Origin of the sequence: Bradyrhizobium sp. HKCCYLS20291, from assembly GCF_051167715.1 — a bacterium.
In the GTDB taxonomy this organism is placed as follows: Bacteria; Pseudomonadota; Alphaproteobacteria; order Rhizobiales; family Xanthobacteraceae; genus Bradyrhizobium.
The window spans coordinates 617,640-675,016 of the sequence record NZ_JBNPTO010000001.1; the positions used below are offsets into that span (position 1 = coordinate 617,640).

The 57,377-nt window shown below is 64.9% G+C and carries 49 protein-coding genes and 1 tRNA gene (1 of these 50 only partly in view); 25 read left to right on the top strand and 25 right to left on the bottom strand.

Annotation, left to right across the window (positions count from 1 at the left end; translation table 11 throughout):
• Positions 1 to 346: 346 nt before the first annotated feature.
• From ACQR07_RS02955 to ACQR07_RS02965, 3 genes are all read right to left on the bottom strand, one after another.
• On the bottom strand, positions 347 to 1,579 hold the full coding sequence (locus ACQR07_RS02955; protein WP_434900849.1) for a GGDEF domain-containing protein: 1,233 nt from the start codon (positions 1,577 to 1,579) through the stop codon (positions 347 to 349).
• Between the two features lie 143 nt (positions 1,580 to 1,722).
• Complete coding sequence (locus tag ACQR07_RS02960) at positions 1,723 to 3,231, bottom strand: AMP-binding protein (protein WP_434900850.1); 1,509 nt, start codon at positions 3,229 to 3,231, stop codon at positions 1,723 to 1,725.
• 66 nt (positions 3,232 to 3,297) lie between these two features.
• Positions 3,298 to 5,112, bottom strand: a complete 1,815-nt coding sequence (locus ACQR07_RS02965) for an extracellular solute-binding protein (protein WP_434901054.1) — start codon at positions 5,110 to 5,112, stop codon at positions 3,298 to 3,300.
• A gap of 272 nt (positions 5,113 to 5,384) precedes the next feature.
• Here ACQR07_RS02965 and ACQR07_RS02970 point away from each other — a divergent pair, with 272 nt between their 5' ends.
• Entirely contained in the window at positions 5,385 to 6,164 is a 780-nt protein-coding gene (locus tag ACQR07_RS02970; protein WP_434900851.1) for an invasion associated locus B family protein, read from the top strand.
• A gap of 99 nt (positions 6,165 to 6,263) precedes the next feature.
• On the opposite strand, the gene hspQ is transcribed toward ACQR07_RS02970, so the two are convergent.
• The gene (gene hspQ / locus ACQR07_RS02975; RefSeq protein ID WP_008965329.1) at positions 6,264 to 6,596 is read right to left on the bottom strand and encodes a heat shock protein HspQ; all 333 of its coding nucleotides are present in this window, start codon (positions 6,594 to 6,596) and stop codon (positions 6,264 to 6,266) included.
• Between the two features lie 133 nt (positions 6,597 to 6,729).
• Here hspQ and ACQR07_RS02980 point away from each other — a divergent pair, with 133 nt between their 5' ends.
• Positions 6,730 to 7,683: an AEC family transporter gene (locus ACQR07_RS02980; protein ID WP_434900852.1), complete on the top strand. Its 954-nt coding sequence runs from the start codon at positions 6,730 to 6,732 to the stop codon at positions 7,681 to 7,683.
• A gap of 64 nt (positions 7,684 to 7,747) precedes the next feature.
• Here ACQR07_RS02980 and ACQR07_RS02985 read toward each other — a convergent pair whose 3' ends face one another.
• Positions 7,748 to 8,947 carry a UbiH/UbiF family hydroxylase gene (locus ACQR07_RS02985; protein WP_434900853.1) on the bottom strand — a complete coding sequence of 400 codons (1,200 nt, stop codon included), beginning with the start codon at positions 8,945 to 8,947 and terminating at the stop codon, positions 7,748 to 7,750.
• Between the two features lie 117 nt (positions 8,948 to 9,064).
• On the opposite strand from ACQR07_RS02985, the gene pcsA reads away from it, so the two are divergent.
• From pcsA to ACQR07_RS03000, 3 genes are all read left to right on the top strand, one after another.
• Positions 9,065 to 9,799 carry a phosphatidylcholine synthase gene (gene pcsA / locus ACQR07_RS02990; protein ID WP_434900854.1) on the top strand — a complete coding sequence of 245 codons (735 nt, stop codon included), beginning with the start codon at positions 9,065 to 9,067 and terminating at the stop codon, positions 9,797 to 9,799.
• Positions 9,796 to 10,521 carry a TerC family protein gene (locus ACQR07_RS02995; protein WP_434900855.1) on the top strand — a complete coding sequence of 242 codons (726 nt, stop codon included), beginning with the start codon at positions 9,796 to 9,798 and terminating at the stop codon, positions 10,519 to 10,521. The genes pcsA and ACQR07_RS02995 overlap by 4 nt, the downstream gene beginning before the upstream one ends.
• A 184-nt stretch (positions 10,522 to 10,705) precedes the next feature.
• Positions 10,706 to 11,680 (top strand): quinone oxidoreductase family protein, encoded by a 975-nt coding sequence (locus ACQR07_RS03000; protein WP_434900856.1) that lies wholly within the window; start codon positions 10,706 to 10,708, stop codon positions 11,678 to 11,680.
• A 19-nt stretch (positions 11,681 to 11,699) separates the two neighbouring features.
• On the opposite strand, the gene ACQR07_RS03005 is transcribed toward ACQR07_RS03000, so the two are convergent.
• From ACQR07_RS03005 to ACQR07_RS03015, 3 genes are all read right to left on the bottom strand, one after another.
• Entirely contained in the window at positions 11,700 to 12,452 is a 753-nt protein-coding gene (locus ACQR07_RS03005; RefSeq protein WP_434900857.1) for a YkgJ family cysteine cluster protein, read from the bottom strand.
• 118 nt (positions 12,453 to 12,570) lie between these two features.
• The gene (locus ACQR07_RS03010; protein WP_434900858.1) at positions 12,571 to 12,918 is read right to left on the bottom strand and encodes a hypothetical protein; all 348 of its coding nucleotides are present in this window, start codon (positions 12,916 to 12,918) and stop codon (positions 12,571 to 12,573) included.
• Between the two features lie 241 nt (positions 12,919 to 13,159).
• Positions 13,160 to 14,356, bottom strand: coding sequence for an acetylornithine transaminase (locus ACQR07_RS03015; RefSeq protein WP_434900859.1), 1,197 nt, complete (start codon positions 14,354 to 14,356; stop codon positions 13,160 to 13,162).
• A gap of 414 nt (positions 14,357 to 14,770) precedes the next feature.
• Here ACQR07_RS03015 and ACQR07_RS03020 point away from each other — a divergent pair, with 414 nt between their 5' ends.
• A complete protein-coding gene (locus ACQR07_RS03020) occupies positions 14,771 to 15,898 on the top strand; it encodes a DUF2336 domain-containing protein (protein WP_434900860.1) in 1,128 nt (375 codons plus the stop codon).
• Between the two features lie 52 nt (positions 15,899 to 15,950).
• Here the strand turns inward: ACQR07_RS03020 and rimO are convergent, their stop codons facing one another.
• A complete protein-coding gene (rimO, locus tag ACQR07_RS03025; protein ID WP_434900861.1) occupies positions 15,951 to 17,270 on the bottom strand; it encodes a 30S ribosomal protein S12 methylthiotransferase RimO in 1,320 nt (439 codons plus the stop codon).
• A gap of 260 nt (positions 17,271 to 17,530) precedes the next feature.
• Between rimO and ACQR07_RS03030 the strand changes: the two genes are divergently transcribed.
• The 6 genes from ACQR07_RS03030 (at position 17,531) to ACQR07_RS03055 (ending at position 24,116) form a co-directional block, all read left to right on the top strand.
• Complete coding sequence (locus ACQR07_RS03030) at positions 17,531 to 18,094, top strand: hypothetical protein (protein WP_434900862.1); 564 nt, start codon at positions 17,531 to 17,533, stop codon at positions 18,092 to 18,094.
• A gap of 224 nt (positions 18,095 to 18,318) precedes the next feature.
• Positions 18,319 to 18,909, top strand: coding sequence for an ANTAR domain-containing response regulator (locus tag ACQR07_RS03035; RefSeq protein WP_008965342.1), 591 nt, complete (start codon positions 18,319 to 18,321; stop codon positions 18,907 to 18,909).
• Positions 18,906 to 20,060, top strand: coding sequence for a CmpA/NrtA family ABC transporter substrate-binding protein (locus ACQR07_RS03040; RefSeq protein ID WP_434900863.1), 1,155 nt, complete (start codon positions 18,906 to 18,908; stop codon positions 20,058 to 20,060). Before ACQR07_RS03035 ends, ACQR07_RS03040 begins: the two co-directional genes overlap by 4 nt.
• Before the next feature lie 343 nt (positions 20,061 to 20,403).
• Positions 20,404 to 22,194, top strand: a complete 1,791-nt coding sequence (locus tag ACQR07_RS03045; protein ID WP_434900864.1) for a NirA family protein — start codon at positions 20,404 to 20,406, stop codon at positions 22,192 to 22,194.
• Positions 22,191 to 23,795 (top strand): sulfite reductase subunit alpha, encoded by a 1,605-nt coding sequence (locus tag ACQR07_RS03050; protein ID WP_434900865.1) that lies wholly within the window; start codon positions 22,191 to 22,193, stop codon positions 23,793 to 23,795. Before ACQR07_RS03045 ends, ACQR07_RS03050 begins: the two co-directional genes overlap by 4 nt.
• 174 nt (positions 23,796 to 23,969) lie before the next feature.
• Entirely contained in the window at positions 23,970 to 24,116 is a 147-nt protein-coding gene (locus ACQR07_RS03055; RefSeq protein ID WP_434900866.1) for a hypothetical protein, read from the top strand.
• A gap of 16 nt (positions 24,117 to 24,132) precedes the next feature.
• On the opposite strand, the gene ACQR07_RS03060 is transcribed toward ACQR07_RS03055, so the two are convergent.
• The 3 genes from ACQR07_RS03060 to pxpB are packed head-to-tail and all read right to left on the bottom strand — an operon-like array spanning position 24,133 to position 26,703.
• Positions 24,133 to 24,906: a LamB/YcsF family protein gene (locus tag ACQR07_RS03060; RefSeq protein WP_434900867.1), complete on the bottom strand. Its 774-nt coding sequence runs from the start codon at positions 24,904 to 24,906 to the stop codon at positions 24,133 to 24,135.
• Between the two features lie 34 nt (positions 24,907 to 24,940).
• Positions 24,941 to 25,975: a biotin-dependent carboxyltransferase family protein gene (locus tag ACQR07_RS03065; RefSeq protein WP_434900868.1), complete on the bottom strand. Its 1,035-nt coding sequence runs from the start codon at positions 25,973 to 25,975 to the stop codon at positions 24,941 to 24,943.
• Complete coding sequence (gene pxpB / locus ACQR07_RS03070) at positions 25,972 to 26,703, bottom strand: 5-oxoprolinase subunit PxpB (RefSeq protein ID WP_434900869.1); 732 nt, start codon at positions 26,701 to 26,703, stop codon at positions 25,972 to 25,974. The genes ACQR07_RS03065 and pxpB overlap by 4 nt, the downstream gene beginning before the upstream one ends.
• Before the next feature lie 248 nt (positions 26,704 to 26,951).
• Here pxpB and ACQR07_RS03075 point away from each other — a divergent pair, with 248 nt between their 5' ends.
• Entirely contained in the window at positions 26,952 to 27,650 is a 699-nt protein-coding gene (locus tag ACQR07_RS03075; RefSeq protein WP_257164758.1) for a ribonuclease activity regulator RraA, read from the top strand.
• 48 nt (positions 27,651 to 27,698) lie between these two features.
• A complete protein-coding gene (locus tag ACQR07_RS03080; protein ID WP_008965351.1) occupies positions 27,699 to 28,106 on the top strand; it encodes a (R)-mandelonitrile lyase in 408 nt (135 codons plus the stop codon).
• A 68-nt stretch (positions 28,107 to 28,174) separates the two neighbouring features.
• Here the strand turns inward: ACQR07_RS03080 and ACQR07_RS03085 are convergent, their stop codons facing one another.
• Entirely contained in the window at positions 28,175 to 29,044 is an 870-nt protein-coding gene (locus tag ACQR07_RS03085; RefSeq protein ID WP_434900870.1) for a DUF2147 domain-containing protein, read from the bottom strand.
• 107 nt (positions 29,045 to 29,151) lie between these two features.
• On the bottom strand, positions 29,152 to 29,628 hold the full coding sequence (locus ACQR07_RS03090) for an Lrp/AsnC family transcriptional regulator (protein ID WP_434900871.1): 477 nt from the start codon (positions 29,626 to 29,628) through the stop codon (positions 29,152 to 29,154).
• Positions 29,629 to 29,774: 146 nt separating this feature from the next.
• Between ACQR07_RS03090 and ACQR07_RS03095 the strand changes: the two genes are divergently transcribed.
• The 4 genes from ACQR07_RS03095 to fusA all read left to right on the top strand — a co-directional run bounded on the left by ACQR07_RS03095 (position 29,775) and on the right by fusA (position 41,406).
• Positions 29,775 to 30,794 (top strand): 1-aminocyclopropane-1-carboxylate deaminase, encoded by a 1,020-nt coding sequence (locus tag ACQR07_RS03095; RefSeq protein WP_434867279.1) that lies wholly within the window; start codon positions 29,775 to 29,777, stop codon positions 30,792 to 30,794.
• Positions 30,795 to 31,683: 889 nt separating this feature from the next.
• Entirely contained in the window at positions 31,684 to 31,908 is a 225-nt protein-coding gene (locus tag ACQR07_RS03100) for a hypothetical protein (RefSeq protein WP_434900872.1), read from the top strand.
• 669 nt (positions 31,909 to 32,577) lie between these two features.
• Positions 32,578 to 38,862 carry an RHS repeat-associated core domain-containing protein gene (locus tag ACQR07_RS03105; protein ID WP_434900873.1) on the top strand — a complete coding sequence of 2,095 codons (6,285 nt, stop codon included), beginning with the start codon at positions 32,578 to 32,580 and terminating at the stop codon, positions 38,860 to 38,862.
• A gap of 492 nt (positions 38,863 to 39,354) precedes the next feature.
• Positions 39,355 to 41,406 carry an elongation factor G gene (gene fusA / locus ACQR07_RS03110; protein ID WP_434900874.1) on the top strand — a complete coding sequence of 684 codons (2,052 nt, stop codon included), beginning with the start codon at positions 39,355 to 39,357 and terminating at the stop codon, positions 41,404 to 41,406.
• A gap of 54 nt (positions 41,407 to 41,460) precedes the next feature.
• Here fusA and ACQR07_RS03115 read toward each other — a convergent pair whose 3' ends face one another.
• The 10 genes from ACQR07_RS03115 to ACQR07_RS03160 all read right to left on the bottom strand — a co-directional run bounded on the left by ACQR07_RS03115 (position 41,461) and on the right by ACQR07_RS03160 (position 47,817).
• A complete protein-coding gene (locus tag ACQR07_RS03115; protein ID WP_434900875.1) occupies positions 41,461 to 41,787 on the bottom strand; it encodes a hypothetical protein in 327 nt (108 codons plus the stop codon).
• Between the two features lie 24 nt (positions 41,788 to 41,811).
• Entirely contained in the window at positions 41,812 to 42,333 is a 522-nt protein-coding gene (locus ACQR07_RS03120; RefSeq protein WP_434900876.1) for a hypothetical protein, read from the bottom strand.
• Positions 42,334 to 42,796: 463 nt separating this feature from the next.
• Complete coding sequence (locus tag ACQR07_RS03125; protein ID WP_434900877.1) at positions 42,797 to 43,294, bottom strand: GNAT family N-acetyltransferase; 498 nt, start codon at positions 43,292 to 43,294, stop codon at positions 42,797 to 42,799.
• A gap of 295 nt (positions 43,295 to 43,589) precedes the next feature.
• Complete coding sequence (locus ACQR07_RS03130) at positions 43,590 to 44,381, bottom strand: transporter substrate-binding domain-containing protein (RefSeq protein WP_434900878.1); 792 nt, start codon at positions 44,379 to 44,381, stop codon at positions 43,590 to 43,592.
• Positions 44,382 to 44,703: 322 nt separating this feature from the next.
• Positions 44,704 to 44,883, bottom strand: coding sequence for a hypothetical protein (locus ACQR07_RS03135; protein ID WP_434867445.1), 180 nt, complete (start codon positions 44,881 to 44,883; stop codon positions 44,704 to 44,706).
• A 240-nt stretch (positions 44,884 to 45,123) separates the two neighbouring features.
• Positions 45,124 to 45,543, bottom strand: a complete 420-nt coding sequence (locus tag ACQR07_RS03140) for a response regulator (protein WP_434900879.1) — start codon at positions 45,541 to 45,543, stop codon at positions 45,124 to 45,126.
• Positions 45,540 to 45,986, bottom strand: a complete 447-nt coding sequence (locus ACQR07_RS03145) for a response regulator (protein WP_434900880.1) — start codon at positions 45,984 to 45,986, stop codon at positions 45,540 to 45,542. Before ACQR07_RS03145 ends, ACQR07_RS03140 begins: the two co-directional genes overlap by 4 nt.
• 198 nt (positions 45,987 to 46,184) lie before the next feature.
• A complete protein-coding gene (locus ACQR07_RS03150) occupies positions 46,185 to 47,030 on the bottom strand; it encodes an EamA family transporter (protein WP_434900881.1) in 846 nt (281 codons plus the stop codon).
• 16 nt (positions 47,031 to 47,046) lie between these two features.
• On the bottom strand, positions 47,047 to 47,550 hold the full coding sequence (locus ACQR07_RS03155; protein WP_434900882.1) for an NUDIX domain-containing protein: 504 nt from the start codon (positions 47,548 to 47,550) through the stop codon (positions 47,047 to 47,049).
• A 192-nt stretch (positions 47,551 to 47,742) separates the two neighbouring features.
• Positions 47,743 to 47,817: transfer RNA gene (locus ACQR07_RS03160), tRNA-Asn, on the bottom strand.
• 256 nt (positions 47,818 to 48,073) lie between these two features.
• On the opposite strand from ACQR07_RS03160, the gene ACQR07_RS03165 reads away from it, so the two are divergent.
• From ACQR07_RS03165 to ACQR07_RS03185, 5 genes are all read left to right on the top strand, one after another.
• On the top strand, positions 48,074 to 48,259 hold the full coding sequence (locus ACQR07_RS03165; protein WP_434900883.1) for a hypothetical protein: 186 nt from the start codon (positions 48,074 to 48,076) through the stop codon (positions 48,257 to 48,259).
• A 308-nt stretch (positions 48,260 to 48,567) separates the two neighbouring features.
• On the top strand, positions 48,568 to 49,233 hold the full coding sequence (locus ACQR07_RS03170) for a protein-L-isoaspartate O-methyltransferase family protein (RefSeq protein ID WP_434900884.1): 666 nt from the start codon (positions 48,568 to 48,570) through the stop codon (positions 49,231 to 49,233).
• A gap of 285 nt (positions 49,234 to 49,518) precedes the next feature.
• Positions 49,519 to 50,925 carry a TolC family outer membrane protein gene (locus ACQR07_RS03175; RefSeq protein ID WP_434901055.1) on the top strand — a complete coding sequence of 469 codons (1,407 nt, stop codon included), beginning with the start codon at positions 49,519 to 49,521 and terminating at the stop codon, positions 50,923 to 50,925.
• A gap of 387 nt (positions 50,926 to 51,312) precedes the next feature.
• The gene (locus ACQR07_RS03180) at positions 51,313 to 52,062 is read left to right on the top strand and encodes a PopZ family protein (RefSeq protein ID WP_434900885.1); all 750 of its coding nucleotides are present in this window, start codon (positions 51,313 to 51,315) and stop codon (positions 52,060 to 52,062) included.
• 293 nt (positions 52,063 to 52,355) lie between these two features.
• The gene (locus ACQR07_RS03185; protein ID WP_434900886.1) at positions 52,356 to 55,220 is read left to right on the top strand and encodes a valine--tRNA ligase; all 2,865 of its coding nucleotides are present in this window, start codon (positions 52,356 to 52,358) and stop codon (positions 55,218 to 55,220) included.
• A 130-nt stretch (positions 55,221 to 55,350) separates the two neighbouring features.
• Here the strand turns inward: ACQR07_RS03185 and ACQR07_RS03190 are convergent, their stop codons facing one another.
• Positions 55,351 to 56,016 carry a DNA-3-methyladenine glycosylase gene (locus ACQR07_RS03190; RefSeq protein WP_434900887.1) on the bottom strand — a complete coding sequence of 222 codons (666 nt, stop codon included), beginning with the start codon at positions 56,014 to 56,016 and terminating at the stop codon, positions 55,351 to 55,353.
• Between the two features lie 136 nt (positions 56,017 to 56,152).
• Between ACQR07_RS03190 and lipA the strand changes: the two genes are divergently transcribed.
• Positions 56,153 to 57,112 carry a lipoyl synthase gene (lipA, locus tag ACQR07_RS03195; protein ID WP_434900888.1) on the top strand — a complete coding sequence of 320 codons (960 nt, stop codon included), beginning with the start codon at positions 56,153 to 56,155 and terminating at the stop codon, positions 57,110 to 57,112.
• A 9-nt stretch (positions 57,113 to 57,121) separates the two neighbouring features.
• Positions 57,122 to 57,377, top strand: partial view of a type II toxin-antitoxin system RatA family toxin gene (locus ACQR07_RS03200; protein WP_434900889.1) — the 5' portion only. It continues 218 nt past the right edge of the window; only the first 256 of its 474 coding nucleotides appear in the window; it begins with the start codon at positions 57,122 to 57,124; the stop codon falls past the right edge of the window.

Genomic DNA, 57,377 nt, shown 5'->3' on the forward strand with positions numbered 1-57,377 from the left:
TGTTTGGATCAGATCGTGGCCGAAGAACCAACGCCCGGCGCGGAACGCGAGATCTCGTAGGGTGGGCAAAGCGGCCGCCGCCAGGCGGCAGCGTGCCCACCGTCGCGCGGCATTCTCAGCGGCGAGATGGTGGGCACGGCGCCATCTGATAGCTCGCATGTGGTGAGACCGTGCCTGCGCCTTTGCCCACCCTCCGGACCGGTGTTGGGACTTTAAATGTGATGCGAGCTGATAATTCACTGCGTCATTGCGAGCGCAGCGCGCAGCGAAGCAATCCAGGGCGTCGATGGGACTCTGGATTGCTTCGCTGCGCTCGCAATGACGGTGAGAGGGCTTGCCTCGAAACTTACGACGCCGCGCGCTGCGCCTCGCCGTAGACCCGGGCCAGCAGCGTGCGCGCCGTGTCGCCCGGCTGCAGCGCTGCAATCGTGATCGATGGCTCGCTTCGCGTGTCGCGCTTGCCGTGCGAGGTGTGGCGCATCACGCTGGAGAGGCGGCGGGCGATGGCGTGGGCGGAGCGCAGGTCGGTTTCGGCGAAGACCACGACCACCGAGCCGTTGTCCTCGTGGCTGCCGAAATCCATCCGCCGCATCAGGCGGCTGATGATGCGGGCGCCGTCATATTGCGCGCGCGGATTGACCGGATCGAAGGCGAAGCGGGCGACCGCGAGGCTGCCGCCGCGCTTCTGGGTCTGGCTGACGGCGGTGGCGAAGTCGCGCGCGAAGGCATTGCGGGTGAGCAGGCCGGTTTGCGGGTCGAGCATGCCGCCGGCTTCGATCGCGCGCAGGGTGCGGTTGAGGCGGGCCTCGAAGGCGTGCTGCCGGATCATCGGCAGCGCATGCGCCGCGATGCGCTGCGGATCGCCGGCGATGATCTCGAGATTGGCGAGCTCCTGCAGCGGCGCCGGCTGGTTGGCGGTGACGACGACCGCGAGATTGCGGAAGCGGGTGTCCTCGGCGAGGACGGCCAGGAAGGCGTCGACGACGCGCGGCGAAAAACCTTCGCCGAGCACGACGCCGTCGATGTCGCGGCTCGACAGATGCTTGGCGGCGGCCTCGATGCTCAGCGCACCGACCACCGCCACGCGCTGACCCAGCGCCACCGACAGGCCCGGCATCGAGGCGCCGCGGCCGAGCAGCAGCACCGTCGCATCGTCGAGCGGGTCGGTCTCCGGCAGCGTCGCACCGTCCGTCTTCTTCTCGGCAAGGCGGCGCAGCACCGTGGCGTGGAGCGTGCGAACCCGCAGCGCGGCGCGCAGCCGCGCCAGCAGGCGGTCGGTGTTGTCGCTGCCGTGCAGGGGAATGGCGTTGTCGGGCAGCGTCGCGTCGCCCGGCGCGATGGCGATCAGTGGAATATAGGGTTTGCGCGCGTCCAGGTGCTGCGAGACGGCATGGATGTCGTTCGTGTCAGCGCCGTCCATGACCGCCAGCACGGCCGCTGGCTGGACGCGCGAGACGATCGTCGTCGCTTCGTCCCAGCGGCTCTCGATCGAGGGAAGGATTTGCGCCGCGTCAAGGGCCGCGATCAGCGAAGCGCGTGGGGACCGGGAGACGACGAGAAGCGGGCCTTGTTGAGACATCCAGGAAACTCAGGATACGCTGATGATACTGCGCGATCCTAGAGTTCTCCTGTTAACGCGGCGTCAACACTGTTCCGACTGCAGCAGGGCTTTCTGCAACAAGGCTTCCGCGCTGGAGCCGCGCGGCAAGTTCTGCAGCGCGGTCAGCCCGTCGACGTGGCGCGATCGCGAAACGCCTCGACCATCAGCGGGTTCAGTCCGAGCTCCGCCAGCGCCTCGCGGGCCCGTGCATTGTCCATCGCACGCCCGGCGAGCCGGTGGCCGCTCAGACGGTCGGGCAGGGCGGTGAGCAAGGCGCCCTGGCCCAGCCGCCGCGACCATTCATGCAGGTCCTGGGCGAGGAAGCGATAGCCACCTACCGCCATGACGCCGGCCGGCGGCGCGGTGATCGAGATCGTGTCGTGGGCGCGATCGAGCCGCACCGCATATTCGGTATCGACATAGTCGCGCGCGGGCGGCGGCATCAGCGAGTCACTGGGCGGCGCCGGCGGCGCGTAGGCGGCGATCACCACCATCGGTCCGCGCAGGCCCAGCGTTCCCTTCGGCGTGACCAGGATCTCGCCGGCGATCGACGAGCCCGGCTGCTCGCGCGGCGCACCCTGCCGGCCCGGCTTGACCGGTCCCGGATTGCCGTCGGCCGAGGTGCGGCGCACCGCGAACAGGCCGGCTTCGCCGAACAGATAGACGTCGGTGAGCTCGATGTCGCGGGTCTTCCAGGCCGGACTCGAGGCCACCTGCTCGGGCGCGCGCCACAGGCCAAGCACGTAGCGCAGATTGGGCAGGCGGCCGGCGAGCTCGCTGCCGTCGAGGCGCAGGACAAGCTGCGCCGGCGCGATCAGCGTGTCGCACGCGAGCTCGGCGAGCTGCTGCTCCAGTCCATCGGCGTCGAACGGATGATGCAGAGCTAAGCTGCCACCGGACAGCAGCCAGGTGACGACGGAGGCAGCGAGGCCCGCGAACGAGGACGGCACGAACGCCGACATCATGTTCACGCCTTGCGGCAGATCGCTCTCGAGCGAGATGGCAAGCCCGCCGGCGATCAGGCTGAGATGGCTGCGCGGCACCGCGCGGAAGCCGTCGGCGGTGACGTCGAACGAGACGATTGCGGCCTTGCGGCCGTCCGGCATCAGCCCGCGGGTCGAGCGCGACGGCTTGGCGATCGACTGGTCGAGCGAGAACATGCCTTCGGGCAGGTCGTTGCCGAAGCCGCAGACGTGGCGGATCGAGAACGCTTCCGCCGCGGCATTCATGGCGAGGTCGGCATGGATGACGCCGTCGACCTTCGACATCGTGACGATCGCCCGCGCGCTGGTGCGGTTCAACGCCGCCACCAGCTCGGCCTGGCGCCACAGCAGCGGGAACACGGCGACGACCAGCCCGGCCCGATGCGCCGCGAGCACCGTCAGCACGAACTCGATGGTGTTGGGCAACTGCACGGCGATGACCGAATGCGGCGGCAGCCCGGCGTCGATGAAATGCGCTGCGAGCGCCGAGATCACCCGATCGGCTTCCGCATAGGTCAGACGCATCGGAGAGCGGCCGGTGATGCGCTGCTTGTTGATCGGATCGACCAACGCGACCGCATCCGGCTTGCGCGCCAGGATGCGTTGAAACAACGCGTCGAGCGTCGGCGACGTATTGGCCTGATTCACCTGTTGCCCCGTACTTTCACGGATCCGGCTAATACAAATTCCCTCAAGACCAACTGCCCCGGTTGGTCATCTGGGTGCCGGCTCCGGCCGCTGCCACCAGCTCTCCGGGAGCGCTCCCGTCAAAGCTGTCCTCTTGGGCCGTTCTATACGATTCCACCGAGCGATCCATTCCTCGGCGGCATTGAGCACTGGAATAGCGTAGAACCCCGCCATCAGGGTACGGTCCAATGCACGAACGGTCGAGATAAATTCCGTCCTGTCGCGGGCCCGCAACAGCGCGGCGATCATGGCGTCGACCGCCGGGTCCTTGGCGCCCATGTAGTTCCGTGTCCCGGTCCGGTCGGCGGCCTCGCTGCCCCAGTAGAACGCCTGCTCGTTGCCGGGCGATAGCGACTGGTCCCAGCGGTTCTGGATCATGTCGAACTCGAAGCTGAGCCGGCGCTGGTCGAACTGCACGGGATCGACCACCCTGATCGACGCATTGATGCCGGCGCGCTTCAGGCTTGCGGTATAGGCCAGCGCGATGCGCTCCTGGTCGCGCGTCGTGACCAGGATCTCGAAGGCGAGCGGCTCCTTTGTCGTCCGCTGCCGCAGCATCGTGCCGTCGAGCCCGTAGCCGGCCGCCTCAAACAGGTCGAGCGCCGCCTTCAAGGCGGTGCGGTCGCGGCCGGAGCCGTCGGTCACCGGCAGGCGGTAGCTGCCGTCCATGATGTCCCGCGGGATCTGCGCGGCGAACGGCTTCAGCAATTCGCGCTCGGCCGTATCCGCCGCGCGGCCATAGGCGGACAGCTCGGAGCCGGCGAAATAGCCGCCGCTGCGGCGGTACAGGCCGAAGAAATAGTTGCGGTTGATCCACTCGAAGTCGAACAGCAGCGTCAGCGCACGGCGCACCTTGACGTCAGCGAAGACCGCGCGGCGTGTGTTGAACACCAGGAACTGCGACGGCTGCGGCATCTCCGAGGTGATGCTGTCGCGGACGACCTCGCCGTTGCGCGCCGCCGGGAAATCATAGCCGTCGTGCCAGCGCAGCGGCTCGGTCTCGACGCGGAAGTCGTAGAGGCCGCGCTTGAAGGCTTCGAACTGGCCGTTGGCCTCGCGGTAGTAATCGAGGCGAACCTCGTCGAAGTTCCACAAGCCGCGATTAATCGGCAGATCGCGGCCCCAATAATCGGGATTTCGGCTCAGCGTGATGCTCGCCCCGGGGCGAACCGCCGTCACGCGGTAGGGACCGGAGCCGAGCGGCGCTGTCATCGTCGTGTCCTCGAAGCCGGCCACGTCGGTGGCGTGCTTCGGCAGGATCGGCATCAGCCCGAGGATCAGCGGCAGCTCGCGATCCTGTTCGCCGCCGAAATCGAACCGGATCGTCAGGGGATCGAGCACGTCGACCTTGGCGACCTTGCCATAGTACTGCCGGTGGTTCGGCCGGCCGTGGTCACGCAGCAGGCTCCAGGAGAACGCCACGTCGTCAGCGAGCACCGGCTGCCCGTCGGAAAAGCGGGCGCGGGGATCAAGCCGGAAGGTGACGTAGGTTCGGTTGTCGTCGGTCTCGACGCTCCGCGCCAGCAGCCCGTACAGCGTGAACGGCTCGTCATTGCCGCGGGCGAGCAGGCTTTCGACCACATAGGTGCGGATTTGCTGCACTGCGACGCCGCGGACGATGAACGGGTTGAGGCTGTCGAAGGTGCCGAGCAGCCCCCACACCAGGCGTCCCCCCTTGGCCGCGTCCGGATTGACGTAGGCCATGTGATCGAAGCCGGCGGGCAGGGCCGGGGCCCCATGCATGGCAATTGCCGCAGTTTCGGCAGCGGTTGCCGGCACCGTGTCGAAAGCGGGCGACAGCGCCAGGACCATGGCGCAGCCGCGCAGCGCCCTGCCGAACATGCGCTGCAACGTCAGGACCAGAACGCAAGCATTTGATTCGAAACAGGCCACAACAGGCTTTTATCACACGCCGGCAAGCGCTAGACCCCAGCCTTGCCATGGTCTCGCGGCATTGATCTTTCCGCGCACCGCGTTATGAAAGCGGTCAATTAAGCCGGGCGGCAACGCCTGTCACTTAACCGCCTCATTTCCTGAGGAGACAGCCGCTTCAACGGCTTGGTGTGGCGCCTTTGGCGGTCTCGGGCGCTGCCGTTCAGAAAGGGTTTTCCGCAATGTATTTCCGTGACTTGGCCTCGTCGGTTGGGCCGCGTGGGCGGCGCATCGCCCTGCTGGCGGTCACCGCGCTGGCCGTTTCGTTCGCTTCGGAGGCGCAATCGCAGGCCCAGCCGCCTGCTGCGCCCAAGGCGAAGGCTCCCGCTGCCGCCCCCAAGGCCCCCGCGCCGGCCGCCCAGGCTCCCGCCGCTCCTCCGGCCGGCGGCCAGCAGGCTCAGGCCCCAGCCGACATGCCGCAGCTGATCTACGCGCCCTGGACCAAGTTCTGCCTCAAGGGCCAGGACGCCAACGCCAAGCAGGTCTGCTTCATCGGCAAGGACGGCCGCATCGAGTCCGGTCAGCCTGTGGTTGCGGCCGTGATCATCGAGCCCGAAGGCGAGCCGCGCAAGATCCTGCGCGTCACCCTGCCGCTCGGCATGCAGCTGCAGCCGGGAACGCGGATCGCGGTCGATACCGGAACTCCGATCGACGGCAAATTCGTGATCTGCTTCCAGAACGGCTGCATGTCGGACTACGAGGCCTCCGCGGATTTCGTGAACAGCCTCAAGAAGGGGCAGACCCTCTACGTCCAGGCGTTCAACTCGAACGGAACCGCGCTGACGCTGCCGCTGCCGCTGCAGGAGGGCAACAGCAGCTTCGCCAAGGCCTATGACGGTCCGCCGACCGATCCGAAGGAGTTCGAGAAGACCCAGCAGAAGCTGCAGGAAGAGCTGCAGAAGCGCGCTGAAGAGCAGCGCAAGAAGCTGGAGCAGCAGGCCCAGCCTCAGGCCAAGCAGTAAGCACACAGAAAAGGCGCTCAGGAGAGCGCCTTTTTTCTTCAGCTCGGTGCTGCGAATTCGGTGTCGTAGTGCGACCGGCGAGGGTTTCGAGCGGGCGGATCAGTTCAGCAGCGGATTGCGCGGGCGGTAGCCGCCGGACTTGTCCTTGATGAAGATCTCCGCAACCTGAGAGTGCCGGATCGGCTCGCCGGACTCGTCCGGAACCAGGTTCTGTTCCGACACATAGGCGACGTATTCGGATTCCGCGTTCTCCGCCAGCAGATGGTAGAACGGCTGATCCTTGTGCGGCCGGACCTCCTCGGGGATCGACAACCACCATTCCTCGGTGTTGTTGAACTCCGGATCGATGTCAAAGATCACGCCGCGGAACGAGAACACCCGGTGCCGGACGATCTGACCGATCTGAAACTTGGCGGTTCGCGCTTTGATCATGCTCAGTCGAATAGACCAGGATTGAGGCCGATGCTAGTGCCCCTCCGGCGGATTTAATCTAGACAGTTCCGAATCGCGCCGCGCCGCGACCTCCCGCATTCCGGGCCCGCAGAGGGCCGCCCCGCCGAGATCCATGTTCGACATTCTCAATCTCGCTCTGCCTTATTTCGGCGTCGTTTTCATCGGCTTCGCCTGCGGTAAATGGCGGAGGCTGCCCGAGGCCGGGCTGGCCTGGATGAACTTCTTCCTGCTTTACGTGTCGCTGCCGGCGCTGTTGTTCAACCTGATCGCGCGGACGCCGTTTGCGGAGCTGAGCAACCCACCCTTCCTGGTTGCAACGACGCTCGCAACCATGCTCACCTTCACCTTGGCGCTGCTGCTCGGCAAGCTCATCGGCGGGCTGTCGCTGCGCGAGGCGACCATGGCTGGTCTCGCCGGCGGCTATGGCAATATCGGCTACATGGGGCCAGGGCTGGCGCTGTCCGTGCTCGGCGCCAAGGCAGCGGCGCCGACGGCGCTGATCTTCTGCTGCGACAGCATCTTCCTGTTCTCGATCGTGCCGCTGCTGGTCGAGCTCACCGAGCGCGATCACGCCTCGATCGCGCATGCGCTGCGCACCGTGCTGCGCCAGATCCTGCAGAACCCGCTGATCATGGCGACAGCTGCGGGCATCCTGGCTGCAGCGCTACAGATTCATCCGCCGACCGTGCTCGACCGCACCTTGCAGTTCCTGCAGAACGCGGCCGCGCCGACGGCGCTGTTCGCGCTTGGCGTCACCGTCGCCTTGCGTCCGTTCGAGCGGCTGCCCTGGGAGGTGCCGGTGCTGACGATCACGAAGCTGGTGATCCACCCGCTGCTGTCGTTCGGCCTGATGCTGCTGTTCGGGCCGTTCCCACAGCCCTGGGCGGCCACCGCGGTGCTGATGGCGGCGCTGCCGCCAGCGCTTAACGTGTTCATCATCGCGCGCCAGCACGACAGCTGGATCGAGCCGGCCTCGTCAGCGGTGCTGATCGGCACCTTCGCGTCCGTGGTCACGCTCACCAGCGTGATGTGGCTGATCCAGAGCGGCCGGCTGGTGTTTCCTTAGAGCATGATCCGGAAAAGTGGAATCCGGTTTTCCGAAAAGATCATGCTCAAACAGAGAGGTAAGATCAGCCCGCCCTGCGGGTCGTGCGCCAGGATGGCGCCAGCCCTTCGCGCATCGCCAGCCGCCGCAGCGGACCGATGCCGCCGATCAGATGCATCCCCACCGCGCGCATCGACTGCACCGGCAGCAGGTCGCTGAGCAAAGAGCGGTTGGCAACGTCGATGACGAAGGTGCGGCTCAGGATGTCGGCGCGGCGGGCCGCGCAATAGCGGGCGATCACCTGAGGTGCGCCGAGATCCTCGCCGGCAGCCCTGGCCTGGCGGACGACCTCCGCAATGTCGATGCCGTCGCGCAGGCCGAGGTTCAGTCCCTGGGCGCCGATCGGCGGCACGACATGCGCGGCTTCACCGATCAGCGCAATCCGGTTCTGGGCGTAGCGCTGCGGCCGCTCGATGCCGAGCGGAAACATGTGCCGTCCCGGCTCGACATGGACGCGGCCGAAGATCGCGTGGGACTGCCGCTCGGCGGCGGCGGAGAGCGCGTCGTCGTCGAGGCCATGAAGCCGCTCGGCTTCCTTTGGCGCAGCGACCCACACCACGCTCGAGCGGTCGCCCGGCAACGGCACGAACACGCATGGCCCGTGCGGCGTGTGGAATTCGGTCGAAACGTTGTGGTGCGGCCGCGCATGGGTGATGTTGAAGGTCAGCGCGGTCTGCTGCAACGCGCGACGGCTGACGCCGATGCCGGCAGCTCCCCGGCACAGCGAGTGGCGACCATCGGCGCCGACTGCGAGCTGCGCGCTGAGCGTGCGCCCGGACGTAGTGGTGATCGTGACCGACTGCGCGTCGCTGCGCACGCTCTCGGCGTCCTCGGCGATCCGCACCAGTCCCTCGATGGCGCGCGCGCGCTCCTCCAGCGCGTCGACCAGAACCTCGTTGGCGATGTTGTAGCCGAACACGTCGAGGCCGATTTCGTCGGCGACGAAGCGGACTTCGGGCGCGCGGATCAGGCGTCCGGTGTCGTCGACGAGCCGCATCGCCTTCAGCCCGGCCGCGCGATCGCGACAGGCGGACCACACGCCGATCTCGTCAAGGAAGTCGACGGAGCCGCCGAGCAGGGCGGTGGTGCGATTGTCGGCATAGGGGACGTGGCGCGCCACCAGGGCGGTGCGGACGCCGGTCTGTGACAGGGCGATGGCGGCCGCGAGCCCGGCCGGGCCGCCACCGACAACCACGACATCGAAGCTGTTTTCTTGGTCGGTCATGGCGGAACAATTGACCTTCCCGCGCGCTTTTTCAAGGGCCGCGATCGTGCCTGCGCGGCGCATCGCCGCAAGCAACGATATGCAATTCGCTCCGATTCCTGATAGCACTGCAACTGCATGGATCAGGTGAGACCAACGAGCGAGATATCGGCGACGTCCGCGCGCCGCGCCGCGGCGTTTTCAGTGCACGTCTTCACGGCGCTCGGCGCGGGCGTCGCGCTGTTGGCCATGCTGCAGGCCGTGCGCGAGCATTGGACCGCGATGTTCTGGTGGCTCGGCGTCGCGCTGGTCATCGACGGAATCGACGGACCGATGGCGCGCCGGCTCGATGTCATCAACCTGCAGCCGGACTGGTCGGGCGACGTGCTCGACCTCGTCGTGGACTTCACCACCTATGTGTTCGTGCCGGCCTATGCGATCACCGCGAGCGGCATGCTGCTGCCGCTGGCCGCGCCGGTGATCGGCGTCGGCATCGCGGTGACCGGCGCGCTGTATTTCGCCGACCGGCGCATGAAGAGCGACGACAATCATTTTCGTGGTTTTCCGGGACTGTGGAACATCGCGGCGTTCTACCTGTTCCTGCTGCATCCGCCGCCGCTGCTCGCCACCTTGGGACTCGCGGTCCTGATTGCGCTGACCTTCGCCCCGTTTCACGTCATCCACCCGGTGCGCGTCGCGCGGCTGCGCTGGCTGACGCTGCCGCTGGTCGTGCTCTGGGGCATACTCGTCATCGACGCGCTGGCCCAGGATTTCGTCGTCAGTCCCTTTGTCACCGCGGTGCTGTGCGCCATCGGCCTCTATATCGTCGCCAGCGACTCCGCGATCCGCCTGTTGAGATCTTTGAAAGCATGATCGACCTCCTGACCAGTCCCGAGGCATGGGCCGCGCTGCTGACGCTGACCGCGCTCGAAATCGTGCTCGGCATCGACAACGTCATCTTCCTGTCGGTGATCACCTCGCGCATCCCGCAGCCGCAGGCGACGCGGGCCCGCCAGATCGGCTTGGCGCTGGCGCTCATCTTCCGCATCATGCTGCTCAGCGTGCTGGTCTGGCTGATCGGACTCACCCAGCCGGTGTTCTCGATCCGCGGCCTCGGCTTCTCCTGGCGCGACATCATCCTGATCGCAGGTGGCCTGTTCCTGATCGCCAAGGCGACGCATGAGATCCACGGCGAGGTCGAGGCACGGGAGGAGGAGGGGCAGGAGGGCGGCGGCGCCAATAAGTTCTTCTGGGTCATCCTGCAGATCATCGTCATTGATCTCGTGTTCTCGCTGGACTCGATCATAACCGCGATCGGCATGGCCCAGGATCTCGAGATCATGATCGCGGCGGTCATCATCGCCATGATCATCATGTACGTGTCGTCCGGGCCGGTCGCGCGGTTCGTCGCCAACCATCCGACCACCAAGATGCTGGCGCTTGCCTTCCTGGTGCTGATCGGCGTCGCCCTGGTCGCCGACGGCTTCGAGTTCCACATCCCCCGCGGCTACATCTACTTCGCCATCGTCTTCGCGCTCGCGGTCGAGGCCTTCAACGTGATGGCCTCCCGCAACCGCAGGAAACGCAAGGGTTGAGTTGAAGGGCTGAGTTGACAAGGCGCGCGTGATCGCCTTCGCTTTCAGCCCACGGCATGGCCGAACGGCGCCGCGGCTCGCGCGCGCCGGGCCGAATATCGGCTGAGAATCAGGTAATTGTCGGAAATTCTTGCGCCAGCTTGTCAATTGCGGCCGCAAGCGAATCCGAAAGGGAGATCGCGGAATGGCCAAGGCGGTGCGCGTGCACAAGGTGGGAGGCCCGGAGGCCCTCGTCTATGAGCCGATCGATCTTGCCGCGCCCGGTCCCGGCGAGGTCCGCATCCGCCAGCATGCGATCGGGCTGAACTTCATCGACGTGTATTATCGCACCGGTCTTTACAAGGCGCCCGGCCTGCCGTTCGTCGCCGGCAACGAGGCGGCGGGCGAGGTCATCGCCGTCGGTCCGGGCGTGACGAATTTCCATCCCGGCGACCGCGTCGCCTATTACGAGAATCTCGGCGGCTATGCCACGGAGCGCAACATCGGCTGGCAGCGCCTGGTGAAGCTGCCGGACCACATCACCTACGAGCAGGGTGCGGTGCTGATGCTCAAGGGCCTGACGGTCTGGTATCTGCTGCACAAGACCTTCAAGGTCGAGCCGCACCACCGCGTGCTGATCCATGCCGCGGCCGGCGGCATCGGCCTGCTCGCCTGCCAATGGGCGCGCGCGCTCGGGGCGCATGTCATCGGCACCGTCGGGTCGAAGGCCAAGGCCGACCTGGCGCTGGCCAATGGCTGCGATCATGTGATCCTCTACAACGAGGAGGACTTCGTCGGCCGGGTGAAGCAGATCAGTCGCGGCGAGCTGTGCGACGTCGTCTATGACGGCGTCGGCAAGTCGACCTTTCCGGGATCGCTGTCCTGCCTGAAGCCCCGCGGCCTGTTCGTCAGCTTCGGCAACGCCTCGGGACCGGTGCCGCCGTTCTCGATCGCCGAGCTGAACAGCCATGGCTCGTTGTTCGCGACCCGGCCGAAGCTCAACGACTATATCGGCAAGCGCTCGGAGCTGCTGGAAGGTGCGGATACGCTGTTCTCCGCGGTCATCAGCGGCAAGCTGCACGTCCCGATCAATCACGCCTATGCGTTGAAGGATGCCGGACGGGCGCATGCCGACCTGGAGAGCCGCGCCACGACCGGCGCCTCGATCCTGAAGCCGTGAGCCGCCGACGCGACGCGCTCTAGGCTTCGTCCCTGACAGCGGCTTCAGGACCGGCGGCACGGCTCCACAACACCTGATCCGTCTGTGCCGCCGTGGCGGGCGCGATCCGCGCTGGGGCGAGACTGTCTTCTCCACGACGCCAGGCGTTTTCGCGCTCGGCATCATCGAGCGCCAGGGCAAGGCCCTGGTTCAGCTCGTAGAGATCCGAGGCGAGTTCGGCGGCGTCCAGCGCCGCGCGTAGCGAATCCTGCACCAGGCTGCGCAGCGCGACGTGCGGAGCCGATACTGGCACCTCGACATCCCGTCCGGCCATCGCCTGTGCGCAGGCGCGCCGGTCGAACGAGGCGTGACCGCGGCAGGCGAGCGGACGCACCGGGTGAATGATGCAGCCACCGCGGACCACGAACGGGCAGGGCTGGCGCAGCGCCATCCGCTCCGTCTCGCCCAGGCCGCGCGTCAAGCGGTTGGCGAGCTCGACGCGCCGCGACAGCGAGCCGAGCGCCGTCGCTGACATGCGTTCGTCGATCTGGCGGATGTAGCGTGCCAGCAGAAAGATCTCGGGGGCCGTTGCGGTGACCCGCAGTGCGCAGCACGACGGACAGCCCTTTGCGCAAGCGAGCGCCGGCAGATGCGCCGTCTGCGCATCGATATTCGCCTCGAACAGATCGAAAGCGCGATCGGCCAGTACGTTCACCAGGTTCGATGCGGCCGGGGTCGAGACGACGAGCGCGCTAAAAATGCGCTGCAGTCCATGAAAGGCCGCGTCGCTCATCCCCATCCTCCACCATGCGTGACGATGAAACGCCAGCGACCGCGGCGCACCCGGCGCACCGCGGTCGACAGGAATGAGGCAGAGAGGACGCTCACCGCCTCACTCGGAGAGAGCCCGATCAGGCCGCGACGTCCTTCAGGATCGCCTCGAAGCAGGGGCGGGGAATGCGGAAGAAACCGCGGCCGCCCGCGAAGGTCTGGTAATGCGGACGGGCGATGTCCAGGAGCCGCTCATACCACTCGTTGGCGGTGAGGCTGGCAGGCTTCTCGCCGATCGTGTTGATGTCGGAGTTTGGGAAGAAGCGGACGTGGATCAACACTTCTTGGGTGGCGGCAGCGGGGGCGATGTGGCTGCGCGTGTCCTCGACGGGCAGCACCCGAGCCAGATTGTCTCTCGCCATACTTGCATCTCCTTCTTGCGTGCCGACGTCGTTGTCGGCGGGATGATCATCAGCTTGGTCCGGCAAGCCTCGTCCCTGACGAGCTGATCACATCCCGTACGACGCTATATCCAGTGAGATATAACATCATGCATCGGATCGCAGGTGTTTGGCCCCGACAACATCGTCGTTGGCGAACCTGATCGTCCTTGATGGAAATCAAATGGGCGTTCATCTCGAAGGCGAACTTGTTAGCAGCTTGCCTCCCAAACGAGCAGCCGAGACACAGGATGCGATTTGGCACCCTGCGCCTCGGCGACGCACCCGGCTACGCGACGCAGCGTGCCGCGCCGGCCTTGGTCAGGAGGTCGTCCAACTGGTCGATCATCGCAGTGATCTCGTCCCGGGTGACGTTGAGCGCCGGCATGAAGCGCAGCGTATCCGGTCGCGGCGCATTCAGCAGCAGGCCACGTTCGAAAGCATGAGCTACGATCGATGGCGCGATCGGCCTGACGACGTCGAGCGCGAGCAGCAGGCCGCGGCCACGCACGCCGCCGAGCCCATGCCGCGCGGAGATGCGCTGCAGCTCGCTCTCGAGATAGATGCCGTTGTCGGCGACCGACTTCAGGAACTCCGGCTTTTCGATCACATCGAGCACGGCAAGCCCGGCGGCGCACATCAGCGGATTGCCGTTGAAGGTGCCGCCCTGATCGCCATGCTCGAAGCATGAGGCCTCGTTCGTCGCCAGCAGGGCCGCGAGCGGCACGCCGCCGCCGATGCCCTTGCCCAGGGTCATGATATCCGGGACGACGTCGGCGTGCTCGTAGCCGAACAGTTTTCCGGTGCGGCCCATGCCGGTCTGGATTTCGTCGACGATGAGCAGCAGCCCATGTTGGTTCGTCAAATTCCGTAGTTGTTGCAGGAATTCCGTCGTCGCAGGCCAAACGCCGGCCTCGCCCTGGATCGGCTCCAGCATGACGGCCACGGTGTTGTCGGAGACGAGGGCCTCGACCGAGGCGATGTCGTTCAGGCGCGCCTTCGGAAAGCCGCTCACCTTCGGCTCGAACAGCGGCTCGAACGCCTTCTTGCCCGACGCCGACATCGTCGCGAGCGTGCGTCCATGAAATCCGCCTTCGAAGGTGATGATCTCGTAGGCACCGTTCTTGCGCTTGGCGCCGTATTTGCGCGCGAGCTTGATGGCGCCCTCATTGGCCTCCGCGCCCGAATTGGTGAAGAACACCTGATCGAAACAGGAGTGGTCGACCAGCGCCTTCGCCAGCTTCAGGCTGGTATCGTTGAAGTAGGCCGGGCTCGGTGTGATCAGGCGCGTCGCCTGCTCGGCCAGCGCCTTGGCGAGCTCCGGCGGCGCATGGCCGAGCGCGTTCACCGCCCAGCCCTGGATGAAATCCAGGTAGCGCTTGCCGCTGTCGTCCCACAGCCACGAGCCCTTGCCCTGCACGAAGACGGTGCGCGGGCGCGCCGTGATCTCCATCAGGGCATCATACGGATGGGGAGCGGTCAGCATGTTCAAGTCTCCTATGCGCTGGGGGAAACGACGGGCCAAAAGCGAGAAGGCCGCTCCTTTGCGGGAGCGGCCTTCTCGAAAACCGGGAGCTGATGAGTTAGTCGATCAGCAACGTCTTCGGACATGGCGCGCCCCGGCATCGTCACGGCGGTGACGACGGCAAACGGCGGCGCGGCGGTTGGTCCGGTTGGAGATCATGCGGCGGCCCATACAGGTAAAGCGCGACCGCTGTCAAGCCGAAGGCCTCGCAGGCCGCCACGGAGGGAGGCAAATCATCTTGTGAGAACGGAGCGCCGGCGTGCGATAGGCGCCCGGCCTGGATGACAGCTCGGACGCTTAGTTTCAATTTTACCAAACATTTAGCGACTTCGCTTACGGTGCCTCTTTGTTGCCATGCAACGCTCAGGACGAGCGATGTCGAAGCCCCATCTCACGATCGCCGATGAAGTGCAGGCGGCGATTGCCACCGGCTCAGCCGAACGCTGCTCCGGCGTTGCCGAGCGGGTCGCGTCGCTGTTCATCGCCTCGGCCGGGAGCCTCGACGTCGAGCAGCACGCGCTGTTTTCCGACGTCTTCGAACGCCTCGTGAATACCATCGAGCTACGGGCACTGGCCGACGTCGGGGCGCGGATCGCGCTGGCTGAGCTGAGTGTGCAGCTTGCGCCCGTGCCGCAGGCCCCGCTGGCCGTGATCCGGCGGCTCGCGCTTCATAGCGACATCGCAGTGGCCGGGCCGGTACTGTCGGAATCGCCGCGGCTCACCCCCGAGGATCTGGTCGAGATTGCGAATACGAGGGGCGAGAAGCATCTCGTAGCCATCGCCGGCCGCTGGTGGCTGCAGGAGATCGTCACCGACGCGCTTCTGGTCCGGCGTTTTCCGAGTGTCAGCCGGAAGCTGATGAAGAATCCGGGGGCGCGAATTTCTGCGGCCGGCTTCGCGATCGTTCTGGCGCAGGCGACGGGCGACCCGGAACTCGCCATCGCCACCGGTATTCGCGCCGATCTGCCGTCCACGCTGCGCAGGACTTTGCTGCTGCAGGCCACCGAAGCCGTCAGGGCGCGGCTGCTCGCGTCCGCGCCGCCGCATCTCTACGAGGAAATACGCAGCGCCATTTCGGCGGCGGCGGCCGTCGCTGAGCAGGACATGTCGCGCTGTCGCGATTTCGGCAGCGCCAAGCTGACCGTCGGGCAGTTGAAGCAGACCGGCAAGCTCGACGAGGCGATGCTGCAGGACTTTGCCCGGCAGCGCCGCTATACGGAAACGATCGCGGCCATCGCAGAGCTCGCGAAATGCAGTGTCGAGCTGGTGCGTCCGTTGATGCAGAGCCTGCGCAGCGACGGCATTCTGGTGCCCTGCAAGGCCGCGGGGCTGAGCTGGAACACGGTCGCGACGATCCTCGACAGCCGGTTCGTCTCCGGCCAGACGAAGCCCGACGAACTGATCAAGCTGAAGACGAAATACCTCGCGCTGACATTGGACGAGGCGCAGCGCCTGCTCAAGCTGTGGAGCGTCAGGGCCGCAGCGCCTTCCAAATCCCATTGAGCAGCCGGCGCACGCCTGTTCGGCGCCGGCCGTTGGCAGCTGCTTGGCCGGATCAGAACCCGGCGACCGTGCCGTGCAGGTCGTATTCGTCAGCCCGTTCGATCTTGGCCGTGACGATCTCGCCGATGCGGAGCGGCCTCCGGCTCGATAGATAGACCGCGCCGTCGATCTCGGGGGCGTCGGCCTTGGACCTGCCCTTGGCTACGGTCGGGCCGACCTCGTCGATGATGATTTGCTGGCGTGTTCCGACCTTCCGCTTCAGCCTGCGGGCGGAGATCTTCTGCTGCCGCGCCATCAATGCGTTCCAGCGCTCCTGCTTGATCTCGGCGGCGACCTGATCGGGCAGCGCATTCGACGTCGCGCCAGCGACGGGCTCATACTTGAAGCAGCCGAGCCGATCGATCTCGGCCTCCTCCAGCCAATCCAGCAGATAGGCGAAATCCGCGTCGGTCTCGCCGGGAAAGCCGACGATGAAGGTCGAGCGCAAAGCGAGATCGGGGCAGGCGGCCCGCCAGCTCTTGATCCGGTCCAGCGTCCGGTCCTGTGCCGCAGGCCGCCTCATCGCCTTCAGGACGTTGGGGCTGGCATGCTGGAAGGGGATGTCGAGATAGGGGAGCACCTTGCCCTCCGCCATCAGCCCGATGACCTCGTCGACATGCGGGTAGGGGTAGACGTAATGCAGCCGCACCCAGGCTCCGAGATCGCCGAGCTCGCGGGCCAGATCGAGGAAGCGTGCCCGGACGCTGCGGTCCTTCCATTGGCTCTCGGCATATTTCAGGTCGAGGCCATAGGCGGAGGTGTCCTGCGAAATCACCAGCAGTTCCTTGACGCCCGCCTCGACCAGGCGCTCGGCCTCGCGCAGGACGTCCGCCGCCGTACGCGACACCAGATCGCCGCGCAGCTTCGGAATGATGCAGAACGTGCAGCGGTTGTTGCAGCCCTCGGAAATCTTCAGATAGGCGTAGTGGCGGGGCGTCAGCTTGACGCCCTGCGGGGGAACCAGGTCGAGATGCGGGTTGTGCACGGGCGGTAGCGCCCGGTGAACGGCGTCCAGCACGCTCTCGTATTGCTGCGGCCCGGTGATCGACAGCACGCCGGGATAGGCCTGTTCGATCTGCTCCGGCTCGGCGCCCATGCAGCCGGTGACGATGACCTTGCCGTTCTCGGCCATGGCCGAGCCGATGGCGGACAGCGATTCCTGCTTTGCGCTGTCGAGGAAGCCGCAGGTATTGACGATCACGATGTCGGCGCCGTCATGCTTGCGGGCAAGCTCGTAGCCCTCGGCGCGCAACCGCGTGATGATGCGCTCGGAATCGACCAGCGCCTTCGGACAACCGAGGCTGGTAAAAGAAATGCGCGGCGCTCTTTCCATGTGCTCGCCCGGGACCTGTTGAATTGTTCGGATATGGCACCCCAACTAATTGATCCGATGAAGAAATTCAATAACGAACGTGAGCGGTGCGATATTAAAGCAGGCTCCTGGAGGGTGAGGCGATCGGCCATATCCGGGAGGTATGGACGGACTGAGGGGCTCTTGATGCCGGAGCTCGTTCCAATCGAGCCGAATGGCTCGAACGTGCGCGTTTTGGTTGTTATTCTGTTTCTTGCTTGATTCAACGGAGCTCAACAGCGATGCGCCGCTTCATCCTCGGCATGGCCTTCGTCATCGTTTCCTGTGGCGCGACGTTTCCGGTGCGAGCTGAAGTCGACAAGATCATCCATGTCTGCGATGGCAAACTAGGCATGTGTCCGGAATTCAGGCCCCGCGTGGATGCCCCTGATGGGTGGGTGAGGAACGAGGCCGCGAGCCTCAAATACGGCGCCTCGATGTTCGTGCCTGTCGGTAAGAAATTCGGCAAAGCCGAGGCCATCATCTATGCCCGAGGCAGCTACAACAAGGATCGGACCGGATTGGCTCAATGGGTCGCAGGCAGCGATCGGAATTGGACGGCGACATCCGACGCGAATGCCAAGATCACGGCGCTTCCCTCGATCAACCCGAAGGTCATCATCAACCGCTACGACAATCCGTCTCTGAAGGACCAGCCGATCGAAGTCATCGCGCATTACGCTGATCTCGACAAGGACGGCAACTCCTACGTCGTGCAGCTGGTGATCTCCGGCCTCAACGAGACGGCGGTGCTGGCTGCAGTGCCACTTCTCGACAAGATGATCGCTCGCGCGCTGATTCCGTGACCACCGGCTCCGGGCGGACATGCCGGGAACTCCGGTCGAAAGCATCCATTCGTTGTCTCAGCCGCAAGCGATCGAAACAAGGCTGATCTGGGACGCGGAACCCTGCTGCATCTTGGAACTGACTGATGGGCGAGGCGTCAGCTAGTCCGAAATACTCAGAAAGACAAGGCTTCAAGGCGGCCGCGTCCATGCTATGGATGACCGCCCGGATCCCCTGGTGATCGATGAGCGCCGAGCAGTCGCCTAAAATCGTAATCGTTGACGAGAGCCCGATCCGCGCAGCCATTCTGGAAGAGGGCCTGCGGGAGGCGGGATTTACCGGCGTGGTGCATGTCAGCGAGATGCAGGGACTGCTGGCGCGCATATATGCCCTGGACCCCGACGTCATCGTCATCGACCTGGAAAACCCCAGCCGCGACGTGCTCGAGCAGATGTTCCAGGTCAGCCGCGCCGTCCGCCGGCCGATCGCGATGTTCGTGGACCAGAGCGACGCTGCCTCGATCCAGGCTTCCGTCGAGGCCGGCGTCTCCGCCTACATCGTCGATGGTCTCAAGAAGGAGCGGATCAAGCCGATTCTCGACCTCTGCATCTCGCGCTTCAATGCGTTCTCGAAACTGCAGGATGAACTCGAGCGCACCAAGTCGGCGCTGGAGGATCGCAAGGTCATCGACCGGGCCAAGGGCATTCTGATGAAGATGAAGGGCTTCACCGAAGAGGAAGCCTACGTCCTGCTGCGCTCCACGGCGATGCGCGAGAAGAAAAAGATCGGCGAGATCGCGCAATCGATCCTGACCGCCTCGGAGATGCTGAAATGACCGGGCCGCTTCGCATTGGCTTCATTCCGCTGGTCGATGCTGCGGCCCTCATCGTCGCCGTCGACAAGAGATACACCGCGGCGGAAGGTCTCGATGTCACGCTGGTGCGCGAGGTCTCCTGGTCCAATGTGCGCGACAAGCTCAATATCGGACTGTTCGACGCGGCCCATCTGCTCGCTCCCGTCGCCATCGCCTCCAGCCTCGGCATCGGTCACGTCAAGGTCCCGATCGTGGCGCCGTTCGCCCTTGGCGTGAACGGCAACGCCATCACGGTGACGCCGTCGTTGCACGCCGCGATCATGGCGAATCTCGACGGCGACCGCTTCGACCCGATGGCGACGGCGCTCGCCCTGGCGCGCGTGGTCGCCGAGCGGCGCAAGGCGGGCGCCGAGCCGCTCACCTTCGGCATGACGTTTCCGTTCTCGACCCATAACTATCAGCTTCGCTTCTGGATGGCGGCGGGTGGCGTCGATCCCGACGAGGACGTCCGGCTGGTGGTGCTGCCGCCGCCCTACATGGTCGACAGCATCGCCAATGGTCATGTCGATGCCTTCTGCGTCGGCGCGCCCTGGAATTCGATCGCGGTCGATCTTGGCATCGGGCACATCCTGCATTTCGTTTCGGATGTGCTGGTGCGGGCGGCGGAGAAGGTGCTCGCCGTCCGGCAGAGCTGGGCTGACAAGCATCCGGACGCATTGACGGCGCTGGTTCGCGCGTGCGCGCGCGCGGCTGACTTCATCGAGCAGAACCGCGAAGAGGCGGCGCGCATCCTGGCTCAGCCAGAGAGGATCGGGGTCGATGCGGAGGTGCTCCAGCGCACCCTGGACGGTCGGCTGAAGATCTCGCCGGACGGTACCATCCGGGAAAGCTCGCGCTACCTGCTTGTCGGCCGTGAGGGGGCGGTTCGGCCGGAGAAGATCCAGGCCGCTTGGCTGTATGCCCAAATGGTGCGTTGGGGCCAGACACCGCTCAGCGGCGAGGCGCTGGAGACGGCCATGGGCGTCTTCCGGCCGGATATGTACGACGCGGCGCTCGGAACGGCCGGGCCCGCGCAGGACAGCGCCATTGGCGCGTTTGCCGGTCCGCCATTCGCGGCTGACGACGTGCTGGGCCATCTCAAGGCCTTCAAGATCGGCCGCTGGAAGGCCTGATCCACCGCGACGATCAGAATTCGGGCATCCAACTCTGCCGACCAATATTTGGGCGGCATGCCCGCTTTTCGGGGCTTCGGCCTGCATTGGCGCGCTCGGCGATTCGGGCAGAGCGCTGTTTTTCCTCACATTTCCTGGGCTTTGGGTCTGGCACGCAACTTGAATGTTGCAGTGCAGTCGGCCGCCACAGATGCCGCTGACTGCAATCCTTGCCGGATTTCCGCAGCAACGAAGCTGATCGGACCGCTGATCTGAACACGCCCGAGCCGGGCGTTCGGACGAGGCGGTCCTCATCCCATCCTCAAAGCCGATCGCCGTGGCCGCTGGAGCTTCGTCCGCCATCATGAAAATCGAACCCGTGTCAGTCGACTTCAACGACGAGCAGAAGCGCTACCTCGAAGGACTGGCCGTTGGCCTCAAAGTCAGTCTGGGCGGCCGTGCTCCGGCTGCGGCTGCGACGGCTGCAGAGCCGACCGGGCCCGACGCCATCCACATCAAGGCCCAGGACAAGGTTCTTGCATCCGGGCGCAAGCTCGCCGACCAGGAGAAGGTCAAGCGCGAACTGCATCCGTTCGATGCCTATGAGAAGCTGAAGGACCAGGCCCGCAGCAACGCCGCGCCGTCGGCGGCCGACAATTTCCGCTGGCGCTATTACGGCCTGTTCCACGTCGCGCCGGCGCAGGATTCCTACATGAGCCGGCTGCGGATTCCGAACGGGATCATGAAGCACTGGCAGCTCGCGGGTCTCGCCGATCTCGCCGATCAGCTGTGCGGTCCCTATAGCCACGTCACGACGCGCGCCAATCTGCAGCTGCGCGAGATTCCGCCCAAGCACGCGGTCATGCTGCTGGAGGGGCTCTCCGATCTCGGCCTCACCGCGCGCGGCTCCGGTGCCGACAACATTCGCAACGTGACGGGAACGCCGACGGCCGGCATCGACCCGCAGGAGCTGCTCGATACGCGGCCCTATGCGCGCGAATGGCACTTCCACATCCTCAACAACCGCTCGCTGTATGGGCTGCCGCGCAAGTTCAACGTCGCGTTCGACGGCGCCGGCCGCATCGCTGCGCTGGAAGACACCAACGACATCGCGTTCTCCGCCGTCGAGGTGAAGGACGGCTTTGGCGCTGCGCCGGGCGTCTGGTTCAGGCTCGGCCTCGGCGGCATCACCGGCCACAAGGATTTTGCCAAGCCGACCGGCATCATCGTCGAGCCGGAGCGTGCGACCGAGGTCGCCGACGCCATCGTGCGGCTGTTCATCGAGACCGGCGACCGCACCAATCGCCTGAAGGCGCGGCTCAAATACGTGCTGGACAGCATGGGCCACGACAAGTTCATGGAGGCCGTCGAGGCGAAGCTTGGACGCAAGCTCACGCGCGTGCCGGACGAGGCGCTGAAGCCGCGCCCGGAATCCGATCGCATGGCGCATATCGGCGTGCATCAGCAGAAGCAGCAGGGGCTGAACTGGATCGGCGTGGTGCTGCCGCTCGGCAAGCTGACGACCGACCAGATGCGCGCGCTGGCGAAGATCGCGGCAGATCTCGGCGATGGCGAGATCCGGCTCACGGTCTGGCAGAACCTGCTGCTGTCGGGCGTGAACGACGACAACATCGCATTGGCCTGCGCGGCAATCGAGCGGGCCGGGCTGTCGACCAAGGCGTCGCCCATTCGCGCCGGATTGATCGCCTGCACCGGCAATGCAGGCTGCAAATTCGCGGCATCGAACACAAAGAAGCATGCCGCCGAGATCGGCGACTGGTGCGAGAGCAGGGTGGATGTCGACACGCCGCTCAACATCCATCTCACCGGCTGTCATCACTCCTGCGCGCAGCACTACATCAGCGACATCGGCATGATCGGGGCCAAGGTGCCGGTCGGCGACGGCGACGACACTGTCGAGGGCTATCATCTGTTCGCCGGCGGCGGCTTCGGACCGCAGGCCGATATCGGCCGCGAGGTCTATCGCGACCTCAAGGCGGCGGATGCCCCGCGGACCGTCGAGAAGCTGCTCAAGGCCTATCTCGCCCATCGCGCCTCGCCCGAGGAGACCTTCCTCGCCTTCGCCCGCCGCCACGATGGCGAAGCGCTGCGCCAGCTTGCCGAAGCCCAGACCTCGTCCGAGGTGTCAGCATGAACCAGATCACGCCCATGTCGAAGATCGAGATCATCCCGCCGACCGCGCCGTTCTCCGAGGCGCAGCGTTCCTGGCTCAACGGCTTCCTCGCCGGCGCCCTTGGCCTCGACGGGACGACGGCGTTGTCGCCGGCGCAGAACGGCGCCGTGCTCGCGCCCGCCGGCAATGGCGATGATGGCGAGGCGCCCTGGCACGACCAGACGATGCCGATCGCCGACCGCATGAAGCTCGCCGACGGGCGTCCGCTGCGCAGGCGCATGATGGCCGCGATGGCGCAGCAGGATTGCGGCCAGTGCGGCTACAATTGCAGCGACTATTCGGATGCGATCGCCGATCGCAGCGAAGCCCGGCTGAACCTGTGCGTCCCCGGCGGCAAGGAAACCGCGCGGATGCTGAAGGCACTGTACGAGGAGATCGACAAGGCGCCAGTGACAAAGCCCGCCGCGTCGGCAGCAGTGCCCGCGAAGGTGTCGGTCGTCGTCAACGAGGCGGGGCGCTCGCGTGACAATCCGGTCGAGGCGACGTTCCTGTCGCGGCGCCTGCTCAACAAGCAAGGTTCGGAGAAGGAGACCTGGCACATCGAGTTCGATCTCGGCGAGGCCGGGCTCGATTATGTGGTGGGCGATTCCTTCGGCATCTTCGCCAAGAACGACCTCGGTCTCGTCGACCAGATCATCGCGCTGCTCGGCGCCTCGCACATGACCGAGGTGAACGGCAAGCCGCTGCGGCAATGCCTGCTCGAGGACGTCTCGCTGTCGCCGGCGCCGGACTCGCTGTTCGAGCTGATCTCCTTCATCACCGGCGGCGCCACCCGCGAGAAGGCGCGGCGGCTGGCACAGGGCGAGGATCCCGATGGCGATGCGGCGACGCTCGACGTGATGGCCGTGCTCCAGAAGTTCTCCGGCGTGCGGCCGCACCCCGAGGCCTTCGTCGAAGCGCTGGAGCCGCTGCAGCCGCGGCTGTATTCGATCTCCTCGTCGCACAACGCAACGCCGGGCAAACTCTCGCTGACCGTCGATTGCGTCCGCTACGTCATCGGCAAGCGCAAGCGGCTCGGCCTTGCATCGACCTTCCTGGCCGAGCGCATCAATCCCGGCGACAAGCTGCGCGTCTACGTGCAGAAGGCGCACGGCTTCGCGCTGCCGGCCGATCCGAAGACGCCGATCATCATGGTTGGCCCGGGAACCGGCATCGCGCCGTTCCGCGCCTTCCTGCTCGATCGCAAGGCGACCGGCGCGCCGGGCAAGAACTGGCTGTTCTTCGGCCACCAGCGCAGCGACTGCGATTTCTTCTACGCCGACGAGCTCAACGCGATGAAGACGGCCGGGCAGCTCACGCGGCTGTCGCTGGCGTGGTCGCGGGACGGCGACAAGAAGTTCTACGTCCAGGACCGCATGCGCGAGGTCGGCCGCGAGGTGTGGACCTGGCTCGCCGATGGCGCCCATCTCTACATCTGCGGCGATGCCAAGCGCATGGCCAAGGACGTCGAGCGCGCGCTCGTCGACATCGTCGCCCAGTTCGGCGCCCGCTCCACCGACGAGGCCGTCAGCTTCGTCGCCGACCTCAAGAAGAAGGGCCGGTTCCAGCTCGACGTCTATTAACCAAGCGAATCGGGCTGGAACCCCGCGGATAAAATTCTCGGCCGGAACCACGGCTGAGAATTTTATGGTTCCAAGCGGACCCCGGGCAGGGGGCTTGTCGTTATTTCGCCGGTTGCCTTGCGCCCGGCCCCGAGAACGCATTTCTCTCGTGGCTGGAACTTCAGGAGACCGCCGATGCAGACGATCACACACCTGCGCCCGATGCCTCAGGCTCGCGCCATGCGCGAGCGGAGCACCACTGCAGCGCTGGTCGCCTTCTACGGCGCCGTGGCCCTGATTGCTGCGATCACGCTGGGCATGCCCTTCACCCATCCGTTCTGATCAAATTCCTTTTCGATCACGGCGCCGTCTTGAACGGCGCCACCTTGATCCCCGCCGCATCGAGCGCCTTGCGCACCTCGCGCGCGATCTCCACGGCGCCGGCCGTGTCGCCGTGAATGCAGACGGTGTCGGTGCGCATCTTCATGACCTTGCCCGTCACCGAGATCACCGCGCCATCCTGCACCATGCGGGCGACGCGATCGGCAATTACCCGGGGATCATGCAGCACCGCGCCGGGCTTGCTGCGCGACACCAGGAGGCCGTTGTCGTCGTAGGCGCGATCGGCGAACACCTCGTGCGCCATCGACAGGTTCGCCCTCTCACCAGCCGTCACCAGCTTCGAATTGGCGAGCACGACGAAGATCAGGCTGGGATCGACCGCCTTGATCGCCTTGGCGATCGCGTTGGCCGTCATGTCGTCCTCGCAGGCAACGTTGGACAGCGCGCCATGCGCCTTCACGTGCGTGACCTTGTGTCCCGCCGCCGTCGCGATCGCCTGCAGCGCGCCGATCTGGTAGGCGACGAGGTTCTCGATCTCCGAGGATTTCAGCCCCGGCACCGGACGCCGGCCGAAGCCGTGCAGGTCGCGATAGCCGGGATGCGCGCCGATGCTGACGCCCCTGGCCTTGGCCATCTCGACCGTCTTTCGCATGATGTCGGCATCGCCGGCATGAAAGCCGCACGCGACGTTCACGGACGTCGCCAGCTCGATCATCGCAGCGTCATTGCCCATTTCCCACGGGCCAAAGCTTTCTCCGAGGTCGCAGTTCAGGTCGACGGTGCTGGTCATGTGATAAAGTCCGCTCGTTGATGAGATGCAATCGCTAATCAGGCGTCACTCCAGGCCAGGTCGCGACGTCGGTTGCGCTCACGGCATGGCCGGCGACGTTGGCCGTGAACAGCGCGTCAGTGTTGAACTCACTGCTTGCGCGTTCGGTGACGCGGCCGGGCAGGCTGCGCAGCAGATCCCTGAAGCGGCGCAACTCCGCCTGCGCCTCGGCCATCGTCACCGCCCTGAAGCGGAACGGCGTGCCGGCCGGCGTCTGCGCCAGACGACCATAATCGGCTGATATCACGGTCGCGATCTTCGGATATCCACCGCTGGTGCCGCGGTCCGACATCAGCACGATCGGTGAACCATTGCCGGGCACCTGGATGCTGCCCTCGACGGTGCCATCAGAGACGATGTTGTGGCCATGCAAATGACGGATGACGGGGCCCTCCAGGCGATAGCCCATGCGATCGCTGGTCGCCGACACCATCCAGTCGCTGCCGAGGAACAGCGCCTTCATCTCGTCGCTGAACTCGTCGTCCTGCGGTCCCATCACCACGCGGATCGCGCCGCTGGCCTTCGGCAGTTCGATCTGCATCTCCGGCGTTGGGCTGGCGGGTGCGACATCGAACACATCGCCGGATTGCAGCGGCCGGGGGTAGGGGCTGCCAAGTCCCGCGCGCGCGTTGACGGAGAGGCTGTTGAACATCGGCTCGCCGGCAATGCCGCCTGCGATCGCGAGATAGCTGAACGAGCCACCGCGCGCAAAACCGAGCGTGAGCTTTTCGCCCCCGTTCAACGTCACCGACGTATTCATCTCGATCTGCCGCTTCGCCACTTCGGCGGGGCGCGGCGCGCCTGACAACGCGACGCGCACAGCGCCGCCCTTTGCGCTGAACGTCGCGCCAAACGGGCCGATCTCGATCGCGGCCGCCATCGGCTCATTGCCGACCAGGCTGTTCGCTGCCGCCAGCGACAGCTTGTCCATCGCCCCCGACGGCGTCAGCCCGTAGCGCTGCGCGCCGAAGCGGCCGCCATCCTGGACGGAGCTCGCCGGGCCGATCTGGGTGACAACCAGCGTGCTCATGCCGCGATCCGTTCCGCGATCAGCTCGCCTGCTTCGGCGGCGCGCTCCTGCTCGGCAAAGGTCTTCACGTCGACCGCGGTGAACCTGACCTCGTCACCGGGCTCGAGCAGAAACGTCGGCTCGCGGTGCAGCTGGAACGTCCGCATAGCGGTCCGGCCCAAGAGGTGCCAGCCGCACGGACCGGCAAGACATTGAATGCCGGTCTGGATGCCGCCGATGGCGATGATGCCGGCCGGCGTCGCCAGTCGCGGGTTCTGCCGGCGCGACATCTGCAGCGACGGGTCGAGGCCCGACAGATAGGACCAGCCGGGCGTGAAGCCGATCATCGCAACGCGATAGGTCCCGGCGACGTGGCGGGCGACGACTTCGTCGGGCGTCAGGCTCAGCGCCTTGGCGACGTCCTCGAGATCGATGCCGTTCTCGCCGCCATAGCAGACCGGAACCCGCCAGCGCCTGATGTCGGTCTCCGGCGCCAGCGAGCCGGCCGACAGCGCGAGCAAGCGGCTGCTGAGCGCCGCGTGATCGATCACGCCGGGATCGTAGTGCACCAGCAGCGAGCGATAGGTCGGCACCGTCTCGGTGACGCCATCGATCGCTGCCGCAGCCAGCGCGTGATCGAGGGCCAGGACGCGGCGGTTGGCGGTCTCGTCGATGGTCCGGCTGAACTCGACGGTGACGGCGCTGTCGCCACTGGGCAGCAGGCGAGGGGGTGGAAAAAGGTCGGCCATGAGTCCGAAGAGTCCGCGTTGATGGTCCCTGATCTAGCTCGTTTCGGTCGGGAGTGGAATTGGGTCAAAGGCAAAAAGTCTCGAAAATTCAATAAATTAATCGGATGTCTTGCGATAAGGAGACTTTATCGGGCCTCCCGCAACCCCGCATGCGCGGTGTGCACCTCGCTGGCCCTTGACGGCACGACCGCCGCTCGCAAGATGCGCCTGCTTTTTTCCGCCAGCCCGTTTGGAGCACTAGTCTCACAATGTCCCTCACGCCCGAAGCCATCGCCACCCTGTCCCAGGTCACCACCGCGACCATCACGACGGTCCTGCTGAAGAAGGGGTTGCGCAACGTCTGGCTGCGCGGCGCGAAGCCGCTGCGCCCGGGACAGAAGCGGCTGGTCGGTCCCGCCTTCACGCTCCGCTTCGTGCCGGCGCGCGAGGATCTGGCGACGCCTGAATCCTGGTCGTCGCCGATCTCGACCCGCACCGCGATCGAGGCCATGCCCGAGGGCTGCATCGCGGTCGTCGACGCCATGGGCGTCAAGGACGCCGGCATCTTCGGCGACATTCTCTGCGCCCGCATGGTCAAGCGCGGCGTGACCGCGCTGATCACCGACGGCGTCGTGCGCGACCTCGAAGGCGTGCTCGGCACCGGACTTCCCGTGTGGTGCGACGGCTATGCGGCGCCGCCGTCGGTCGCGGGTCTGACCTTCGTCGGCTGGGGCGAGGCGATCGGCTGCGGCGGCGTCGCCGTGTTCCCGAACGACGTGATCGTCGCCGACCAGGACGGCGCGGTGCTGATCCCGCAGGCGATGCTCGATCACGTGCTCGCCGAGGGCCCCGAGCAGGAACGCATGGAGGCCTGGATCGTCGACGAGGTCAACAAGGGCGCGGTGCTGCCGGGCCTGTATCCCATGAACGCCGAGACCAAGGCGCGCTACGCCGCGTCGAAGAAGTAGGTCGCGGCGACGATCGATCGACGGCAGAGTTTCAGGAAAGGCACGATCATGGTGGACGTTTATCTCGCGGGCTCCCGCCCCACGCGCCGCGCGGCGGCCGAAAGCTTCACGGGCACGGTGTGGCAGGACCCGATCATCACGCCGCAGGCGCCGGCCCGCGTCGCCTCCGCCCGCGTGGCGTTCGAGCCGGGCGCGCGCACCGCATGGCATACCCATCCGCTCGGACAGACGCTCTACGTCATCCAGGGCGTCGGCCGCGTGCAGGCCAAGGGCGGACCGGTGCGCGAGATCAAGGCGGGCGACGTCGTCTGGATCCCGCCGGGCGAGAAGCACTGGCATGGCGCCGCGCCGACCACCGGCATGGTCCATGTCGCGATGCATGAATCGCTCAATGGCGAGCACGTCACCTGGATGGAGCACGTCACCGACGAGGAATACGCGACGCCCGTCGGCTGATGCGGGACTAACAAGATGTCGGGCGCGCGGTCGCAAGGCCGCGTGCTTTTGTTTTGAACGGGCGCCGCTCAGTTCACCCGCGTCCAGGTCTGGCCGCCGCAGAACATGCCGCCGAACGCGCAGCCCTGCACCTTCAGACTGTCGGCTCCCTTGAGGGCGATGGTCGAGTCGTAGGTGCTGCCGCTGTTCGGATCGAAGATGCGGCCGCTCCACTTCTTCTCCTGGCCCTTCTCGCTCGGGCGCATGTTGATCAGGATCTGCTCGCCATTCTGGCTGGTCTTGGCGTCCACGGCGTAGCCGCACAGATTGGCGCCGCAGGGCTCGATGCGGATCTTGCCTTCCTTCTCCTCGGTCAGCCACAGGCCGACAGGCGAGTTCGGATCGCGCGGGGCCGCCGCCGGAGGCGGCGCAGCCGTGGCAACGGTCGCGGGCGTCTGGGCTGCACGCGGCGGCGGCGCCGCAGGGGCAGGAGCCACCGGAGCTGGAGCGACGGGAGCCGGCGCAGCCGGAGCGGCGGCAGTCGTTGTCGCCGTAGCCGGCGGTGATGCCGGCACGGGGGATACGGGCGCCGGCGGTGCCGCTGCCTGGGCGGGCGCTGGTGCGACCGGCGCAGCTGGCGGAGGGGCGGGGGCGGCCGCAGTCGCGGGCGTCGCCGGAGCAGGAGCGGCTGGAACCTGCGTGGCCGGGGCTGGCGCCGCAGGAACCGGCGTCACAGCGGCCTCGGCGGGCGCTGCGGCTGGCTGCTTGCGCTGGCCATCCTGGCCGCTTTTGGCCTTCTTGGCCTTCTTCTGCTCGGTATTGTCGTAGACCCCGGGGATCTGCACCGTGCCGCGGTCCGGATCGATGCGGATGGTGTTGCCGCCATACTCGATGACGTATTGCGCCTGTGCGGCGCTGCTCGCCAGCACCACTGCCGCAACAGCCAACAGCCTCTTCATCAGTGTCTCCGCCATGCCGGTTGCTGATGTGAGCGAGCTCACGCGCTGGTAAGTCGCAGCTGCGGCAACCCCGGTTCAATGCAAGGCCTGCTCAAAACAAGGCCTGCTCAGAAATCGAGCGGCGCATTGTCGACCACCTCCTTCATCACGAAGAACGTGCGTGTCTGGCGCACCCCGGGTAGCGAGATCAGCTGGTCGCCATGCATGCGGTTGAAGTCCTGCATGTCGCGGACGCGGATCTTGAGGAAGAAGTCGAAATCGCCGGCGACCAGGTGGCAGTCGAGCACGAATTTCAGCTTGCGGATCGCCGCCTCGAAGGTGCGAAAGCTCTCCGGCGTCGAGCGGTCGAGCACGACGCCGACCAGGACCAGCGCGCTGCGCTCGACCTTCTCGGGCGCGATCTGCGCACGCACGTTTCTGATGTAGCCGTCGTCGAACAGACGCTGGGTGCGGCGATGACAGGTCGCCGGACTGACATGGACCGATGCGGCCAGCTCGGCATTGCTCATGCGCCCGTCCTTCTGCAGCAGCTGCAGGATCCGGCGATCGACGCGGTCGAGTTCGGTATCGGAAGGTTCTTTCATCAGATGGCCGTCAGGTGAGAGAAATCGTCGTAAAATTGGCTTTTGTCCGACGTAAGCACGGAAATGTCGGCCAATAAAGAGAGCACCTTTCTCGTCCATTTTCGTATGGTGCGGCCGACCCATTCCACCACCCACGGAGAGATCCCGTGCTTCGGCTCGACAAGTTCAAGAAGTATCCGCTCACCTTCGGCACCACCCCGATCGAGCATCTGCCGCGGCTGACCGCGGCGCTCGGTGGCAAGGTGCAGATCTACGCCAAGCGCGACGACTGCAACTCCGGCCTCGCGATGGGCGGCAACAAGCTGCGCAAGCTCGAATACATCGTGCCCGACGCGATCGAATCGAATGCCGACACGCTGGTGTCGATCGGCGGCGTGCAGTCCAACCACACCCGCATGGTGGCGGCGACCGCGGCCAAGATCGGCATGAAGTGCGTCGTGGTGCAGGAGAGCTGGGTGCCGCACGAGGACGCCGTCTATGACCGCGTCGGCAACATCCTGATGACCCGCCTGATGGGCGCCGACAGCCGCATCGTCGAGGACGGCTTCGACATCGGCATCCGCAAGAGCTGGGAGAATGCGATCCAGTCGGTGAAGGATGCCGGCGGCAAGCCCTACGGCATTCCGGCCGGCGCCTCCGTGCACAAGTTCGGCGGCCTCGGCTATGTCGGCTTCGCCGAGGAGGTGAGGGCGCAGGAAGCCGAGATGGGCATCAAGTTCGACTACGTCATCGTCTGCGTCGTCACCGGCTCGACGCAAGCCGGCATGATCGTCGGATTCGCCGCCGACGGCCGCGCCGACCGCGTCATCGGCATCGATGCCTCCGGCACGCCCGAGCAGACCCGTGCCCAGGTCCGCCAGATCGTCGACAACACCGCAGAGCTCGTCGAGCTCGGCCGCAAGGTGCGCGACGACGAGATCGTGATCCTCAACGACTACGCCTATCCGGCCTATGGCGTGCCGAGCGCCGAGACCAACGAGGCCATCCGCCTCGCAGCTCGTACCGAGGCGATGATCACCGACCCGGTCTACGAGGGCAAGTCGATGCAGGGCATGATCGACCTGGTCAAGAAGGGCTACTTCCCGGAAGGCTCGAAGGTGCTCTACGCCCATCTCGGCGGCGCCCCCGCGATCAATGGCTACAGCTACACGTATCGCAACGGCTGAGGACGGCGTCGGCTGCGGCCTCGCCGCGATGAGCCGCGGTGCTGCAACAACCACAACTGTCGTCCCGGCCTCCGAGCCGGGACCCATACCCACCGGCGGTGCTGATCTTGCCGCTGCTGCATCTCCGCGCCTGCCACAAACAACGGCCTGTGAGTATGGGTCCCGGCTCGGAGGCCGGGACGACACCGAATATGTGGCGCGAGTGATCCAGATAACTATCAAACACGACAGTGCGTCCTCGCGACGCATGACGTCCGAGCGATTCATTCGTTCGACCCTCCTGAAAGAAGAGGGCGCAGGGAATGCCGGGTGAGGGCCTCACCCATGGCCCGCCTGCACAAGAATAAGCAGGCGGCAGTCACCACAGGTGCAGCCGATCACCGGCATTCCCTGCGCGATGGTTTTAACGCTTCTTTCGTGCTCTCCCCGGTGTACGGCTTGTTAGCCACCGTCGCAGGCGGGATCATCATCCCCCGCCGACTTGACGCCAGCACCGCGGCGTCAGGACCACACGACTTCACGTCCGCATCATTGCCGCTCGTCGGCGTGCAAGCACGCCCGGCAACAACACGGCCATCGCCTCCCCACCTCGCGTGTCGTGACGATCGCGCGCAACGCCCCTCTCGATGAGGCGGGATGCGGGCAGTCAATCATATATTTCTGAAAAACGAAAGAAGAAAATTTGTGCCGAGAGTACTGGACACACTGATTTGCATTGATATTGCACGCAAACTTCGTGTTTCGGCGCAGCCGTCGAGAAGACACTCGCCAGTCGGAGAGCCGCGAAATCGCGATCGGCTTGGACCGGAGCGATGGTCGCGGTAGGATTTAATGCCGATCACGGCGCGAACCCTCGATCCGGAATTGCCGAGCGGGTTGTTGAAACGACATGATCTGTCTTGACTACCGGACGTGCGGTCCAGATGGCGAGCCGTCGGTTGTGCATGTCGATCAGGAGTGGCGTTACCGGATCACGCTTCTCGCGGACGACTTCGAGACGTTCATGAAGCACGACAAAGTTCACAAAGTGCTTGGCAAGGGCGACTTCGTGCTCGTTGTCAGCGAAGGCCGCCTTGGCGACAAGCATACGTCCTTTTATGATTTTTCCGTGTGAAGGACGACAAGTTCGCCGAACATTGGGACATTCTGGAAACCATTCCATCGAAGGCCGAATGGAAGAACAACAACGGGAAGTTCGGCTTCTGAGTGCGCGGTGATGCCCATTGGTCGCGCGATTGACCTGCAACGGTAGTTTGATCGCTGTCTTGCTGGCATTGTTGAGCCGAGGGAAACAAGCGACAAGAATGACTCCGCCCCGCCGCGGGTTCGGCGCACGCAGAAGTGCTCTCAGTGTTGCTGGGCGGGGACGGTCCGATCGATGAAGTGGTGCGCACCTGCAAGGCGACCATGCGGGTGCGCAGAATAAACGGCAAGGCCTCGAGCCCGCGAACGTTGCACGCGACAACGCACACCCAGTGCCCCTGATCCTCCGGGGAGGCGTTGCGTACGTCACGGAATTCGCAAGCGTAACAGCTTCGCCCCTACAATTTGCCGTCGCGGACAAGTCGCGCGACGTGCACATTGAGCTTGTCGAGCAGCGCATCGAACTGCGCGCGCTCGCCATCCGATAGAACGGTCAGCATTTTGCGTTCGCGTTCGAGTAAGATCGGTGGCCGCAGTCGCCCGCGGATTGGGAACCCGATTGACAGGATACTGGATGAATTTACAATCATAAGTTGTTTAATTGATTCGCCATCCCTATGTTGCACGAAGAGAACCGATCATGAGCACCACCGCCGCCGGTCTCGAGGTCGGGACATTTCGCGTCGATTCGAGCGGACAGGCGACCTATCGCATTCCGATCCCACTTCCTCCAGGAATCGGCGGCCAAAAGCCGGCCCTCGAAATCGCCTACGATCACCGTCGCGGCAACGGCGCGATGGGGATCGGCTGGAGCCTGTCGGGGCTTTCCTCGATAGTCCGCATGAAGGCAAATCCCAGCACCGACGGCTACCAGGGCGCCATTACCTTTACCGATGGCGATCGGCTTGCCCTTGACGGCAAGCGGCTGGTCAATGTTCAGGGCGACTATTGGGCGGCGGACGCCGTCTATTACCTGGAAGACCATGACTGGCGGCAGGTGATCGCCGGCGCCGCCGCGACCGACGGCTTCACAGTCTACACCAAGAACGGCGACGTCTTGTCCTATGGCACCACCACGGACAGCTGCATCATGGCCGGCAGTCAAGCCGGCACCGTCGTTCGCGCCTGGGCATTGGCGTCGATCGAAGACCTCAACGGAAACATCATTCAGTTCAGCTATACTAACACGCCCTATACCGGCAGCGTCGATACGGGCGAGTATTATCTGTCGACGATTTCCTATTCGGTGCGCACCGTCGCGCCAGTGATCCAGGCGCAACGGATCCTCACCCTGGCCTATCAGTCGCGCCCCGATCTCATCACTGTCTGCATGGCTGGCCAGACGATAACTACCAGTGCGCTGCTCGCCACCGTCGCTGTCATGATCATACCGAGCGCCGAAGCGTCGCCGGTACCGGTGACCAGCTATGCCTTCGTTTACGAACAATCCGCCGTCACCAACCAGAGCCGCCTGAGTTCGATCACGCGGACCGGCGCCGACGGGTCGACGCTCCGCCCGACCGGAATTTACTGGGGCGAGGTCGACCAATTGTCCTTCGACTGCAGCCAGCCGACCACGGCGGTGACGCTCGGTAGATTGCGGAAAATGTTTCTTGCGGATATCGATGGTGACGGCAAAACTGAACTGATCGCCGTCATGGAAAGTCGGGGCCATACGCTGTTGGCCGGCGTGGTGGCGCAAAGCGATGACTGGCAGGGGCAGATCTCCTTCGCGCCAGGCGCTTCTTCCGCTCTCCTCGAGGGATACGATCGCGGCTTCTCAGAATTCCTGCCGGCCGATGTCAACGGAGACGGGATGGCAGATCTGGTTGTTGCGTTCCGTGATCGCCAGACAGGTAATCTTTCCTTTGACATCTATTTGTCGACCGGATGCGGCTATCAATTCGCCAATCGGGCCGTCACCCGCCAGCCATATGATCCGTTGAGGCAGATCTTCCGGGTCCTTGACGTCAACGGCGACGGCCGCTCCGACATCGTCCAGGCGGTCGACGCGTCCGGTAGTCTCGTTTTCAATATCTTCATCTCGGATCTCGCTGGCGCCGCCGGCAACAGCGTTGGCACGCTGTCGAGTCCGTTTGCTCCCATCGCCACCTCCTTGGCCTGTTCGTTCGACAGCCAATGGCTGTTTGCCATGGACCTGAACGGCGACGGACTCGTCGATCTGCTCTATGGGTCCACCGCCTCCGGCAGCCTGGTCCTCACGCCGTTCATCTCGCTCGACACGCCAACCGGCCTGCAGCCGTTGGTCGCCGGCGCCACCACCAATCTCGGCACAGTCGACGGCGCCAGCTTCCTGTCACCGCTCGACGTCAATGGCGATGGGTTGGTCGACCTCGTTTGGATCCAATCCACCAGCTTGACCCTCAGCACGCTTCTGTCCAACGGCGCCGGCCAATTCACGATCAATCAATCCGGTACGCTGCCGACCGGCTTCGTACTCAATATCGATCAGGTTTATTGTATCAACAGCCCAAGCGAAGCCAATCTGGTTGCGCTCAGCACCCCATCGGGGGCCACGCAGACCACGTTGTCGATCATTTCGACCAGCAATCTCGGGGCGACCGTGACCGTTACTACCCAGCAGGTCAGCCAGACGGTTTCCCCCGGCCAGGTGTTAATCGGCGACCTGTCCGGCACGGGCGTCGGCGACATGCTGTGGTATTCAGCCGCAAGCGACTTCACCTGGAACATCACGCCGTTTCCCGCTCGGGGCAACCGACCAAACCTGGTCAAGACTCTGCGCGATCCCATGGGTGCCGAAGTGTCGATCGACTATGCGCCGCTTTCCGATGCCCGCGTCTATGCCGCAACGGTCCGCCCCCTTTATCCCAAGACCAGCGGACTGCGCTTCCCCGACCGGTTGTCGCCCGCCTTGTTTCCTGTCCAGGAAATCCTTGGCTTGGCGCTGTATGTGGTGGCCGGCTATGTGCGCAGATGGACGCCGCCGCAAACCCCGGTTGCGATCGACCTGGAAGAGGAGCGCTTTGGATTCCAGTACGAGGATGCCAAGCTCAATCTGAGCGGCCGGGGATGGGAAGGGTTCAGAAAAAGGACCACCGTCAATTTCGGCACCGGGCTGCACAAGATCGAGACCTATGGTCAGGACTTCCCGTTCACCGGAAGGCCGACCTCGGTCCGCCTCGAAGCAGCGGGCGCCCTTCTGCAAGAGGTGGTCAGCAGCTATTGCAGCCGCGCCCCCAGCACGGCGCCGTGCGGCCGGGCCGTGGAAACCCTGCAAACCGGCCAAATCCTCCGCCATTTTGAAGACGGCAGGCTTGATTACGTGGTCGGCTCGACCTTCAGCTATGACGCCTATGGCAATTGCAGCATGGAGGTTTGGAACGGCTATATTCAAGATCCCCCGGATGCGGCCATGGCGACGCCGGGCGCCCCCACGCTGACGCCCCTCGATCCGGATGAAGTCGTCTATCACCATCGCCGCTACCAGAATACGACGTCCAGCCCCGGCTGGTCGCTGGGTTACCTGTTGTGGGACAAGGTCACCGTAAACGCCGTCGACGGCGACATCACCAGCTTCAAGACCGGCGATCTGACGCTGGCCGGCCGCACCTATTTTTCCGGCACCTGCAACGTGCAGACGGATTCAGCCTGGGATGACGGCAACCAGGTCTGGCTGACGACCGCCTACACCTATGGTGCGACAGGCAATCTGGCGACCCAGACCGCGCCCGGCGGCGGCGTCACCACCTGGGTGTTCGAGTCGAACTATCACAGCTTTGCCTGGTCTTGCACGTCCCCGGCCAACAATTCGGGGACCTCGCTGGTCACGCTGTTCGGTTATGATCCGAGATTCGGCATTGAAGTCGCCCGGCAGGATCCCAACCAAACCATCTTTGCCCAGGCGCTCGACGGCTTCGGCAGGGTCGCGACCAAACAAGGGTCGGCGCCTCCCACAACGTCCCCAGCGACCAATCAAGTGACGTCTTGGGTAACCGGAGACACGCCGACCACCTTCACCCAGGCGTCGTTGGTCACTCTCGAGCAAGTGACCTTCGGCGGGGGCGGTCTGGCCGAACTCCATTGGTTCGGGTCCGACCAGTACGGTAATTCGTTGGGCAATGTAACACGCGAGCTTGATGCGTTGGGACGCGAGCGGCGGCTGTCGCGATTAGTGGACGACCGCACCGTGGACACCTTCACCAACTACGCGCCTTGCGGCAAACCGGCGCTGCGCAGCCTGCCCCTGTTCCGGTCGGATTCCGCAGCGCCCCGCCCGCCGGCCGTGCTCTCCACTTATGACCCATTGGGGCGATTGCTGTCCCGCAGCGCGCCGATCGGCACCGACGGCGCCGACACGACGCTGGCTACCTGGCGCTATGGCCGCAGACAAACGGTCACGGAAGTCCTGGCGGAGGGCAGCGACTCGGCGTTCAGTCGAGTCCTGCAGCGGCATCTGTTCTTCGGCAAACCGAAGATCGTGCAGATCAGCACGGTTTCTGGAACGGGCGAACAGGCCAGCCTTGCCGTCACGACCTTCGGCTACAATCGCTTGGGGTGGCTCACCCAGGCCGTCGATCCGAACGGCATTGCCAACAGTTTCGTTTTCGATTCGCTGGGGCGCCTGGCAAGCGCCAACGATCCCGACCGCAACACCACCGGCACCGGGGCAGCGATCCAGAATGCCTATCATGCCGCGACGGGGCTGCTCAAAAGCGCGACCGACGCCAGCGGCGGCCAGCGCTCCTTCACTTACGATGCCCTGGGCAGAACCCTGAGCAAGACGCTTTCCGATGGCCGCGTGGTAACTTATGTCTACGATACGTCGAGCCCGGGCTATCTGGCGCAGGTGAGCATTGCCGACAGCAGCGGCACCGTGGTGTCGAGCAGAACCTTCACCAACGATCTCTACGGCCAGGTCAGCAGTGAATCCCTGTCCTTCGGCGACTGGGCCTTAACGACATCCTCGGTCATGAATTGGCGCGGACAACTGCTGTCGCGCAACTATCCTGATGGAACCACGCTCACGAATACATACTCGTCGAATGGTCTTCTGAACAAATTCCTCCTTGCTGATACCAACAACAATAGCTTGATATCTGGAACCTATTATCAGTTTACTGCAATGGGACTTTGGCAAAATCTCCAGCTGACGGGTACACCCATTGGCGAGCTGAATTTAACCTATGGGTATAGTCCCTGCGGCCTGCTGATGACCGAGACGGTCAACGAGACCGAGATGAATCTGACATATTGCTATGATTCGCTGATGCGGCTCCGCTCCATGACCGACAGTGCGGCGCCCGCGGCGGATCAGACGGAGTCTTTCAGCTATCAGGACCAACGCCTGGTCGGCGCCACACTTCCCCGATTCACGCCGTCGAATTTCTCCTTCGCCTATGATCCGGCGGGAAACCTCACCAGCAAGGACGGGAATAGCGTAACTTATAACGCGCATTTCCCCGCGAGTATCACCGGCCCGAGCGGAACCGTTCTCTACACCGCGACACAGGATGATTGTGGCCGAACGATTTCTCGAACCGTCGGCGGCACTACCTCGACCTTCGCCTACGATGGGTTCGGTGCGCTGTGTTCAGTCTCCAATGCTCAAGGCGTCGTCAAGACCATGACGACGGAAGACGATGGCCGGTTGCTGCAGGAAAGTGAGGGACAAAAGACGACGCTCTTCCTTGCGCCGGACTACCAACTGATCCAAGAGGACGCGGGCAACGGCACGACCAGCACCATACGCAAATATGTGTTCGACGGGCTCGGACCGGTCGGCATGGTGGAGACCATCATGCCGACCGGTCCGAGCACCGCCACGCTTTTCCGGCGCGATCACAAGGGCAGCATCACGCGTCTCTACCAGGGCGGCGCCGTCACCGCGATCAACGACTTCGCCCCTTATGGGCGGCTGCAAATTCGCAAGGGCGCCGAGTCGGCGAATCCGACTTTCGAGGGCAAGAGCTGGTCGTCGGCGAGCGGGCTTTACCGGTTTGGAGCGCGCTACTACGACCCCAATACCGGCCGCTTCCTCACCCCTGACAGCCAGCTGGGCGGGCAGAGCCTGGCGCGGCAGGATGTCTGGAACCGCTTCGCCTTCGAACTGAATGAACCGATCAATCACATCGACCCCAGCGGTCACAGTGTCTGGGATGATTTTGCCGGCTTTTTTCTGGGCGTGGTCGAGATCTGGTCGGGGATCGCTCTCGGGGTGGAACTTGGAGGGCTCGCGGGGTCGGTGGCCGCCGGCGCCCTGATCTCGGCGGGAACCGGGGCGATCGTCTCCACTGCCACGAATCCCACCAAGAATGACCAATTCTGGGCGCACTTCTGGGAGGAACAGGCCATCAATTTGGTCGTGGGCGGGGTTCTCGGCGCGGCCATCCCGGCGGCCGAAGGCGCGATAGCTACGGCGGCCTTTGGCGCCGTCGCTAAGAACGGACTGACGATCGCGGTTGATACGGTGATTTCGGCCGCGGGCAATGCGGGTGGCCAGTTCGTGACCAATGCGGTGGAAGGCAACACATTGGGCGAGGGCTTGACAGGCGCCCTGGTGTTTGGCGGGGCGTTCGGCGCGCTTGGCGCCATCGGACCGCGTGTGTTGTTTGCTACTCCCTTGGGAGACTTGCGCTATTTCCGCTTGGCCGCCGAACGTGACGTATCCGAACAGCTCGGCAGGCCGATTTCATCGCTTCATCAAATTAGTGCATCCGACTTCAACCAGTTGCAAATCCCCAAGGGCTTGAATTACCGCCCCAACGTGGTGGGGCACCCGTGGAATGCTGTTCAGCTTGCGATCGCAATGAGGATCGCTGCAACACGCCAGGTTTTCATCGATAGATTCGCGGTCGGCTTTGCCGCTGCGGCGGACATCGGCTACGGCCCATTGCAGGCCGAAAGCATCGCCAGCAAGGCACAGTGGGTTAATTCTGAGCTATAGGACGATGCCTGCAAGTGTCACAATGGCCTGCTAGTTTGGGGCGGTCTTTTCTTGGGGGCGTCGCTGAGCAGATGGGGACGTTACCGCCCCCATCCCCTCGCAGACCCGGACGAGTGGAATTCCCGGCGGTTCTTCACGAGTGAGATTCGGGTTACGGTGAGGTGCCTTGACGTCGTCATCTTGACTTTCAACAGTGATGTCACTAGGGAACAGCGCCCCGCGACAGACGCGGACAGACAGAGGCGTACCATGACGGACGATAGCCAGCACCGGGAGTCTCGCTAGCGCGTCCGCTGAGGCGTGCTTGCGCGCCTCCCCTCCGATGCCGGACGGCCGACGCTGCCGGCACATTCCCTCACATCGAGTCTGAGACGTCGAAGCCTGGATTGCGCACGCGCGCATCCCAAGCTCGCCGCTGCGCGTCCTCTGGATCCGCGGCGCGACGCTGCGCGACTCGTATTTCTGTCCAGAGACTCCAAGCGGAGTTTGAAGATGACCCGCACCTTGAGAAACATCGGCATCATGGCGCATGTCGATGCCGGCAAGACCACCTTGACCGAGCGCATCCTGCTCGACACCGGCCGGATCCATCAGGCCGGCGACGTTCACACGGGCAACACCGAGACCGACTCCCATGCGCTCGAAAAGAAGCATGGGATCACGATTTCGGCCGCCGCCATTTCGTGTGAATGGCGCGACGCGTTCATCACCATCATCGATACGCCAGGCCACGTCGATTTCCAGATCGAGGTCGAGCGCTCGCTGCGCGTGCTCGACGGCGCCGTCGCGGTGTTTTCGGCCGTCTCCGGCGTCGAGCCGCAGTCGGAAACGGTCTGGCGCCAGGCCGATCGGCTCGACGTGCCGCGCCTGTGCTTCGTCAACAAGATGGACCAGGTCGGCGCCAACCTGCAGCGCACCGTCGAGATGATCGCCGATCGTCTCGGTGCCACGCCTCTCGTTCTGCAGCTTCCGATCGGAAGCGAGGGCGAGTTCGCCGGCGTGGTCGACCTCGTGTCGATGCAGGCCTTGCGCTGGGATGGGCGAAGCCCGTCGCCGAACGTCTGCGCCATTCCGGAGGAACTACGCGGCACGGCGGAGATCGAGCGGCAGCGCCTGCTCGAGACGCTGGCGGATCAGGACGACGCGATCATGGCGTCCTATCTCGGCGGTGAAGCGATCGGGCCGGCGCAGATCAAGGCGGCGATCCGCAAGGCCTGCATCGCGGGACGGCTGACGCCGGTGCTCTGCGGTTCAGCCTACCGGAACGTCGGCGTTCATCCGCTGCTTGATGCCATCGTCGACTATGCACCGGGACCGGTCGACCGGCCGCCGGTGACGGGTGTCAACCCGCGCACAGGCGATGTCGAGCGTCGGTTGCCGCATCCGGACCAGCCGTTTGCGGCGCTGGTGTCCAAGGTGCAGGCAAGTCGGTTCGGAACGCTGGCGTTCATCAGGGTCTATGCCGGTCGTATTTCGGCGGGGACCTCGGTGATCAATGCGACAGCGGACCGGGCGGAGCGGATCGGCCGGCTGTTGCGCATGCAGGCCGAGGCGCAGACCGAGATCGACGAAGCCTCAGCCGGCGACGTCGTCGCGGTCGTCGGCCTGAAATCCGTCGCCGCAGGTGACACCTTGAGCGATCCGGCGCGGCCTGTCGTGCTGGACGGCTTCGTCATCCCGGCGCCGGTGATCGAGGCGGTGGTCGAACCGCGCGTGGGCCAGGACCAGGAACGGTTGGGACAGGCCCTGGCGCTGATGGCGCGGAGCGATCCATCGCTGCGCGTCGTCGTCGATGCGGACAGCGGCCAGACGCTGTTGCGCGGCATGGGCGAGCTGCATCTGCAGATCGCCGTCGAACGATTGAAGGAGGACTATCATGTCGATGCCGTCATCGGCGCGCCGGAGGTCGCCTACCGTGCGACCGTGTCCCGGCGGAGCGAGGTCGATCACACCCTGCGCAAGCAGAGCGGCGGCCCCGGGCAAATGGCGCGCGTTCACCTCGCCTACGAGCCATCGGAGGACGGCGATACCGGACTCGTGTTCGTCGACAAGAGCGTCGGCGGCGCCATTCCGCGCGAGTTCATACCGTCGATCGAGAAGGCGCTCCGCCAATCGATGCTCGACGGGGGGCCCGGCGGATACCCCGTGCTCGGCCTGAAGGTGACCCTGCTGGACGGCGCCTTCCACCAGAAGGATTCGTCCGGCCTGGCGTTCGAACTGGCGACGAAGGAGGCGTTTCGGATTGGCTTCGAAAGGGCTGCTCCGATTTTGCTCGAGCCGGTGATGCGTGTCGTCGTGACGACTCCCGAGGACTATCTCGGGGGCATCATCGGCGATCTGCAGAGCCGGCGAGGTCGGATTCTGGCGATGGAGCCGATCGCACGCGGGCAGGGCGTCACGGCCGAAGTTCCGCTGGCGGAGTTGTTCAACTACGTCAGCGCGCTGAGGTCACTGTCGCAAGGGCGCGCCGTCCACACAATGGCGTTCTCACGCTACGCGCCGGCGCCGAAAGGCCTGGCTGACAAGGCGGCCCGGTCTGCGTGACGACAACAACGAGATGAGCGGCAGATTGCCGCTCATCTCTCTCCGCAAACCCGGCTACTTGAAGTACGAGGGATAGGTCCAGTAGGCGCCGTCCGTCGCGGTATGCATCCGCATGATCGCCTTGTCGCCGACGCGCTGATCATCGTCGACGATCACCACGGTGCCGATCGGAAAGGTTCTGCACTCGCCGGACGCCTTCTTCGCAAGCCAGAACTTCGCAAAACGCGCGGTGTCATCCATCAGCTCGGCAAGGGTCTTCAGCGTCTGCCACGACCGGCAGGAGACCGCGGCCCTGGATGCAGTCACGCGCTGACCCGGATCGTAGGCGTGAGCAGGACCGATGATGATCGCGGCAAGCAACACGGGAGCGATGCGTCTCAAAACCGGTCTCCTCACAAGGGGCGCTTACTTCTTCACCACTTGCACCTGCCGCAACACCTTCAACAGGTCAGCGCGCGTCTTCGCCGACTTGCCTGGGTCGGCAACCCGGGTGGAGAGGTGCAGGTCGATCCACGTATTGGCCTCGACGCGCTCGGCGCGCAGGTGGGACTGGACGAGGCCCGGGATGGAGACGTCGTAGGCCACCACCTCCCACGCGCCCTCCCGCAGCTTCTCGACACGCGTCGGTGCCCTGGCTCCGGCCAGCGCCGGCGATGTCAACTCGGCCGCCCAGAACGCCTCGAGGCCCTTGTACTGCTGTGCCGGCTCGAGCCAGCCGCTCAGGATCAGCAATGGCTCCGCGCGGCTCAGCTTGAAGTAGCCGGGCCTTGCGTCGCCCACGGGATCGGGCCGGAGCGCCAGCTCGGAGATTTTCAGAGTGACTTGGCTCTGTGGCAGGGTGAACGTGAAGGGGACTTCCGACTGCGCTGGGCTGCTCACGGCGGCCAGCGCAAAAATCGTCAGAACACCGCACAGCAGTGCGGCCATCGGCCCGCGGCGAGATTGCATGATGCCCCCTTGTCAACCCAGGCATCATAGCGCAGGTCCGTGCTCACGCCTATGCGACCGCGAGCGCGTGTTCGGCAAGGGTGAAGCCGATAGTTGCGCGGCCGGCTTCCCGCGATTTGGCAAGTAGCCCCAGAGCTCGACCGTTGATAGATAATCCACGACCTCGCCACTGAAGCAGATAGCCAAATCAAATTGCACAGGATCGAGACCGATGGCCTCGGAGGAATTCATTGTCGTGCGGCATGGCTCAGCTCGGCCTTGTTGTCCGAAATGTCGCAATTTGCAGGTCGAATATCAGGAGGAGTCTGGATTTGATGAGTTGGCCGGCGTGTCGTGCCCGCAATGCGGCTGGGCAGGCGTCTGCCGGGAGCTGGACATGATCCCAGTGCCGGGGTCGGGTCGGGATTGGTGAGGCTGACACGAGGTGTCCAGGCATGATGGGTCACGCCGCCAAGAACGCCATCGAGATCACGTTCTCATAGCGGCCGTCGATCCGAACCGCGTTCCGATGTCGTCCCTCGGTTTCGAAGCCGATGGACTCGTACAAGGCGATTGCATTGAGGTTCTCCTCGCGCACCGTCAGGACGATGCGCGTGAGGCCGAAGGCGAGGGCGGCATCCATCGTTCGCTGGAGGAGGGCGCGGCCAATGCCGCGGCCGCGGTAGGGCGGCAGCAGGCCCATGCCGAGGGTGCCACAATGCGCGTACACTGTCCGTCGCGTGTCGGGAAGGATGTCGCACCAGCCGACGACCTGGCCGTCGACCAGCACGACGCTTTGCGGCAGGCCGCCGTCGACGTTCTGCAGGACGAAGGCGCGGATCTGATCGAGCGGCGGAGCTTCCACGAACGAGAGAAAGCGCCGCTCGCGTGCCACGCTGTCCACGGCGGCGTGGAAACCGCCGATGTCCGCTTCAGTGATCGGCCGGATCGTGTAGGACATGATCTGCTCGTTTTCATCTTCGATGCCGGGCGGCGCTGACCTCGTATTCGAGCTGAAAGTGCGCTCGGCTGTCACCGCTTCGTCATGGCCGGGCTCGCCCCGGCCATCCACGTGGCTCCTGCAGAAGGATCGACGTGGATGCCCGGGCCTTCGCCGCGCCGAAGCGGCTTCGGCCGCGCAGGCGGGTCAAGCCCGGGCATGACGACCGAGGGAGTTGCAGACGTCGCGCTCGCGTCGAATGTCGCTTGAGCGACGAACAAGGCCAAGCCGCCGCGATCAACGGCGCCGCGGACTCTCAATCAAACCAGGCCTTGTAGATCGCCTGATAGCTGCCGTTCTCGGTCGAGATGTGCAGCCACTGGTCCACGAATGCCTTCAGTGCGACGTCGCGCTGCAGCCAGTAGGCCTTCTCGGAGAAGTCGAACGGCTTCTCCGGGTGGACGGCGCACAGCACGCCGGGATGCAGCTTCTGCTGATAGCGCGTCTCCGAGGCGTCGGTCATCATCAGGTCGGCGTCGCCCTTGGCGATCTCGTCGAAGATGGTGACGTTGTCGGGATGGACGCGGATGTCGGCGGCCTTGATGTTGGCGCGGGCGAAGCGCTCGTTGGTGCCGCCGGGATTGACCACGACGCGGGTGCCCGGCTTGTCGATGTCGGCGAGCGTCTGGAACTTCGAGGTGTCGCTGCAGCGGGCGATCGGGGTCTTGCCCTCGCGCATGATCGCGGTCGAGAACAGGCCCTTCTTCTGGCGGTCGAGCGTGATCGACACGCCGCCCATGGCGACGTCGAACTTGTCGGCCTCGAAATCCTTCATCAGCTGCGGCCAGCTCGTCGGGACGAACTCGACCTTGACGCCGAGCGCCTTGCCGAGCGCCTCGGCCATGTCGACATCGAAGCCGGAGAACTTGCCGGTAGCCTTGTCGAGATAGGTGAACGGCTTGTAGTCGCCGGTCATGCCGACCCGGAGGCTGCCCCGCTGCACGATCTCGTCGAGCCGGGAGGCCTGGTCGGCGAGCGCCTCGGCCGCAAGGCCGCAGAACAGCGCAACTCCGGTCAGTGCGGCGACGGTCCGGTTGAAAAGTCCCATATTGAAATACCTCGCTTGGTTTTGCCGCGCCAGTCTTAGCCGACAGCGGCATGTCCGACGAGGGGTGGGCGAGGGTGGTTTCTCTGGTCGCGAGGCCACGGCCATACCGCGTGTCGATGGCGGCAGGCGCCGGCCGGAAGGTCCGTAGGCGCTGCGCGAGCCAGCCGTGGCGTGCACGATCAGCGCATCATTCCGGATGTCCTGCTGCAGATGCAGCGCCCCCGACCTCGAAGTTCCGGTCCGGCTGGATCTGCCGGCCAGGCGCACATCGTCGGTGCAATGCTCGCTCTGAACGTTCGCCGATGGAATGAGGACGTACGAATCAGCAGGCCGCGAACCAGCCGTCGGGGAAGGGAATCAACGGCCAGGCGCCGTGATTGTCGTTGGCCGCCTTGGGAAACGACAGAGTGGAAAACAGACGGCTCATGGGATCGATCTCGGGCTCAGGTGCGATTGCCGTTCTGACAACGTCCAGCATCATCTCGTACTCGGCTTCGCTCATCAGGGCCCCCACACGAACTGCGGAAACCACCATGACAAAGCTCTACTCTGTCCAAATTGAGCGGATCACTTAAATTGTAACGATCGACGGCGAAAGACCCAATTGGTTACCGTTGTCTTTCGTTCCATGCCTGTGGACGGTAGCCAAGTCTGGCTCCGATAGCTGTGAACGAGATCACAAACAGCCGTTTTTATCTGAACTGGCCGTCGCGCATCGTGAACGCAGCGCGCCGCCACGCCGTCATCGGCGCTGGCCTGCCACGGCCGGAAACGCGAACTCCTCGTCTTGCGTGAGAATGTCTCGCATCAGACGCGTCAGATCGTTTGGCTTGAACGGCTTTGCGAGCTGGTGCAGCCCTCGGACCTTCGCCAGCGAATCAAGGAAGTCGGGCGTCCCGGATTCCTGCTCCAGGATCATGCCGGACATCATCACGATCGGCATGTCCGGATGCGCCGCCCTTGCCGCCCTGATGACCTCGTTACCGTCGATGTCGGCGAGGTTGAGATCGATCAGGGCCGCCGCGAAATCATCGCGCACGACAGCGTCCAGCGCGAGCCGGCCGTCGGTCATCGCGGTGACGGCGTAACCCTGGCGAACGAGAAGGTGCTGGATGACGCAGCACACGCCGACTTCATCGTCGACCACAAGAATGTTCGTCATGACGCTCTCCTGACCGAATTTGATGCCGAGCGAGGCTGCCGAGCCTCGGTCAGCAATCGCTGGCGGACTTCGATGGCCTGGTCGATCGCCTCGAGCAGATCGAGCAGGTCGAACGGCTTCTGCAGCGCAGCAGTCGCTCCGAGCTTGATCGCCATGCCGAGGAAATCGGGGGCGCCCTGCTTCTTGTCCGTGAACGCGTAACCGGAGATCGCGATGAACGGCACCGTCGGATCGATCTTGATCAGCTCGCGGATCGTCGCGAGTCCATCCATCCCGGGCATGAACATATCGATCACCACCGCGTCGAACGACACACTGCCGAGCAGCCGAATCCCGGTCGGCCCGTCGGGCGCCAGGAAGACGCAGAATCTTTTCTTCTTCAGCAACGTTTCCAGCGCAGCGCGCGTGGCAAAATCATCGTCAATAATGAGAACGGTAGGCATGGGCCACCTCAGTATGATTTGGACTGAAGGACGCGCACGCTACGAGGACAATGCTCCGAGACTCGAAACAACAAACTAATCCAGACTGAATTAGTTGCAGCTAATTTGCAACCAGCAGTTACGGTCACTGGCGCGGCTACTGTTCATTTTACCGTCGTGTGCACGATACGATGAAAATGGAACTGTGCTTGCGTGTGCTCAGCTCGCCTTGACGGCTGCGATCCAGACGAGCCCGACGGCCACCAGGGCGGCGTTGCACAAGCGCCGGATCGTCGCCCGTTCGCCGAGGAACAAGACCCCGATCAGGCTCGCAAACAGCACGCTGCATTCCCTGAAGGCCACGACGTTCGCAATCGGATTGCGGCTCAGCGCCCAGAGAAACACCGCGAACGACGTCAGGCCGAGCACGCCGGCGATGAGCACGGGAATGAAGCCTGCGCGGATGTCCGACAGGATCGCCGCGCCCTTTTGCGCCGTTGCGACGAGAAAGAAGACGAGACTGTCCAGCACCACAATCCAAGCCGTGAAGGAGGCCCATCCTTCGGCCTGCCTCGTCCCGGCGGCATCGACCACCGAGTAGCCGGCAACCATCGCCGCCGCGACGATGGCCGCGCCAAGCGCGCGCCGATCGATGCGACCATGGATGCGGTCGCGCGCGAGGCCAAAAATGCCAAGACAGATGATGGCGATGCCGACGAGCTGACCGAAATCGGGCCGCTGGTGAAGCACCACATAGGCAAAAATCGCGGCGAACAGCGGCACGGAGCCGCGGGCGATCGGATAGGAGCGGCCGAACTCGGCCGACCCGTAGGTCACCGTGAGGCTCACTTTGTACGCCGCGTGCAGGGCGAGGGACGCCAGGATGAGCGGCCACGTCGATGCCGACGGGACCGCGACGAAGAACAGAAAGGGCAGGGTCACGATGCTGCTCACGAGCCCCATGCCGGCCAGGATGGCGAGACTGCTGCCGTTCTTGACAATGGCATGCCAGCTCGCATGGAGCAGGCCGGCGAGCAGCATGAGAAGCGCGGCGACTGGGTCCAACGGAAAGCTCGGCGAATCAGGCGCCGGGCTGCCAGAGCGCCGGCGCGAAGTAGGGGGCGTGATCGTGGGCGAGGGCCTGGCGCGAAATGATTCGGCTCGACGGTGACACATCGAGCTGCTCCCACTCCGTTCTGTCGACGAAGCGCAAGGCTGCGATCTCATGGCCGTCGGCCGCGAGCACCCCGCCAATGACGTCCGCCTCGAAGGCGATCACCGTATAATAGGTCAGATCGCCATTCGGATAGCGAATGAGGAACTCGGGGCCGCCGAACACGCCGAGCAGACGCCGCGGGCGCACGAGCAGGCCGGTCTCCTCGAAGCATTCCCGCCGCGCCGCATCCGCCGGATGCTCCGTCGGATCGATCGCGCCGCCGGGAAGGGTCCAGAGCCCGGTCTCCGCGTCATGCCCGAGCAGGATACGTCCGGCATCGTCGAACACGGAGATTGAAACGGCCGTGGTCGCCAGCAGATCGTGGCCCACCTTGCTACGGACGGCTCGGAGATGATCGGAGATGGCCATTGCTGATCGCTGCCCGGAGAGTTCGACGGTCGCTTGCCCGACCGAGCCGCGGCCGTCAAGGCAACGGCATTGCTGAAGTCCCAGGCGCAAAGCCGCTCATGGACCAACGTCCGTCCGCGTGAGCATTTGGCCGCAGAGGTCAGAGAGTATGGCTTGGAGGGATTGAGTGCAGCCAATCGGCATGGGCCGAATTGGCTCCCCGGGCTGGATTCGAACCAGCGACCATTCGATTAACAGTCGAATGCTCTACCGCTGAGCTACCGAGGAACAGGCGAAACGATGTTCGCGAGCGGGGTGCGTATAACAAAGCCTTCCGGCCTTGCCTAGAACGTTTTCGCATCTTTGTGACGATTGTCACCGCGAGATCAAAGGCTCAGGAATCCAGAGGCTTATCCTTGTTTTGAACGCTCGGTGGGCAGCTGGCGCCCACAATTGGATGACAGGAAATTCACTAGAACGGGAGCAAATGGCCGGAGATAGTCGGCTGGAACTGTGCGGTGCGGGGGTCATGGAGCGCTTTCAGATGTCGAACACCCTTTTTCAGGTCGATCGAGGTGAAACGTCACCGTCGCTGATTCCCGACCAGGTCGAGCGACTCACCGACGATGAGTGCCTGTCGCGGTTGGCCCAGGCGGTGACCGAGGGTGGATCGGAGCAGCTGGACGAGCTCGCTCGGCTGCTCGGCCGTTTGGCCGTCGTGATCGAGTAGAATCGGCGCTAACCGCAAGTTCGCTTGCCCGCGGGATCAGTGCGGCCAAGACGGCTGCCGTCACCACTCAAACTGTTCGAAAATCAGAGGCTTGCTCTGCGAGCTTGACCGGCGCGACCGCGCCGGCAGCGGAGCCGGTGGCGGGTGGTCGCAGCTCTCGTGGGCTGCCGATGCATGCTGGCACTTGCATCCCGCTGGCGCGCGGTGTGCCGCACCCGTTCGAACGCCGTGTTGCGTTTTCAAAAACCTTGTACCAAAAGACTGCGCAGATCGTTCGCGGTTCATCCGCCTTTCCAGCAGGTCTGCTCATGTCCTCCTTCGCGACGGCGCGTCTCAAAATGGTCGATGGCCAGGTGCGCACCAATGACGTCACCGATCATCGTGTGTTGGATGCCATGCTGACGGTGCCGCGCGAGACCTTCGTGCCGTCAGACCGGCAGGCGCTGGCCTATCTCGATCAGGATCTCAACGTCGCGGATGCAGGTTCTGCGAAACGGTTTCTGATCAACCCGATGCTGACTGGAAAGCTGCTGCAGGCCGCCGCGATCAAGCCGACGGACAGTGTGCTCGTTGTCGGCTGCGCGACCGGCTATCTGGCTGCGCTCGCCGCCAAGCTCGCCGCCAGCGTGGCCGCGACGGAGCCCGACCCGGCTCTCGAAGGACGGGCCAAGCAGTTGCTTGCCGGAGCGGAGGGGGGCGCGGTCTCGGTTCGGGTTGCGCCTGCCTCGCAAGGGGACCCGGCCGATGGTCGCTTCGACGTGATTCTCCTGAACGGGGCCTCCGCAATCGCCGTCGATGGCCTGTGTGGCCAACTGAAGGAGGGCGGTCGGCTCGTCGGCGTCTTTGCCAGAACCCGTCCGGCCCGCGCCATGATCTTTACGCGATCGCATGGTGAAGTCGGCAGCAGGGTCCTTTTCGATGCCGTCGCGCCGATTCTGCCGGGTCTCGAGCAGGTCCCCGAGTTCGTTTTCTAGATCTCTTCCTGCGTTCCGCGCCAAAGGACCGGACCGGGCAGTGATCCGGTCGCGTGAAAGGAGTGAAGCCTGCGTCGCCTTCGCGGCCGCGGGTTGGCGGAATTCTGTTTCAATTCAGAAGTGTGGCCTGGATGCTGCACGTCGGGAGTTTCCGTACGGGTTCCAGGGTTGAGTGGTTCCGTTGCGCTTGCATGGGGCATAAGATGTGAGGTGCGCGGGAGTCTCTATATCAGGTTTACGGCCCGGCTGGGCGTTCGAGCCGGTAACAACGAGAATGGAACAGGGATGTTTGGGGTGAAGCTCGTCACCGCAGCGGCGGCTGCGGTCCTCGTGATGGCTTACGCAGGCCCGACGCCTGCGCTTGCCGACACGATCGAGGCTGCGCTGGTTCGCGCCTATCAGAACAACCCGCAGCTGAACGCACAGCGGGCTCTGGTCCGTTCGACCGACGAAGGCGTGCCGCAGGCTCTTTCCGGATATCGGCCGAAGGTCAACCTCACGGCTTCGGCGGGCATTCAGTATCAGGACAGTCAGATCAATTCGGGTGGCACGCCGACGAACATCGTGCGCACCATAGGCCACGGCGAAAATGCGCCGCGTAGTGTCGGTCTCAACGTGACGCAGACACTTTATAACGGCCAGCAGACGGCAAACGGCGTTCGCAAGGCCGAGGCTCAAGTGTCCGGACAGCGCGAGGCGCTCCGTGTGCTCGAGCAGACCGTTCTGTTCCAGGCCGCGCAGGTCTACATGGACTATCTGCGCGATTCGGCGATCGTCGAGGTTCAGCGCAGCAACACCCGCGTGCTCGAGCAGACGCTCAAGCAGACCCGGGATCGTTTCAATGTCGGCGAGGTCACCCGCACCGACGTCGCGCAGTCCGAGGCGCAGCTCGCGGCCGGCCGCACCCAGCAGCTGACGGCCGAATCGAATCTGACGACGACGCGCTCGAACTTCCGCCGCATCATCGGCAGCGATCCGGAAAATCTTGCGCCGGGCTCGCCGGTCGACCGTTTTCTGCCGTCGACGCTGCAGCAGGCTGTGCAGCTCGCCCTGACAGAGAATCCGAACGTCACGGCGGCGATGTACGGCATCGACGTGCAGTACCTGCAGGTGAAGATCCAGGAAGGCGCGCTGCTGCCCACGGTGACCCTGCAAGCCTCGGCCCAGCAGGCCTATGAGCAGACGCTGACCACGTTCCGCAGCTTCGGCGCCTCGGCGGTCGCGCAAGTCAGCGTTCCGATCTACCAGGGCGGCGGCGAATACGCGCTGATCCGGGCTTCGAAGGAAACCCTGGCGCAGCAGCGTCTCAACCTGGAAACGACTCGCGATCAGGCCCGCTCCGATCTGGTATCGGCGTGGGGCAATCTGCTCGCCGGCAAGGCCCAGGTGCAATCGGCGCAGGCTCAGGTGTCTGCCTCCGAAATCGCGCTCAATGGCGTCCGCGAGGAAGCGAAGGCGGGTCAGCGTACGACCCTTGACGTGCTCAACGCCCAACAGGCGCTGGTCAACGCGCGGGTGTCGCTGGTCACCGCCCAGCACGATCGCGTGGTGGCCTCCTACAACGTGCTGCAGCGCATCGGCCGGCTCTCGCCGCAGGTCCTGAATCTGCCGACCACGGTGTACGATCCGACCGTCCACTATCAGCAGGTTCGCGACAGCTGGGCCGGTGTCCGCACACCTGACGGCCGTTAGTCGAATCTTAACGTCGATCCTTATCCCGATCCCTCGGCCGCTGGCCGGGGGATTTTTGTTTGTAGTAGGTGTTCCCGGTTGTGGTGCATGAGAGACGCTTCTCCGTCGAATTCCGTGCTTGTCCGGTTGGCGACCGCCGTTGCTTGCAATCATTTGTTGCCATGACATAGCCTCAAAATGGCCGCGGAACGATTCGCAGTGCGTCGGATGTTGTTCTAAGAATAGTCTCCGATCTGGTCAGTATCGTCCTGTTGTTCTGCATCGATCAGGCCTCGTCTGGAGACAAGTCGGCATGTCCGAAGAGAAGTCCAAGCCACTTGGCTCCAGCGCCCCATGTTTTTGCGCTGAGACGACGCGTGCGGCAGCGTCGCTGATTTGGAGTCGGAAATGACGCAGCCTGCGAAGGTCCAAGAACCCTCGATGGAGGAGATTCTGGCGTCGATCCGGCGGATCATTGCCGACGACGAGGCCAAGCCGCCTGCAGCCGAGAAGGCACCGGAGCCCAAGGCCGAGAAGCCCGCCGCCGCTGCGCCGGCGCCCAAGCCGGTCATGAACGACATTCCCCCGTCGAAGATCGCTGCCGCGGCACCGGCGAAGCCTGCGCCACCGCCGCCTCCGCCGCCGCCCGCTGCGGCCGCGAGCAACAGCCAGGACGACATTGACGCATTGCTGGCGGGTTTGGATGAAACGACTGCGCCGGCACAGGCTGAACCCGAGCCTGAGCCGGAGCCTGAAGTACTCGAGTTGACGGACGAAATGGCAGTGGCACCACCGACCCCGGCTCCCGCCCCAGCAGCGGCTTCCTTCCGCAAGGTGGATCCGCAGGACGACATCGAGTTCATCGAATCCGGCCGTCTGGCGCACAAGGCGCCGCCGCCTGCATCGTCATTCGAAACGTCGTTCGAGCCGCTGGCGCCGAAGCAGCCGATCCTGGCGCAGACGACGGTGAATGCCGTGGAGTCGGCGTTCAACGCGCTGGCGAACACCGTTCTCAGCAACAATGCCAGGACGCTCGAGGATCTGGTCAAGGAAATGCTGCGGCCGATGCTCAAGTCCTGGCTGGACGACAATCTGCCCGCCCTGGTCGAACGGATCGTCAAGGCCGAGATCGAGCGCGTCTCGCGCGGCGGCCGCTGAGGCGCCGCGCCTCGCGGTGCTTCGCTGCACGACGCCGCCGGCGGGCGCTCAGCATTGTTCGCCGCCGCTGTTGACTTGGCGGCCCGCGGCGGCTTTCTAGCCCATTCAAGCTGATGCCGGCCGGGCGGTTCGGAGAGTGCTCTGCGCGAGCGCTGCTCCGGCCGGACATCAGTCCGAAAAGAGCCCAGGCATCAACAATTTGCGTGAGCTTGTTCAGGTCGAGAGCAAGGACCGGGACAGGTTCCGCGATATCCGGAATTGGACGGCCGGCCTTGGCGCCTGCTGAGAATGTCATGATCGAAAAGAATTATCAGCCCGCCGACCTCGAAGGCCGCATGTCCCTGGTCTGGGAGGACGCGCGCGCGTTCTCCGCCGGCCGACCGGACCGCCGCGACGCCGATCCCTTCACCATCGTGATCCCGCCGCCGAACGTGACCGGCTCGCTGCACATGGGGCACGCGCTCAACAACACGCTGCAGGACATCCTGTGCCGGTTCGAGCGCATGCGCGGCCGCGACGTGCTGTGGCAGCCCGGCACCGACCACGCCGGCATCGCCACCCAGATGGTGGTTGAGCGCCAGCTGATGGAGCGCCAGCAGCCCGGCCGCCGCGAGATGGGCCGCGAGAAGTTCCTCGAGCGTGTCTGGCAGTGGAAGGACGAGAGCGGCGGCACGATCATCAACCAGCTCAAGCGCCTCGGAGCGTCCTGCGACTGGGGCCGCGAGCGCTTCACCATGGACGAGGGTCTGTCCAAGGCCGTCGTCAAGGTGTTCGTCGAGCTGCATCGCGCCGGGCTGATCTACAAGGACAAGCGCCTGGTCAACTGGGACCCGAAGCTGCTCACCGCGATCTCCGACCTTGAGGTCCAGCAGATCGAGGTGAAGGGCAACCTCTGGTACCTGCGCTATCCGATCGAGGGCAAGACGTTCAGCCCGGAGGATCCGACCAGCTTCATCGTCGTCGCCACGACGCGTCCCGAGACCATGCTCGGCGACAGCGCGGTGGCCGTGCACCCGGACGACGAGCGCTACCAGCACCTCGTTGGCAAGCGCGTGATCCTGCCGCTGGTCGGCCGCGAGATCCCGATCGTTGCCGACACCTATTCCGATCCGGAGAAGGGCACCGGCGCGGTGAAGATCACGCCGGCGCACGACTTCAACGACTTCGAGGTCGGCCGCCGCCACGGCCTGCCGCAGATCAGCATTCTCGACCGCGAGGGCTGCATCGCGCTGGCCGACAACGAGGACTATCTGCGCGGCCTGCCCGAGGGCTCGGAAGAGTTCGCCAAGGAGTTCCACAGCGTCGAGCGCTTCGCCGCGCGCAAGAAGATCCTGGAGCGGCTGGAGGCGTTCGGCTTCCTCGAGCGTATCGAGCCCAACACGCACATGGTGCCGCATGGCGACCGCTCCGGCGTCGTCATCGAGCCGTTCCTGACCGACCAGTGGTACGTCGACGCCAAGACCCTGGCGCAGCCGGCGATCGCCGCCGTCCGGTCGGGCGCAACGACGTTCGTGCCGCGCAACTGGGAGAAGACCTATTTCGAGTGGATGGAGAACATCCAGCCCTGGTGCATCTCGCGCCAGCTGTGGTGGGGCCATCAGATCCCGGCCTGGTACGGCCCGGACGGCAAGGTGTTCGTCGCCGAGACCGAGGAGGAGGCCGTCGGCCACGCCATCGGCTACTACGTCGAGCAGGAGGTCATCACGGCCGAGCAGGGCCGCGAGATGGCGCTCGACCGCAACAAGCGCGAGGGCTTCATCACGCGCGACGAGGACGTGCTCGACACCTGGTTCTCCTCGGCGCTGTGGCCGTTCTCGACGCTCGGCTGGCCCGACGCCACGCCCGAGGTGAAGCGCTACTACCCGACCAACGTGCTGGTCACCGGCTTCGACATCATCTTCTTCTGGGTCGCCCGCATGATGATGATGGGCATCCACTTCATGAAGGAGGTGCCGTTCTCGACGGTCTACATCCACGCGCTCGTCCGCGACGAGAAGGGCGCCAAGATGTCGAAGTCGAAGGGCAACGTCATCGATCCCCTCGCGCTGATCGACGAGCACGGTGCCGACGCGCTGCGCTTCACGCTCGCCGCCATGGCCGCCCAGGGCCGCGACATCAAGCTGTCGACGCAGCGCGTCGACGGCTACCGCAAGTTCGCCAACAAGCTCTGGAACGCCAGCCGCTTCGCCGAGATGAACGGCTGCGCGGTGACCGAAGGCTTCGACCCGGCCTCGGCCAAGGAGCCGCTCAACCGCTGGATCGCCCATGAGGCGGCCGCCGCCACCCGCGAGGTGACCGAGGCGCTGGAGGCCTATCGCTTCAACGATGCGGCGAACGCGATCTACCGCTTCGTCTGGGACGTCTATTGCGACTGGTATGTCGAGCTCTCCAAGCCGACCTTGCTCGGCGAGGACGGCCCGGCCAAGGCCGAGACGCGGGCGATGGTCGCCTGGGCACGTGACGAGATCCTCAAGCTGCTGCATCCCTTCATGCCCTTCGTCACCGAGGCGCTGTGGGAGTCGACCGCCAAGCGGGACAGCCTGCTGACGCTGTCACCGTGGCCGCATCGCGTCGACACGCCGACCGTCGCCGAGATCGCGGCGCTGTCGGCCGCGAGCTTCGGCGATCCCCTGGTGCCGCCGGTGCTGGTCTCGTTCGATGCCGCCAGCTTCAAGGACGAGGCCGCCGAGGCCGAGATCGGCTGGGTGGTCGATCTGATGACCTCGATCCGCTCGGTCCGCGCCGAGATGAACATTCCGCCCGGCACCCAGATTCCGCTGGTCCTGGTCGGTGCCTCGGCCGAGACCAAGGCGCGCGCGCCGCGCTGGACCGACGCCATCAAGCGCATCGTCAAGATCTCCGAGCTCTCCTTCGCCGACACCGCGCCGGAAGGCTCCGCCCAGCTCGTCGTTCGCGGCGAGGTCGCCGCGCTGCCGCTCAAGGGCGTCATCGATCTCGCCGCCGAGCGCACCCGTCTCGGAAAGGAGATTGCCAAGGCCGAGGCCGACATCGAGCGCGTCGACAAGAAGCTTGGCAACGAGAAGTTCGTCGCCAACGCGCCCGAGGAGCTCGTCGAGGAGGAGAAGGAGAAGCGCGAGGCGGCGCTGGCCCGCAAGGCCAAGTTCCAGGACGCGCTGTCGCGGCTGCAGGGCGTGTAGTAGCTCTGCCGCGTTACCCCCGCTGCGGCGCCATCCTCCGCTGTCGTCCCGGCGAAAGCCGGGACCCATACCGCGTGATGCTTCGGTTGGGCAGGCTTGGCGTCGTTCTTCGTCTCACGTCTCCCTGTGGCTATGGGTCCCGGGTCGCGCTGCGCTTGCCCAGGACGACAGCTGGGCTTGCGAACGGCTTGCTCAGGAACCGCGAGCCCTTCAGGCCGAAGCGCCAGGGCAGCTCGACCGCCTTGGTGATGCCGATTCGGATGCCGGTGACGACCTCGACATCATCAGGCCGTGCGAACAGCTCGATCGGAGCTGCATCCAGCGCCAGCCCATTATGCGCGTGGGTCACTCCCATTGCCTCCGTCAGCTTGCCCGGTCCCGAGCACAGCGCCCGGACATCCTCCAGCCCGCGCCGCCGCCGCATCTCCGCCACGCCCATCGTCGGCTCGACCGCCCGGATCAGCACCGCGCTCGCCGAGCCCTCCGGCTCGCAGACGAAGTTCACGCACCAATGGATGCCGTAGGAGCGGTAGACATAGGCAAAGCCGGGCGGACCGAACATCACCTGGTTGCGCGGGGTCGGGCCGCGGAACGAATGCGCCGCCGGGTCGGTGTGGTGATAGGCCTCGACCTCGACGATGATCCCGCCGACGCCATCGACCAGGAACGTCGCCCCGATCAGGTCCGGCGCCACCTGGAGCACGTCGCGGGCGAAGAACGCCCGCGTCAGCCGCTTGCCTGCGCCTGCGCCCCGAGGCCGTGAAACTCCGGGAGTTTTTGCCGGTTTTTGCGCCATTCTCGAGAAAATCTGCCGGGATGAGCGCCCGCGGGCGCTGCCCATATCTGCCATGCCCTGGTATCCTCGGCCAGCCGGTTGCGGTGCGCCGCGGCACGGAATAGCTAGGGCGCAACAGAGATTTGCCTGGGTCCCCATGGTCACCATCGTCGACACGCTTTCGAACACGCCGCTGCGCCCCCGTCACCCCGAGAAGGTGAACCGGCCGGACTCGGTCTCGCCGGCCAAGCCGGCCTGGATCCGCGTCAAGGCGCCGACCACCCGCGGCTACGCCGACACCCGCAACATCGTGCGCGAGAACGGCCTCGTCACCGTATGCGAGGAGGCCGGCTGCCCGAACATCGGCGAGTGCTGGGACAAGAAGCACGCCACCTTCATGATCATGGGCGACACCTGCACGCGGGCCTGCGCCTTCTGCAACGTCAAGACCGGCCTGCCGCAAGCGCTCGACTGCAACGAGCCGGACTACGTCGCCGAGGCCACCTTCAAGCTCGGCCTCACCCATGTCGTCGTCACCTCGGTCGACCGTGATGACCTCGCCGATGGCGGCGCAGCCCACATCGCCGCGACCATCCGCGCCATCCGCGCGAAATGCCCGACCACCACGATCGAGGTGCTGACCCCCGACTTCCTGCGCAAGGACGGCGCGCTGGAGCAGGTCGTCGCCGCCAAGCCCGACGTCTTCAACCACAATCTCGAGACCGTGCCGTCGCGCTATCTGTCGGTCCGTCCCGGCGCGCGCTACTTCCACTCGATCCGGCTGCTGCAGCGGGTCAAGGAGATCGATCCCACCATCTTCACCAAGTCCGGCATCATGGTCGGGCTCGGCGAGCAGCGCCACGAGGTGCTGCAGGTGATGGACGATCTGCGCTCGGCCGAGGTCGATTTCCTCACCATCGGGCAGTACCTCCAGCCGACCAAGAAGCACCACGCGGTGATGAACTACGTCACGCCGGAGGAGTTCTCCAACTACGAGACCGTCGCCTACACCAAGGGCTTCCTGATGGTCTCGGCGAGCCCGCTCACGCGTTCCTCGCACCATGCCGGCGAGGACTTTGCCAAGCTGAAGGCCGCGCGCGAAGCCATCGCACGCTGACGACACGAGATGCCGAGATTCTCCAACAAGCGGCGCGTGCCGCACACGGCCGAGCAGATGTTCGACCTCGTGGCCGATGTCGAGCGCTATCCCGAGTTCGTGCCGCTGTGCGAGCGGCTGGTGGTGCGCCAGCGCAGTGAGAGGCCCGACGGCACCGAGGTCATCGTCGCCGACATGACGGTGTCGTTCAAGCTGGTCAAGGAGACCTTCACCAGCCGCGTCACGCTGGACCGGGCAGGGCGCAAGATCCTGGTCGAGTATGTCA

Bases quoted from the DNA above. Each gene is read 5' to 3' on its own strand.
- ACQR07_RS02955 (WP_434900849.1), bottom strand. From the start codon at position 1,579: ATGTCTCAACAAGGCCCGCTTCTCGTCGTCTCCCGGTCCCCACGCGCT.
- ACQR07_RS02965 (WP_434901054.1), bottom strand. From the start codon at position 5,112: ATGTTCGGCAGGGCGCTGCGCGGCTGCGCCATGGTCCTGGCGCTGTCG.
- ACQR07_RS02970 (WP_434900851.1), top strand. From the start codon at position 5,385: ATGTATTTCCGTGACTTGGCCTCGTCGGTTGGGCCGCGTGGGCGGCGC.
- hspQ (WP_008965329.1), bottom strand. From the start codon at position 6,596: ATGATCAAAGCGCGAACCGCCAAGTTTCAGATCGGTCAGATCGTCCGG.
- ACQR07_RS02980 (WP_434900852.1), top strand. From the start codon at position 6,730: ATGTTCGACATTCTCAATCTCGCTCTGCCTTATTTCGGCGTCGTTTTC.
- ACQR07_RS02985 (WP_434900853.1), bottom strand. From the start codon at position 8,947: ATGACCGACCAAGAAAACAGCTTCGATGTCGTGGTTGTCGGTGGCGGC.
- pcsA (WP_434900854.1), top strand. From the start codon at position 9,065: ATGGATCAGGTGAGACCAACGAGCGAGATATCGGCGACGTCCGCGCGC.
- ACQR07_RS02995 (WP_434900855.1), top strand. From the start codon at position 9,796: ATGATCGACCTCCTGACCAGTCCCGAGGCATGGGCCGCGCTGCTGACG.
- ACQR07_RS03000 (WP_434900856.1), top strand. From the start codon at position 10,706: ATGGCCAAGGCGGTGCGCGTGCACAAGGTGGGAGGCCCGGAGGCCCTC.
- ACQR07_RS03005 (WP_434900857.1), bottom strand. From the start codon at position 12,452: ATGAGCGACGCGGCCTTTCATGGACTGCAGCGCATTTTTAGCGCGCTC.
- ACQR07_RS03015 (WP_434900859.1), bottom strand. From the start codon at position 14,356: ATGCTGACCGCTCCCCATCCGTATGATGCCCTGATGGAGATCACGGCG.
- ACQR07_RS03020 (WP_434900860.1), top strand. From the start codon at position 14,771: ATGTCGAAGCCCCATCTCACGATCGCCGATGAAGTGCAGGCGGCGATT.
- rimO (WP_434900861.1), bottom strand. From the start codon at position 17,270: ATGGAAAGAGCGCCGCGCATTTCTTTTACCAGCCTCGGTTGTCCGAAG.
- ACQR07_RS03030 (WP_434900862.1), top strand. From the start codon at position 17,531: ATGCGCCGCTTCATCCTCGGCATGGCCTTCGTCATCGTTTCCTGTGGC.
- ACQR07_RS03035 (WP_008965342.1), top strand. From the start codon at position 18,319: ATGAGCGCCGAGCAGTCGCCTAAAATCGTAATCGTTGACGAGAGCCCG.
- ACQR07_RS03040 (WP_434900863.1), top strand. From the start codon at position 18,906: ATGACCGGGCCGCTTCGCATTGGCTTCATTCCGCTGGTCGATGCTGCG.
- ACQR07_RS03045 (WP_434900864.1), top strand. From the start codon at position 20,404: ATGAAAATCGAACCCGTGTCAGTCGACTTCAACGACGAGCAGAAGCGC.
- ACQR07_RS03050 (WP_434900865.1), top strand. From the start codon at position 22,191: ATGAACCAGATCACGCCCATGTCGAAGATCGAGATCATCCCGCCGACC.
- ACQR07_RS03055 (WP_434900866.1), top strand. From the start codon at position 23,970: ATGCAGACGATCACACACCTGCGCCCGATGCCTCAGGCTCGCGCCATG.
- ACQR07_RS03060 (WP_434900867.1), bottom strand. From the start codon at position 24,906: ATGACCAGCACCGTCGACCTGAACTGCGACCTCGGAGAAAGCTTTGGC.
- ACQR07_RS03065 (WP_434900868.1), bottom strand. From the start codon at position 25,975: ATGAGCACGCTGGTTGTCACCCAGATCGGCCCGGCGAGCTCCGTCCAG.
- pxpB (WP_434900869.1), bottom strand. From the start codon at position 26,703: ATGGCCGACCTTTTTCCACCCCCTCGCCTGCTGCCCAGTGGCGACAGC.
- ACQR07_RS03075 (WP_257164758.1), top strand. From the start codon at position 26,952: ATGTCCCTCACGCCCGAAGCCATCGCCACCCTGTCCCAGGTCACCACC.
- ACQR07_RS03080 (WP_008965351.1), top strand. From the start codon at position 27,699: ATGGTGGACGTTTATCTCGCGGGCTCCCGCCCCACGCGCCGCGCGGCG.
- ACQR07_RS03085 (WP_434900870.1), bottom strand. From the start codon at position 29,044: ATGAAGAGGCTGTTGGCTGTTGCGGCAGTGGTGCTGGCGAGCAGCGCC.
- ACQR07_RS03090 (WP_434900871.1), bottom strand. From the start codon at position 29,628: ATGAAAGAACCTTCCGATACCGAACTCGACCGCGTCGATCGCCGGATC.
- ACQR07_RS03100 (WP_434900872.1), top strand. From the start codon at position 31,684: ATGATCTGTCTTGACTACCGGACGTGCGGTCCAGATGGCGAGCCGTCG.
- ACQR07_RS03105 (WP_434900873.1), top strand. From the start codon at position 32,578: ATGAGCACCACCGCCGCCGGTCTCGAGGTCGGGACATTTCGCGTCGAT.
- fusA (WP_434900874.1), top strand. From the start codon at position 39,355: ATGACCCGCACCTTGAGAAACATCGGCATCATGGCGCATGTCGATGCC.
- ACQR07_RS03120 (WP_434900876.1), bottom strand. From the start codon at position 42,333: ATGGCCGCACTGCTGTGCGGTGTTCTGACGATTTTTGCGCTGGCCGCC.
- ACQR07_RS03125 (WP_434900877.1), bottom strand. From the start codon at position 43,294: ATGTCCTACACGATCCGGCCGATCACTGAAGCGGACATCGGCGGTTTC.
- ACQR07_RS03130 (WP_434900878.1), bottom strand. From the start codon at position 44,381: ATGGGACTTTTCAACCGGACCGTCGCCGCACTGACCGGAGTTGCGCTG.
- ACQR07_RS03135 (WP_434867445.1), bottom strand. From the start codon at position 44,883: ATGAGCGAAGCCGAGTACGAGATGATGCTGGACGTTGTCAGAACGGCA.
- ACQR07_RS03140 (WP_434900879.1), bottom strand. From the start codon at position 45,543: ATGACGAACATTCTTGTGGTCGACGATGAAGTCGGCGTGTGCTGCGTC.
- ACQR07_RS03145 (WP_434900880.1), bottom strand. From the start codon at position 45,986: ATGCCTACCGTTCTCATTATTGACGATGATTTTGCCACGCGCGCTGCG.
- ACQR07_RS03155 (WP_434900882.1), bottom strand. From the start codon at position 47,550: ATGGCCATCTCCGATCATCTCCGAGCCGTCCGTAGCAAGGTGGGCCAC.
- ACQR07_RS03165 (WP_434900883.1), top strand. From the start codon at position 48,074: ATGTCGAACACCCTTTTTCAGGTCGATCGAGGTGAAACGTCACCGTCG.
- ACQR07_RS03170 (WP_434900884.1), top strand. From the start codon at position 48,568: ATGTCCTCCTTCGCGACGGCGCGTCTCAAAATGGTCGATGGCCAGGTG.
- ACQR07_RS03175 (WP_434901055.1), top strand. From the start codon at position 49,519: ATGTTTGGGGTGAAGCTCGTCACCGCAGCGGCGGCTGCGGTCCTCGTG.
- ACQR07_RS03180 (WP_434900885.1), top strand. From the start codon at position 51,313: ATGACGCAGCCTGCGAAGGTCCAAGAACCCTCGATGGAGGAGATTCTG.
- ACQR07_RS03185 (WP_434900886.1), top strand. From the start codon at position 52,356: ATGATCGAAAAGAATTATCAGCCCGCCGACCTCGAAGGCCGCATGTCC.
- ACQR07_RS03190 (WP_434900887.1), bottom strand. From the start codon at position 56,016: ATGGCGCAAAAACCGGCAAAAACTCCCGGAGTTTCACGGCCTCGGGGC.
- lipA (WP_434900888.1), top strand. From the start codon at position 56,153: ATGGTCACCATCGTCGACACGCTTTCGAACACGCCGCTGCGCCCCCGT.